Here is a 56456-nt window from a genome sequence, read left to right on the forward strand (position 1 = left end):
AGATGCGACAGGGACGACGGCAACATTCTTCGCAAATATCTGTCACAGTTCGCGGCACGGTCCTCGACCTTGTTCGCTGGCGGTGCACAACCGCTCTGGCTCTGCCGAGCGAAGCCCCCCAGGTTGCCCGCTTCTCTCAACTGGCCCTTCTTGGCTCTGACCCGGTGTGGGGGACGCGAGCCAGCGGTTGCCAGTATCTCGTCCTCACTCCTGACGGGTTGGTGCCGCTCCGGTCGCTTTAGCGGTCACACGGCCTAGACTTCGTTCATGTCAGCCGGTCCGTCGTCCCCTCCGCCGGGGGACATCGCGTCAGCGGACCGGATCGGGAGGATCGGGGCATATTACGTGCGGAGTCTCGCCGCACAGGCTGGCATTCGCAACGAAGAGACCTCACCCGGCGAGGACTACGGAGCCGTTGATCTCACGGTGCACCTTCGGAAGTCTCCAGTCACCGTTCAGGTGAAGACTGGCACCTCTCAGCGACGGAACAAGGACGGTACCTACTCTGTGCCAGTCAAGGCCGAGTGGTGTGCGAAGTGGTCAGACCAAGGGCTTCCTGTGTACCTCGTCCTCGTCGTCCTGTCCCGCAAGGACTTTGCGTGCATGGTGAGGCATGCCGAGCGGTCCACCATCTGGCATGCGCACGCCTACTGGACGCAGGTCAACGACGCTCAGCCCGGGACTGTCAGAGTGCCCGTGCAGAGTCGGCTCCACCTGGACACATTTCAGGTTTGGGACGAACAGGTCCGGCGATTCTTCACAGGAGGGGCGGCATGACAGACCTCCACCGCAACCTGGCGCTCTACCTCCAAAGCCACGGTTGGGCGTCCCTTCGCGATGCTGGCGCGGCCGGACGGCTTTGGGACCACGAGGAGACCGACCTGTCCGTGGCAGTGCCACATGAGGTGAAGGAAGGCTCCCTTGATTGGCGCTCGATCACCGCGCGCCTGGCCGAGGTTGAGCGAGTGACGGTGGAGCAGGTCGTCGCAGACATCCTGTTCATGTCGACCGACGTGGCCAACCTCCGGGCGGCGAACGACCTGGTGATCACGGACACGATCCCCTACGAGGCCGGAACCGCGATGATGCGTGACGCGTGGCGGATGTTCAGGTCCTGCGCAACCACGTCCATGAAGGTGCGGGCGCAGATCAGGGGCAACTACAACAAGGATGCCGACGAGATCGCGGGCACGGCTCGGATGGCTCATACGAAGCGGGGGTCGTTCATCATCCCGCTGCTCCTACCTGTGAGCGAGCCGGTCCCCGTCGACACTGTCTTGGTCGATGCTGCACCACCGGAGCCGGTGGAGCGACGGGTCATGCGTACCTTCGCGGAAGCCCTCACCAAGGTCCACGAGGTGGTCGTGACGCCCGAACGCGAGCCACGTCAGGAGGATGCCCTAAACCTGATTTTCGCCGGGGTCAGCGCAGAGTTTGCCACCGCACTGCACCATGTCCTGTCGGCGGAGGCCGTTGCTGAGTTCGGCGCAGAGTTCCAGTGGGCACCGGTTGCGGGACCCCATCCTGAGAACCTGAATAAGGTCTCCATTCCCGCTGCCGCTGCCCCCCGCGTCGAGGCGGTGGCCAAGGTGCTTCGCAACGAGACACAAGACCCGGGCATCGAGATTCTGACCGGCCCCATCGTCGCCGTGGCTCGCGACCCTGAGCAGGGAGGCACCGTCACCATCGACACTTTCCGGAAGTCGCGCAGCACCCACGTGAGTGTCCGGGTGACTGAGGATCAACGCTTCGATGATGCTCTGGACTGGATGAAGCGTCGCACGACCGTGGCTCTGGAGGGAAGGATCAGCCGCCACGGCAACGTATTGATGAGTGACCGGCATAATGGCGTGGAGCCGCTGAGTGCGAGACAATTAGTGACCGATGAATGACACTTACTAAGTCAGGCTGATAGTTTCTCAGCGCGATAGTTCTTCGCGAGTTGATCTGCATATCCGATCAGACTCGTGGCGAGCATGAGGACTTGCACGCAGTTCCGTTTGCTGTACTGCCTCCTCGAAGCACCGTGCACACTGGCGTGCCGCGAGAACGTGTAGGGAACGGAGTCTCCCTTGTCTTTCCAAAACTGCTCGTGCGCGTTCCAGATCGGAAGCCAAACATACGCCTCGCGGAGTCCCATCTCATCAATGAGATCTGGCACTTGCTTGCTGCCGCGCTTGCGGTTCGTGATCTTCCGCCGCTGGTCGCGGTCCGGGTAGAACTCCATAATCAGCGTGTCGAGCACAAGAGTGAAGATCGCTTGCGCAGAGGCATAGTGCCCTCCACGTAGTGCGCCCAGTCCATCGCGGACAAAGTGAACCGCCGTCGCCAGCATGGGGTCATCGGAGCCGTCGATGACGGCGGTGCAGTCCTGGACGATGGCGTCGAACCGGTCGCTCAGCACCTGCCGTCGACCTGCACGTGAAGACGCCTGAACGAGCCTGACCCCAATAGCGGCACGTGGCACTAGGTACAGCGGGATACCTTCCGACTCAACGAAGTCGTGCACCTCCTCCATAGTAATCGTGTCGCTGGCTGAGCGTAGGTTCGGCGGGAGTAGCCGCCGGTTCAGACCATCGAAAAAGCCGGTGTCGAACAGTGGCTCCAGGTTGACCCGAAGCGACTCTAAGAGCGCTTCATACTGCGAGCCTAGTTCCGCAGTGATCGCGCTGATGTTGTCGAGTAGGCCAGAGGTGACAAAACTATTCTGAAGGTTCTGAAGTGCGGGAGTGACCGCCGCCGTCAGGTCCGGAACCGCCACTCGTTGAAGGTTCTGAAGTGCGGGATATAGCGCTGCTGTGAAGTCGGGAGCCACCAGACGTCTGAGGCTCTCTAGGTGTGGCGCCATCACTGCGTTGAAGTCGAACGCAGGCATGATCTCCCGTAGGTCGAACGAGGGAGTCAATCTCGCCCCAGGCCTCCTGCTCACGCCCGCTGCGTCCGAGCCGAAGTTGGGTGGGGCATGGCCACCGTCATGTATCGACTCGTCCTCTGGTTCGTCCGGTTTCTCGGCCATCTCAGTAGTCACTCGCTGCGTCGGACTCGTACAGCCCCTTGGCGCTGGTCGCGTCACGGATGGCCTGCCGAACATTGGCCTTCGTGAGGTCGAGGGCGCGCAACCTTCCGTTGGTCTCGGCCACGGACTCGATGCGTCGGAAGTCGCCGCCGAACTGCTCTGCGAACTCGACCAGACCGCGCAACTTGGGCAGCGCGTCTGCGAGGTGGTGCCCGTGCGGGTCCACCAGGTCTGCGACATGGGTGCCGTCGTGCTGGGTGGCGAAGAAGATGAAGTCTGGGCGTAGCGCTCGCCAGGTCCCTTCGGCGTCCTTGTAGGCGACTGCGAGAGACTCCTTGGTGGCGCGGGATGGGTTGCGATACCAGGCGGCGAAGCCTGGCTGCTTCATCTCGGAGTCGAGGACCTTGCGCTCCCAGTCGTTGAGGTCGATGGGGTACGTGCCGCCTTTGGCTGCCATGAGATGCAGACGGCGGGTAGGGAGGTCGCGCTCGGTGCCGTCCTTCTCACGGACCTTGGTGTCGGCTTGCGCCGTCTTCGGCTCGGTCAGGGTTATCCGCTCGGGCTCGGTCGACATACCTTCGAGGCGGTCGTACTCGGCCTGGCGCTCGTCTGGGAGCCCCTTGCGGGCAACGCGGGTCTCGCTGAGCCACTTCTTGGCGAGGTCGTCTGCGGCGCGCTCGACGGCGCTCACGACCTCTGAGACCGCACCGAGAGAGGCGACCGTGATCTCGGCCTCCAGCAGTTCCTCGGGCTCAGCGTCCGGAGGTGTGTCGTGCTCCACGTAGGCCTTGGCCAGGGCGGGTGTGAGCGCCTGTCCAGCAAGCCGGTAGGAGTCGTGGATGGCGCGTTCGTCCGCGCTCATCTCGAAGGCGTCGTAGGAGAAGCCTTCTGCGCCGAGGCGACCGCGTACCTCCTCGCCGGTCATCGTGAGGACATCGGTGCGCGCGGACGCGACCTTCTCGTCGTGCTGGGCTGCCTGACCGTCGAGGACCTTGCACAGGTGCTGTCGCGCCTGATCGACCGCGCCAGGAACGCTTCTGTCGTTGGACAGCGCGATAGCCAGGGCGTCCAGTCGCCTGATCGGCTTGACATGGGCCTTGGGGATGGTCACCGAGGGGATCGTCACGAGCAGGTCCCAGACCTCCTGCGGGACACCAGGGTTCTGGTCGAGCCGCACCGGGTCGAAGAGCACCCTGCGTGTGGTGTCTTCCTCGTCGTCGCCGTCTTCCGGGTTGATGGCGGTCTTGCCCTTCATAAGCATTTGCGCGATGCCCGTGGACGTCTCGCGGTCGAAGTGCGGCAGCAGGCAGTCGACCGAGTTGAGGACCTCGTTGCCGGAGATGCGCCGGGCCAACGGCGTGCGCAGCATGCGCCCCAGCAACTGGTGGATGTAGGTTGGCTCGTTCCTGGTGCGGAACGACACGAGCACCTCCGCCCGTGGGCAGTCCCACCCCGTGGAGATCGCCTCGATGGCCAGCAGCACCCGGATATGCGTCGCGTCCTGCACTCGCTGCGGCTCAACGTAGGGGACAGGCTGCTGCCCGACGAGGAGGTCAGCGTGGGAGCCGAAGACGTGCGCCACCGCATCGCCCGGCAGGTCCGGCCATTCGTCGTAGATCACGTCGAGCACCTGGGTCAGGTCGTCCTGCGACGGGGCATCGCCCATCTGGACCACCATGAGCGGCACCACCGGGTCGGGCTCTTCCTGCTCGACCCCGTAGGCAGCCCACACTTCGGTGGACTCTTTGACCTTCTGCACAGCCCGTCGCAGCAGGGTCGTGTCGAAGACGCCCTTCTCCTTCGGGATGGTCAGCACGATGTCGTCCTTCAGCAAGCCAGAGGCCTGAACGAGCGAGGAGTCCACTTCGACCGCAGGGAGCGCCGTCCGATTCGTGACCTTCTTCATCGCCTCGGTGAAGCGGTCCACCGTGGCAGAGATGCCGAAGACGACTGGCATCGGGGGCGTGCCGTTGGCACCGTTGATAAGCCGCTGCACGATGGTCTGCCGGTCCGAGGCGGTCTTCATCCCCCGGTGCGCCTCATCCAGGATGAAGTAAAGCGTCCTGCCCTCCGACTGCACGGTGTTCGAGATCACGTCGTAGATCGTCTGCTGCACCATGTCCGGGGCCGGCTCGAACAGCCGCTCCTGCCCGGGAGACGTCCGCTCACCACGCACGAGTCGCGAGTTCTTCGACAACTTCTGCGCGTTGAGGAAGTACACCATCCCCGGCTTGAACGAGGGCTCTGAGAAGGTGGCCTCCACGACCCGCAGACGTGAGTCCAACTCACTCGCTGCTGCCTGGATGCGGGCCCGCGACTGCTCGTTCAGGTCTGGGGAATCAGAGAACCACAGCACCGTCGCGCCGGGATCGGCCTGGAAGTCGAACTCGTCTGAGCCGAAGAACAGCGCCTCGATGATTGCCGCTGCCATGACCGTCTTACCCGCACCCGTCGTCGCCGCAAGCGAGAACTGCGAGAGCGAGTCGAAGCGGTGGTGCATGTCCCGAGCCTGCGTCAGCCGCTGAAGCGCTTCTCGGACAGCCTCTGCCTGGTAGTCCTTCAGGGTGTATCGCATCGTCAGGACCTCCGGTTGATGGCGAAGTTGTTCAAGTACGACTCGTAGAGCCGGACCGGGGTCACTCTAGAAGGCAGGTCGCGGCACGCCATCTGGAATGCCGCGTCGCTGTCGGTCACGATGAACGCGGTCCCCACTGTCTCGACCTCTGCGACGCGACCCAGGAAGTCTGGCATCTTGTCCAGGTCCCGCAGGACGCCGTAGGACTCAGCAACGTCCCACCCTTCGTCACCGACTTCCTCGATCACGCGACCAACTGAGCCAGCGCGCAGCCACAACATCGGCGCGATCCTCGCGAACGCACGGTCGTGCCGTACCGACAGCGGGTCCTCGTAGGTCAACGTGAAGAAGGCTGCGTCTCCTCGAACCCATCGCTCATGGGGAACTCGTCGGTGAACTTGTAGTCGCCCTTGATCGGCTCGCCCGCCGGCGTCCTCCCCGTGATCGCCGCCGTGACCCGCGGCTTGGTCACGTAGTCGCAGATGCCCAGGGCCTCCCACTTACCGTCGCCCGGACGTAGCCCCTGTTCACGCAGCGTCCTCTGCTCACTTGCACTCACCTCGTTGTTCGTCAGCGAGATGCACTGTCGGGCACCACCGTCCTGCCTGTTCAGGCGCATGACTGCGTGCGCCGTCGTGCCTGATCCAGAAAAGAAGTCGAGTACTCTGGCGTCGGGCTTATCCTTGAGCACGAAACGGAGCGCGTCCTCCACGGAATAGAGCGACTTGGGGAAATCGAACCTCTTTTCGCCGAGCATTCCTTTAATCAAATGGGAGCCATGGTCCCGTGCAAAGTGCCCAGTTCGATTCCAGACCGTGCGAGGGGTCACTACTTTTTGCTGCGTGCCTTGAGTCAACTGTAAATAGCCCTCGGGCGACCGCCCTGACACCACGAAGGTTCCGTTCTGAATGTTTCGCAATGTCCCCGGCTGAAGATATGTAACTGGCCGAAGGCCCGTTGCGCTGTCTCGCTTCCCCAACCGTGCAGTGCCAGCCTTAAAGTACTCCCGCATTCTTTCCGCAGAGAATCGCCAGGTCTGCTCCTTGCCCCCTCGCGAAAGTGGCCATATCGCAACCTCCGAGGGTGCGAGTTCGGCCTCAGCCTCAGCGCGTGTCGCGGAGATTGGAAGTGCGTCCTGGACGCGAATAAGGGTGCCATCGCTTTTGTCGATGATCACCGGGTAGAAGAGCCCGGGCCGAGCGGCCCGTTCTGCGGAAGCCGTCCCTCGGCGCACTGCTGTGAACCACACGGTCGGCATCGCATCCGCTGAATCAGACTCCTCTGATTCCAGCATCGTCGAAATCCACGGAGACACCTGAGCATCCCCTAAGAATACATAGAAGAGGTACTCGTCCACCCTCGCGAATCTCCCGCCGCGCGACGACCCCGCACGGTTTATAACTGCGGAGACCATCTGAATATCTGCGCCTGGGAACGTCTGTTCCAGCAGCAGTCCCAGCCGCAGGTACTCCTTCTCGTCAATCGTGACGATGAGCACCGAGTCCTCGGGATTGAGCAGTTCCTTCGCGATCTCCAGCCTGCGCTCCATGAATGCGAGCCACTTCGAGTGGCGGTAGTCGTCGTCACCTTCGACGTAGTTGTTGTTGTACTTCCAGTCTTTGGCACCGGTGTTGTATGGCGGGTCGATGTAGATCGCGTCGACGGAGTGCCGGTGCGTGTAGGTCAGCATCTCTAGCGCGTGATAGTTCTCTGCGTTGACCACCGTGTGGAAGGGCTTCTCGCCACCCCGCTCCACGCGCCCCGTCTCCACCAGGCCGGGGTAGATGCGGTCCTTGAACTCAGCCACGACCACCAGGTCATCCACGAGGACCGCTTGCTCCTCCGGCTCATCCGCGCCGATTTCGGAGAGGTGCCCCACCCGCGAGCCGTCAGCACGCTCGATGCGCTCAACCCGCCAGAGCCGGTCATCGCCGCCCTTAACCTCTCCGCGAGGTGGCAGCACGCGCACCTTGTCACCGCGACGCACCCGTCTGCCGGGCAACTCCACAGCCTCCGGCTGGTGCTGCTCGAAGACCAGGCCGAAGGTGCGCCGCTTCATTAGCGCCCCGACCTCCTTCTCCAGGTCCCTCCCCAATGCGGGGTCCTTGGCCTTGGCTCGTGCGATGAGGTCAGTCAGTGTCGACACTCGCTGGTGCTCCCTACAGATGGCTCGCGAGTGCCCTTCGACCCGCTCTGGGCAAGCGTAGACAGCAGGACTGACGAGCCGGAGAAGGCTGGCCGAGCATCGCGCGACCGATCCGCCCACACCCTCGTGGTGCGCGCAGCGTCAGTGCTTCAGCGACGCTTCTCCGGCACCTCTGACCAGCGCGCTTGGACTCCCAAGTCCGCCCAGCCCTCGAATGTGTGGGGGTTGTCGAGCCGCTCCTCAGCATCCAGCGCGCGCCGGTCCTCCCTCTCGTCGGCAGCGATCTGAGCCTCCAGGTCGGCCATCCAGTCCGGCAAGGATGTCGGGCCGCTCACACGTCGACCAGGTGATCGAGGTGGTGAGCCTGGAGACGCTGCGCGGCCTCGAAAGCGGTGAGGTCGCCGGAGCGCAGTGCCTGCTCGACCCACTGCCTCTCCGCCCAGTAGTCGGCGTAGCGCTCGTTGAGGTTCCAGCAGATGCGGCGGCTGTTCTCCCGCAACTGGCGCACAACGAAGATGACAGCGCCGGGCAGCCAGCCCGTGAGAACGGCGGCGATGAACGCGCCCATCACGGCTCCGAGGATGTCCATGGCGAGCGGCCACTCGGGGTCGGCCAGGCCGAAGACGAGCATGAAGATGCTCACCGGGACGGCGACGACGGCCATGCCCAGGGCGAGGCTGGTGACGACCCGCAGCGGTAGCGAGCGTCTCTTCTGCGTCAGTGGGAGGACGGGCTGCGCGGGCGGCAGGTGGCCGTCCCGCCCGAGCACGAAGAGGTCTTGCTCGATCTGCGCGTTCATGGCCTGCGCGGCCCTCTCGAAGGCGCGGTTCGCGGCTCCGACAGTTGCGCCGAATAGCCCGGCTCCGAGGCCGAGTGCGGCTCCGCTGCTGGCTTTCATGGCTCACTCCTCGATCTGGTTGGCGGTGAGGATGGCGTCCGCGGGGTCCCAGTGAATGGCGAGACCGCCGTCCATGACGCCGATGGGCAGCCGTGCCCCTTCAGCCAGATCAGACACCACGGGCTCGCCGGACGGCGCCAGGTCCACGAAGCGCGTCTCGTTGGCTCCTTGGTGGGCGACCCCGAATGCTCGCCCCGAGTCCGTAATGGCGTGCAGGACCACGCGACGCTCACCCTCGCCACCGCCGACGCACTCCACCTCGCCGTTGGCGTTGATGCGCATGGATTCGAGGACGCCCCACTCCCGATCTGGACTGGTGACGCTCAGTGTGGCTGTCGGAGGATCGCACTCTGGCTCGGAGAGCACCTCCCCGGACTCGGCGTCCAGCACCTGCAACATGCCCTCGCCGTAGGGCACAGCGAAGCGCACTAGGAGCCGGTCCTCGGCGTTGCTGGCTTCGATGGCCCCGATCTCGAACTCCGGCCCCGGGGCGAGGTCCTCAGATGTGAAGGACGCGCCTGCGAAGCGCTCGGGGGCTTCCTCGCTGCCTCCGCTGAGCGTGAAGGCCTGATCCCCGACCGTGACTACACCCACGAGGTCGTCGGTCGCCGTGAGCGTCTCGACCTCACCCGTGGGAGTGACCGCGACCGCCTCACGCTCACCAGAGTCGGTGCGGACGAGGAAACCGAGGCCACTCTCACCGATCTCTGGGAGAAATCTCTCGCCGCCCTCGACAGAGACCTCCTCGATCACCGCACCCGACGCGATGTCGAGCAGGGTGACCCGCACTTCCTGGGTGTCGGCGTCCAGCCCTTCGCCATCGGATCGGCCTCCGTCGACCACTGCGACGACCTCGGGCGACACTTGCCGCAGTAGCGGGTACGGCGAGCCTGGGCCGCGCTCATCGGCGGTGAAGGCCTCCCAGCCCTGCGACCAAGACTCCTGGCCCTCCGTGTCGAGGGCACGCACCTGCGTCCCGTCGAGCACCACGATCCGCTCCGCCGTCACGACAGGCATCCATGGAGCCTCCTGACTGCTCAGCGTGATCCCCCAGGCAGGCTCTGCGAAGGCCTCCGCTACCGGAAGTGAGATAACGGGCGCGGATGGTTCGGCGGTGCTGGTCGTGACGGCTTGCGCATCTGCCGTGCTCGGCGTCGAGTCCCCTCCAGAGACGCTCGAACAAGCGGAAACCGTAACCAGCGTTACGGCCAGCAGCGTGGCGTTGCGGGTGTGAGCCATGGGCGAGTCCTCCCTGTGCACTCGTGCGACGGCCGAAGGAGGACCGTCAAGTGGTGCAACACCCTCAGTGAAGCACGTTGGATCAGGTTGGTGCAAGGGCTTGTACTGTGCTTGGTCCAGAAAACCAGTGGGCTATCCCGGTGAGCATCTTCCCGGTCCCTGAGCCCGAACTTGACCGCCTACCTGCGATCTTTTCCGAGCGGAAGACGGCCAGCGGGCTGTCCTACGACCAACTCGCGAACCGCAGCGGATTGACTCGGGGAACCTTGATGAACGTCGCACATGGGCGGTACCACGGCGATCTCCGGACCTGGTTGCTGCTCTCCAAGGCGTGGGACGTGACTCTTGATGAACTGCTTGCGCCTGTGTGGGAGAAGCGCGGAGAGGGCTGACCGAGCACGGGGGAGTGGTCCCGCTTCTAGACTCGACCGCAGAGAGATCGACAGCACGAAAGGCCGGCATACCCAACTCATGCCCTCCGCCACAGATCAGAAGGCAGTTCCCTGGCGCATCTACCTGCTCATCGACCCGACGACCGAGCCGACGAACCATGCGCTGGGAACCATCTTCTACGTCGGGCTGCGAGAGAAACTGCCAGAACCCGTCGATCTCAGCGAGGCCGTGCAGTGGCAGTCGCTGCCCGATAAGGAATGGCAGGCCCGCGATCACTTGAAGCGACTCACCACGGAGGGCGTGCGTGTCGTAGTAGAGGTGATCCCGGAGCAAGATTGGAGCCAATCTAGGGGCTGGGCACTCGGCAGGACCTTGGGAAGTATCTGTGCCGTCCTCGATCCGGCTCCGCTGAACATTGCCCACAGGAGCATCCGCTGGCCCGCCAGCCTGGCGCGCACCGTCGAGACGGCTCGCGTCGTTCCCCTGCCCGAGAACGGCGCGATCCTGCGCCTTCATAAGGGCGAGACTCATGTGGCGGAGTTGCCACTCTTGGATGCGGACTCGCTCTTCGAGGAGGCTGTCGAGGTGGTCGAGGGCAAGACGTCTCCGAGAACCATCGGAAACCGACTTCGCGAGGGGGGTCCGTTGCCGCTTGTGCTGACGGCTGATGGCCGCACCGGGCGAGGTGTCCTGCCCGGAGGGTTCGTCCTTGGAGTCTGGATGGTCAGCAGCGTGGAGCCCCTGAGTGAGGAGCGAACTCGATGGAGAGTCATCCGTGGAGGCGACGCGGAGAGGGAGGGCGCGCTGCGCCGCCGCTACCTACATCAACTGGTCGACCTGAGGGACTCCCGCGCTCTGAAACTTAGGAAAGCCTGACCAGAGGCGCAGGACGTTCCAGCGGTCGTCCGGGAGGGTGCCGAGCAGGTGTCCGTCACGCACGACATCTTGGAGGTCGAGCACGAACTGCCAGACACGAGCCAGTGCTCGCCAGGCCTCTGCGTCCAGCGCGTCGGGTAGGACCATGCTGACTTCGCGCTCCACCGTTGCGCGCTTCCAGGCGGCAGGTTCGGTCCCGAGCATTGAGTCCAGGAACGAGGGTCGGGAGAGCAGCCGAGCGAGCCTGACGGTCTCCGGGTAGACCAGCAGGGCGGGGGAGGGGTCCTTGCATCGGTCGGCTCGCTGCTCCAGCACGGTCTTAGAGATGCCGACCGTGGCTGCTTCCTCAGCCAAGAGGACGAGTGGGCAGTCGACCACGATGCCTCGCTGCGTCAGTGACGCGCGCCAGTGCCGCTCTGCAACCACGACCTCACCGAAGTCCTTTAGGTCAACCTGGGTGTGATCACCCAGCCAGCGCTTGTGCTTCAGGCAGACCCACCCTCGATCAGACATGCGAGCGTGACCGCCCATCGGGGAAGGAAGGCAGCGGTCGCAGAGGGATCGTGTGATCACCCAGTTCCCTTGGACCACCTCCGGCTCGGTGAAGGCCCGGTCGTGGAGTCCACCGAGTTTGCGCCACGCGCTCACCCGATCACTGTTGCTGGGGGAGTGGCCGGTAAAGGTTCCCTGCCGTCGCAGGATGCCGTCGACCTCTTTGACCGAGGTCGCGTTGCTCATCGCGTGCCGTGGAGCCCATGACGTGATGACCTCGCCGTTGACGAGGCGCGTACGGAAGGGGAGGGGCTCCAGTCTCACCCCGCCTTCTTCCTTCCCGTGGCTGCGGATGCCTTGGTCGAAGACTCAGACTTGGCACGGGTTCGACGTTCGGCCTCGGCGTGAGCGTCGATACCGACGCCTTCGAGAGTCGGCCTGCTGATCGACTCTTCTCCCGAGAGGATGGCTGCACGTGCAGCACCGGCCAGCAGCGCTCGGACGCTCCCAACCGACCCGCTCGTCCGGTCCCAGATGTAGGAAGCGTGCTGGCGCAGCGACGATGGCGCTTGTTTCAGCAGTGGGAGGTCCTCCTCCCATGCGTCAAGAAACGTCAGCCAGGGGTCTTCATCGTCGTTCATATTCGGACGCGAGTAGCCCCGCATGTCGTGGGCGCGCCTACGGCCATCAAGTTGAAGCCCCATGTCCCCTTGGAACAACTCTGCTCGGTCGAGGTCGATCCCTGCAATGACGAAGGTGGCGTCAATCTCGTCCGTGAACATCTTCATGGTCGTCGCGGCGTCCATGCCCGCCTGACGGTTCGAGCGGATGTTGTGTACCTCGTCCAAGATCACCAGGCGAGTGCCGGCGCGCTCCATCGTCTCCACCACGGCGCGCTTGATCTGGCTCTGGGTCATGCGTCGCGTCACGGAAAGGTCGTACTGAGGGAGGTTGAAGAACGCAGCCAAGGACTCCATGAGGCTCTTCGGGGTCGTGGCTGGTTCCACCCCGACGTATACGACCGGAATGAAGGACTCGTCATCGTTGCGTCCCTCCTGCTTGCGCCAGCGTCGGTCGTAGAACCGCCCGAGCGCCTGGACCGCAGTGCTCTTGCCCATTCCGGAGCGACCTGATACCGACAACATGTGCGAGGCCACTGAACTGCTTTCCATCTGATCCGCGAGCAGATCAGCGAGCATCAACTCCAGGCTTTCCAGGTCGGGCGTGTAGAACACCCGGTCTTGGGAGATGACCCTTCGACGGAGGTCGTTGTAGTCCTCCACTTCTCCTTTGGACATGCTTGTGAGTGCCTCGGAGTCAACGAGGTCGCAGGTCAGCCGCTCACGCTGCCGAAAGGCCATCCAGCGGGACAAAGTGGTCGGTGCAGCCATGTCATTACTCCTCGTCGAAGTGGCCCGTGCGATGGGGCTTGGCGGCGGTCGGCTTGGGCATGGTGAGAGGCGTAGGGGCTGGCTCGGACTCGCCGTCAGAGGACGGCTCGGGCTGTTCAGCCGGGGCAGGAACCAGGGGAGGTGCGGCCCGTCGTTTGGAGCGTTTCTCGGCGGCCGTCAGGGGTGTAGTCATGATGCGGTTGGCTTCCCGCAGGATGTTCTGTCCAGAGGCAACATCGCCTCGTTCGCGCAGGATGCGACGGGCAAGCGCCACGGTCTCGCGGCTGAAGGGCATCACGGCCTGGTTGGCCATGGTCCACTCGGCCTCGATGTACTCGTTCTTCTCGTGGTCGAAGAGCCAGATGCAGTTCATCCGGTATGGGTCGTAGCGAATCTCCCACAGGTCCGCATGCGGCTCTCCCCGACCTGAGGGACGACGGCGGTAGGGGTGAAGCGCGGGGGAGTCGAAGCGCATCTGATCCAAGGAGATGCCATCTGCGTTGACAGCGCGGAACTCGCGCGGCAGCAGACCGATGAACTGGTCCCGGGCGAGGGGGACTGGGACAGCGGGGGAGACCCCGGAGAGAACGGAGTACATCTCGCCTGGTGTCAGTTCGCGCTTCGCCAACGCGGGATGCCGCAACCCGTCATGCGGTCGGTGCATCCATTCCTGCGCGATCCACAGGTCGAGGATGACCGAGACCTGGGCAGCGTTGAAGACCGCCTCCCCATCGGGGTCCTGGCCGCGTAGGACGACGTTCGACCCTTTGTAGCCTCCGAGGAACTGTGTGAACAGGGTGTTCAGGCTTCGGAAGAAGCGCTCGATGTGCGGCTTGTCGGTAGGGCTGCGTGGAGCGGCCAGGGTGACGGAGATGCCGAGCATCTCGCAGCCGGTGAGGAAGGTCGAAGAGTCATACGCCTTGCCACGGTCGATGGTGATGGCCTCGGGGACGATGGTCGGTCGTGACTCCATGAGTCGCCTGACCTCGGCATCGCTGGGAATGACGCCTTCCGGCAAGGCCGAACGGGCATAGGCCACGGTCTCTAGCCACCCTGGTTGCTGCGGGAGAGGTGCCAGCATCCTCGCCAGCATGACTGCGGCGTCGGCAGCCTTGGTCGAAGGCCGCAGGATTGCAGCCAGGGGGATACGGGTAGCGACGTCGATGGCCACGGTGAGTTCCATGCTGGAGGCGACCACGTTCCCTGCCTTGTCGTACTCGACCGTCGAGACCGTGTTGTCGTCCAGCAGTAGTCGGACATCCAGGGGAGTGGAGTCGATCTCCACGAGTTCACCGGGACGCTGGGGCCGCTGACCGCCAAAGGTTCGGTCCGGGCGGTTCGCTGTTGTCCGCCGTGTCGTGGCGTTCCCAAAGGTGTGTCGGCCCCGCTCCATGCGGTTCAAGAGTCGGTAGAGCGTCGCGTCGTGCGGGACGTCAAGTCCTTGGTCCTCGGCCCTCCAGCGGACCTGCTTGATGACGCGCGACCGGGTGCCAGTCGACGTCAAATGTTGCCCCTCCATGGCTTCCTCCAGGAGGGCAATGATCTCGTCCGACTGAACGCCCGTCCCGGCGCGCCGCCGTAGCGCGCGACCGTCAACCAGCCCCTTGATCCCGTGCTTGCGATACGACGCGATATGACGCTTCAGCGTCCGCGCTGAGATCGGCGTGCCCAACGAGCCTAGTTGAGCGCTCTTGGCGGTGACACGCTCTTCCAGCGTCGTCGTGCCCAGGTCATAGGCAGGGTCTGGAGCGAAGCCAGCAGGCAACGCGCCGGGAGGACGGCCCGTGAGGACTTCGTGGACGGCTCGGTGCAGGAACTCTGTGCGCTGTCGGTCTCTCGGGCTCAGACCTTCGAGGATCGAGGCGTCGCCCAGGTCAGGTAGCGGAGTCGGCTTGGCCTGGGGGAGAGCCGGGGTCACGCCCTTCAGCAGGTCGACACCAGGCACGGTCCTGAACTGCGCATCCTCCAGGCTGCGCAAGACGACCATCGCGTCCTCGTCAACAGAGACGACCTGCCAACCAAGACCGTCATACTCGATCAGGTCCATCGGCCTTACGAAGCGCATGCGATCTCCCTAGTCGACAGGTGTGAATCCATCGAGAGCGGCTTATCCAAGTCCACGTGGATCACGCCGAAGAACAGCAGGTGCAAGATGGCTGCGTGGACAGCGTTCTTCTCGACTGCACTCACTCTGGTTGCGCGCCGGAGTCCAGCGGCGAGTTCCGTGCCAGGGGAGAAGGTGTCCAGGATCGTAGAGCGCAAAGACTCATGCGGGGCATAGCGCTCCAGCCTGTACCCGTGAAGCCAGCGCAGATTCGCCATCCGAGGCTCCGGCAGACCGGTCCAGACGTCGTAGTCCCAGCCCGCCGACTCACAGACCTGTCGCGTCATCGCGAACTGCTTCTCGGCTGTGTCTGTTCGTTCGGGGTGCCGGACATCCACGACGCGCGCTCCGCCGTCTCGGAGCCGCAGAAAGAAGTCTGGGTAGTGGAACTTCTCTTTGCCGGTGCCGCGTGGCCAGATGAGTAAGAACGGCTGGGCAGACACGGCGAGTACGTCTGGGTCGGCGTCGACCGTGATCAGGAAGTCGCGCTCCAGCAACGACTCGAAGACGACGTGGCCGCCAGAGGTTGCGCTGAAGTACCGACCCTCGTAGTTGCGCTTGCCTTTCCAGGCGAGGAACTGACGGATCGGCAGAGCGTTCTCGGGTGCCAGGTCGGCAAGACCATCGCTGACGAAGCGAGAGACGCGCCGCCGATCGATCAACGCCTCGAACAGCGTCTCCGTCTCAGACAGATTGGCTGGGACAGCAGTTGTGGTCGCTGGTGACACTTGACGGTCCCTCCTTGCCGCCGAGGACACTCCGCAGTGACATGTCCTTGCGAGAGCAGGTGCCCATTATAGCAAAGTGTCAGATACGCGCGAGAGATGTCAGGTGGGGTGCGAAGACCGGGTGGCCGGGGAGCGGCTCTCTCACGGCGACTTTACATAATGTGCCTTATCGGCGTGAGAACGCCGACCGGGCCCTCCGGGAGTGACCCGCGGTCGCCCCTCTCGGACCTGGGCAAGCCTGTGCACCAGATGCAGCGTCGAGAACGGCGCTTCGCGTGCACATCCTTGCCCAGGTGCCGGAATCCTCGTCCGGGCCACACCCGCCTCAGGCGCCCGGAGGCTGGTCCGGGTCCGCCGGGCCGTCGACGTTGACGGTGGGCGCGCCGGAGCCGCAGCGCACGATGACCGCTCGTGAGGGTTGGTCGCCAGGGTTCGACTCGCGGTGGACCGCCCCGGCGGGCACCCGGACGAAGTCGCCGGGCCCGGCCTCGATCACCTCGGCGCCACCGGGGCCGGACTCCAGCCGGAACGTGCCCGAGACGATGTAGAGCGTCGTCTCGTGCTCACCGTGGTGGTGCCACCCGGTGACCGCGCCGGGCTCGGTGTCCACCGTGCCGGTCCACATCCCGGCGCCGTGCTCGGCCCGGCGCCGGCTCATGCCCGGCGTCGGGTCCGCCGCCACCAGCGACCCGTCCCCGATGAGGCGGCAGGGGGTCGCCGCGCTCCGATCCTGCGTCATACCTCATTCGACCGCAGGCGTCGTCCTGCTGTCCACTCCCCCGGTGCCGCGGACCGTCGACCACCGACCGGGCACGCGGACGCCCGGGCGCGGCCGGTATACCTTGTGCTCCGAGGAACGAGCGAGAGAGCGGGACGGATGCCGCAGGAGCAGGACGACGGCGTGGAGCGCAACCTGTTCTGGCGCGCTGTCCACCGGGTGGACACCTCGCGCCCGGTGCGCGCCTTCGTCCGCTACCTGCTCGTCCGGGGCAACCTGTCCGCGGGCGGGGTGACGATCTCCGCGCTGGTCTCCCTGGTCGCCCTCGTGACCATCCTCACCAACGGCTTCCGGGCCACCCTCGGCCGGCAGCCCGAGCTCTTCGACCGGGTGATCCAGGCGATCAACACCGCCTTCCCGGGGCTGGTCGACGACGGCAGCAACGACGGCATCATCGACCCCGACCGGCTGATCCTGGAGCAGTCCCTCACGCTGGCGACGATCATCTCGATCCCGGTGCTGCTGTGGACCGCGACCAACGTCATGACGGGGCTGCGCAACAGCGTGCGGTCGATGTTCGGCCTGACCGGCGCGCCGTTGCGCCCGGTGCGCGGCAAGGGCTGGGACGCCCTCGGGGTGGTCCTGCTCAGCCTGGCGGTGCTCCTGTCCTCGCTGCTGCTCAGCGGCTCGACGGGGCTGGCCCGCTCGGTGATCGAGGAGCTGGACATCAGCGGCGGCGCCAGCGTGCTCCTCATCCGGATCGCCGCGGTGACCGCGGCCTTCGTCGTCGACGCCGTCGTCTTCTACCTCCTCTTCCGGGTCGCGGCCAAGGTGCGGATGCCGTGGCGCGACGCCCTCAAGGGAGCGTTGCTCGGCGCGACCGGCTGGGGGCTGCTGCGGCTGGCCGGCACCCAGGTCATCGGCGGCTGGGACAACCCGCTCTTCGCCTCCTTCGCCGTGCTGGCGACGCTCATCGTGTGGATCAACCTCGGCCTGCGCTGGGTGCTGTTCACCGCAGCCTGGACGGCAAACCCGCCGCACACCAACCTCCCCGTCGTCCCCACCGAGGTGCACGCCAAGGAGACCCCCAACTACGTGACCCAGAGCGCCCCGCACACCCTCGGCTGGCCGCACCACGAGGTCACCGGCACCCTCATCCCCCACAACGGGGTCGTCGGCCACGACGACACGGCCGCGGAGCCCAGCGACACTCCCCTGCGCGACTCGTAGGCTCCGGAGGAGGACCTTGACCGGGAGCGCTTCTTCCCCGACCAGCCCGACCTCGTCCCGGGTGGCGCAGCGCACGCGATGCAGCTCGTGCCCTCGGGGCCCGGCTTCCCCACCGAGCCCAACTGGCGGCTCTTCGTCTCCCTCATCCACATGGCGCGGGAACGGGTCGCCATCACCAGCCCCTACTTCGTGCCGGACGAGGCGCTGCTCGCCGCGATCACCAGCGCGGTCTACCGGGGCGTGCGCGTCGAGCTGTTCGTCGGCGAGGAGGCCGACCAGTTCCTCGTCGGTCACGCGCAGCGCTCCTACTACCGTGCGCTGCTCGAGGCCGGCGTCGTCATCCACCTCTACCCGGCACCGACCGTCCTGCACGGCAAGTACCTCACCGTCGACGACCGGGCCGCCCTCCTCGGCTCCAGCAACATGGACTTCCGATCCTTGGCGCTGACCTACGAGATCATGCTGCTCGCCTTCGGGGGCGACCTGGCCCGGGAGCTGCAGACCAACGACGAGGCCTACCGCGGCCTCCCGGCAGCTCACGCTGGAGGAGTGGATGGCGCGGCCCTGGCACCAGCGCTACGTCGACAACATCTGCCGCCCCACCGCCGCGCTGATGTGAGCCGGTGCAGGCGGACGCCCTCCGGCCTGCACCGGCGGCAGGCGCGGCCTACGGTGGGCAGATGCATACTCTCCGCGACGGCACCCCGGTCCCCCACGTCGGCTTCGGCACCTATCCCCTGCGTGGCGAGGAGGGGATCGAGGCGATGGTCTCGGCGCTCGAGGTGGGCTACCGCTACCTCGACACGGCGGTCAACTACGAGAACGAGCCGGAGGTGGGTGAGGCGCTGCGCCGCAGCGGTCTGCCCCGCGAGGACGTGCTCGTGGCGACGAAGATCCCCGGCCGGGCGCACCGGCGCGACGCGGCGATCACCAGCGTGGAGGAGTCGCTGGAGCGGCTGGGCCTGGAGCAGGTCGACGTCGCCCTCGTCCACTGGCCCAACCCCTCGCAGGGCCACTACGTCGAGGCCGTCGAGGCCCTGATCGAGTGCCGCGACCGGGGCCTGGTGCGGTATGTCGGCACCAGCAACTACACCGAGTCCCACCTGCGCGAGGTGCTGGCGGCGACCGGCGAGGCGCCGGTCCTCAACCAGGTCGAGTGCCACCCGCTCTTCCCGCAGCAGGAGATGCTCCGCGTCCACGAGGAGCTGGGCGTGCTCACCCAGGCCTGGAGCCCGCTCGGCAAGCGTGAGGCGCAGTACGACGCCGCGCCGGTGACCGAGGCCGCCGAGCGGGCCGGGGTCTCTCCCGCCCAGGTCATCCTGCGCTGGCACCTGGACCGGGGCGTCATGCCGCTGCCGAAGTCCGGGACGAGGAGCCGCCAGGAGTCCAACCTGGACGTCCTGGGCTTCGAGCTCGTGCCGGAAGAGGTCGAGGCCATCACGGCGCTCGGTCGCCCGGACGGCCGCCTCTTCGACGGCGACCCGGAGACGCACGAGGAGATGTAACACCCGTCCACAGGGTCGGCCCGGGCCTCCCGTCGTCCACAGATCTCGGCAGTCCTCTCCCCCGCCGCCGTGCCGCGGCCCAGGGTGGTGGCATGGCGACGACGACGGCGGCACCGGCCAACGCGGTGCACCTCGCGGGGAGAGTCAGCGGTGGGCCGACGGAGCGTGAGCTGCCCAGCGGTGACGTGCTGGTGCAGTTGCGCGTGGTGGTCCCGCGACCGGCAGCACGCGGCCGCAGCGCTGTGGGGTCCCGGCAGCGCGTGGACACGATCGATGTGACCTGCTGGAGTGCCCGCTCGCGCCGGGCGGCGCTGCGGCTGGCCGACGGCGCGGGGGTCGAGGTCACCGGCGCGCTGCGTCGACGCTTCTTCCGGACCGGCGCCGGCGCCGCGTCCCGGTACGACGTCGAGGCCACCTCGGTCCGCGAGGTGTCGCTGGAGTGACCCGTGTCGGGCGGGCCGGCCTGACCGCGTCGGGACCGTCGCCCACCCGGCGTCAGCAGAGCCGGCGCAGCCCGGTCACCCGCCGCAGCAGGCACCAGCAGCCAGACCCGGCCGCGCAGGAAGTCGCCGGAGCCCCGGAAGCGGGCCGGGTCGAGCGCGAGCGCCCCGGACAGCATGACGAAGACCGGCACCACCCACAGCAGCGGCAGGTCGAGCGCCCGTGCGACCCACCCGTCGCCCGCGCCCACCCCCGGTGGGTCCTGGGTCGCGGGCAGCCGCCGCCCGCCCCGCGTAGCCTGGGCACCATGTCAGCCGAGCACCTGCCCGCCCGGACCCACGAGGCCGGGTCCTCCCGTCTGGTGGCCTACGACCACGGGGCGCACCTGGCCACCTGGGAGCTGGCCGGGGCGCCGGTCGTGTGGTGCAGCGAGCAGGCCGTCCTCGACGGCAGCAAGGCGATCCGCGGCGGCGTCCCGGTGTGCTTCCCCTGGTTCGCCGACGGGCCCGCCGGGGACCTGTCCCCCGCCCACGGTGTCCTGCGCACCGCCACCTGGCACCTCGACACCGCGACCGGCGACGAGGTCTGGGCCTGGACGATCACGGACCAGGACGTCGTGGGCAGCCCCGGCGCCGAGCACGTCCCCGGTCCGTTCCGGGTGAGGTATGCCGTCGCGCTCGGGCAGGAGGACGACGCGCCCGCCCTCGACCTGCGCCTCACGGTGCACAACCCCGGCGCGGCGCCGCTCCCGGTGGAGGTCGCGCTCCACACCTATCTCGGTGTCGCCGACGCGACGACGGCCACGGTGCACGGCCTTTCCGGCGCGGAGGCCCTCGACAAGGTCACCGGGCGTCGCGGCCGGGTCGAGGGCGCCGTCGGGTTCGAGGGCGAGACCGACCTCGTCGTCGACTCCCCCGGCTCGCCGGCGGTCGAGGTCCGGGACGGCACCCGCGCGCTGCGCGTGCGCTCTCACGGAGCCACGCAGACCGTCGTGTGGAATCCCGGGGCGGAGAAGGCCGCCGCCATGAGCGACCTCGGCACGCAGGAGTGGCGCGAGTTCGTCTGCGTCGAGACCGCCGCCACCGCGGGCCTGGGCCTGACCCTCGACCCGGGCGCGACGCATACCCTGGGGTGCACGATCGCCGTCCACCCCGCGAGCTGACCCCGGAGGCCCGAGCGCATGCAGGAGAACGCCACCGGCGACGACGCCCCGTCGCTCGACGAGGGGCACGGCCTGGCGGGCGACGAGACGCCCCCGGGCGAGGTGCCGCCCGCCGATCCTGCCCGGCGCGACGATGACGCCAGCGCGGGGTCCTCTCCGACCGAGCCGGAGGCGGCCCGACCGGAGGTCGACCGCGGCGCGCTGATCCTGCAGGGCCTGCGGGGTGCCGCGGCCTGGTCCTGGCGGTTCCTGCTCGTCGTCGCGGCTGTCGTGGTCATCCTCTACGCCCTCGGGCGCGTGTGGGTGGGTGTGCTGCCCATCATCCTGGCCCTCATCGTCAGCTCGGTCCTCTGGCCGCCGGTGCGCTGGCTCCGCCGGCACCGGTGGCCCGGCGGCGTCGCGGCGGCGGCCGTGCTCCTCGCGGCGCTGGGGATCTTCAGCGGCATCCTCGCCGCGATCGCCCCCGGCATCACCGGACAGGTGCGCCAGGTGGCCACCAACGCCGCGACCGGCGCCGACCTGGTGCTCTCCTGGCTGTCCGGGCCACCGGTCAACCTGCAGAGCGACCAGCTCGACACCTACGTGGCCCGGGCCACCGACTGGCTGCAGTCTCGCGCCAGCGTGCTGGCCGAGGGCGCGCTGTCCACCCTCACGGCGGTCGGCTCGATCATGGTCACGACGATCCTCGTCCTGGTGCTCACCTTCTTCTTCCTCAAGGACGGGCACGGCTTCCTGCCCTGGATGCGCAAGACGGTGGGGCGCAGCGCCGGGCTCTACCTGACCGAGGCGCTGGCCCGGGTCTGGGTGACCCTCGGCGGGTTCCTGCGCGCCCAGGCCGTGGTCGCGGCGGTGGACGCCCTCTTCATCGGCCTGGGGCTGGTGCTCTTCGGGGTGCCGCTGGCCTTCGCCCTGGCGGTCATCACCTTCTTCCTGTCCTTCATCCCCATCGTGGGCGCCTTCGTGGCCGGGGGCCTGGCCGTCCTGGTCGCCCTGGTGTCCAACGGCTGGGTCACCGCGCTGTGGGTCGTCCTCATCGTCATCGCCGTGCAGCAGGCGGAGAGCACCCTCGTGGCGCCGATGATGCACAGCAGGGTCATGTCGATGCACCCGGTGATCGTGCTGCTCGGGGTGGCGGCCGGCGGCACCCTGTGGGGTGTCCTCGGCGCCTTCCTGGCGGTCCCGGTCCTGGCCAGCGTGCTGACGCTAGTGCGCTTCGGCAGCGAGCACCTCGACCTGCGCACCGGTCAGCTGCACGCCGACGAGCTGCGCAACGTGACGCCCCAGGGGCGCAAGGCCGCCGCGCTGGCCGAGAGCGCGGCACCCCTCTTCGCACTCCGCGCGCGGCAGGCATACCTGCAGGCAGAGGACGAGCGCGGTGCCGCCCAGGTGGCCATGCTGGGGCGCACCGGTGAGCTCGCCGCCTCGCTGCGGGACCGGATCCTGTCCCCCATCCTGCGCCGCGACCGCGACCAGCACGCCGCCGACGACCAGGAGATCAGGCCGCCGACCTGACGCAGGACACCCCCGGCCCGAGGGGCCAGGGGTGTCGTGCGTGCGGCGGGCCGCTCAGGGCCCGCGGTGGGTCACCGAGAGGCGTCCTTCCAGGCGTCCTTGACGTTCTCGCCCGCCTGCTTGACGTTGGCGCTCGTCTGGCCGGCCTTGCCCTCGGTCTCCATCCGCTCGTTGTCGGTGGCGTCGCCGACGGCCTCCTTGGCCTTGCCCTTGGCCTCCTCGGCCGTGTTCGAGATCTTGTCGCCGATTCCCATACCGGCTCCTTTCGTCGTGGACAACGACCTCACTCTTGCCCCGGGTATGCCCGACCGCAAGCTGAAGAGGCACGTCGCGCCTCCCCCAGGCCGGGGCCCGGGTCGCTAGCGTGGGCGCCATGACCTCTCCCCCGGTGCCGCGGGCCGACCCGGCGGCCGAGCGCACCCGGGCCCACCAACGAGCGTTCGGGTGGTACGACTGGGCCAACTCGGCCTATGTCACCACCACCGGCACGGTGCTCATCGCCCCCTACCTCACCGCGCTGGCGCGGGCCGACGCCTGCCCCGACCTCGCGGAGGGGCAGCGGTGCGGGCAGATGCTGTCCGTGCTCGGGATCCCGGTGGCCGTCGGGGCCGTGGCGCCCTACACCATCACCGTCGCGACCCTCGTCTCCGCCGTGGTCCTGCTCTTCGTCGGGGCGATCGCCGACCGCCACCCACGCCCGACCCGGCTGCTCGGCGGGCTCGCCTGGGTCGGCGCGGCCGCGGCCGCGTCCATGTTCTTCCTGCAGGGGAGCAACTGGCAGCTCGGCGTGCTGCTCATCGTCGTGGCGAACCTCTGCCTGGGCGCCTCGACCGTCGTCTACGACGCGCTGCTCGTCCGCGTCGCCGCGCCGGACGACCGCGACCGCGTCTCCTCCCGGGCCTGGGCCCTGGGCTACCTCGGTGGCGGCATCCTGCTCGCCCTCAACCTCGGTCTCATGCAGGCGCACGAGGTGCTGGGGATCTCCTACACCATGGCCGTGCGTCTCAACCTGCTCTCGGCCGGGCTGTGGTGGGGGTTGTTCACCCTCATCCCGGTGATCGGTCTGCGCCGCATCCGCGGCACCACCGCCGCCCCGGTGGAGCGCTCCGCGGGCGTCCTGGGCGGCACGCTCACCCAGCTCCGGGACACCTTCGGGGACCTGCGGGGCTACCCGCACACGCTGCTGTTCCTGCTCGCCTACCTGTTCTTCAACGACGGCATCCAGACCGTCATCTCCTCGGCCAGCCTCTACGGCAGCGAGGCGCTGGGCTTCGACACCAGCCAGCTCATCATCACCATCCTGCTGGTGCAGTTCGTCGCCTTCGGGGGAGCCTCGTGTTCGGCGCGATCGCCTCGCGCCTGGGCGCCAAGCGCACCGTCCTCGGCGGGCTGGTGATGTGGACGTTGGTCGTTGCCTTTGCCTACTTCGTGCCGACCGGTGCCTTCACGATCTGGCTGGTCTGCGCTGTCTTCATCGGCACGGTCATGGGCGGGACCCAGGCGTTGTCCCGGTCGCTCTACTCCCAGCTCGTGCCGGCTGGCAAGGAGTCGGAGTACTTCAGCTTCTACCAGGCGATGGAGCGCGGGACGAGCTGGTTCGGCACCCTCGCCTTCGGCCTGACCTACCAGCTCACCGGGTCCTACCGGCCGGCGATCCTGGTGACCATCGCCTTCTTCGTGCTCGGCGGCCTCGTCCTCACCCGGGTGAACATGCGGCGCGGCATCGAGATGGCCGGCAACGAGCAGCCACGCATCGTCTAGATCGGGCCTTTCGCCCGCCCGCCAGGACGACGAACGGGGCGCGGCACGCTCCTCGCGTGCCACGCCCCGTCCGGTCAGTCGTCCTGGTGCGACGAGCGGTGGACCTCAGGCCGTGCGCTTGCGCCGCGGCTTCTCCCCGCGCATCTCGCGCAGCAGCCCGAGGCGCTCCTCGAGCAGCTCCTCCAGCTCGGGGATGGAGCGGCGCTCCAGCAGCATGTCCCAGTGGGTGCGCTGCGGCTTGGTCGCCTTGAGCTCCGGCTCCGGGCCGTTCTCGAGCTTGGCGTCCAGCCCGCACCGGCACTCCCAGATCGGGGGGATCTCGGCCTCGACGGAGAACGGCAGCTCGCTGACGTGCCCGTCCGGGCAGACGTAGCGGCTGATCTCACGGTCGCTGAAGGAGACGCCCTCGTCGCTCTCGAAGGACAGCCAGCTCAGGTTGGTGCCGCGAAGGGACCTCTCTGCCATGTGTGTTCCACTCCCATCGTGTCGTGATCGACACGCGTGCTCGGTCGGTCTGCTCTAGCCGGGGCGGCCCGGCAGGCGCGCGGTGTCTAGGCGTGTCAACGCCTTCTGCTCGCCCTGTGTTCCCCACAACGCGCGCTCGCGCTCCGGTATACGGTGCGGCGTCGCCGTGCGGCCCGACTGATCAGTGTAGCGCCGAAGCGGTCGACGGGGCCAGTCGGTGAATCGTCACCGATCGATCTGCGGGGGGCGCTCCCCCCGCCAGGGCGGCGGCTGCTCGTCGACGATCTCGCCGTCGATGACGGTGCCCGAGCCCGGTGCCCGCCGCGCCTGGCCGGGCCCCCCGGTCGGCGTTCCCCCGACGGTCGCCAGGGCCCGGCTGGCGACGACCGCCTGCAGCAGCCGGCGCGCCAGCGGCCGGGTGAACGGCAGGATGAGGATGAGGGCGAGGATGTCGCTGACGAATCCGGGCAGGAGCAGCAGGAACCCGCCCACGGTCAGCAGGATCGCATCGGTGACCTGGTCGGCGGGCATCCGTCCCGAGCTCAGCGCCTGCTGCAGCTCCCGGTAGGTCCGGCCGCTCTCCCGGCGCGCCAGCCAGGTGCCTGCCACCGCGACCAGGATGATCAGCCCGAGGGTCCACCACAGGCCGATCGCGCGGCCCACCATGACGAGCACGGCGATCTCGATCACCGGGAGCAGCACGAGCGCCAGCAGGACCCAGCGCAGCACGGGTCGGCGTCGAGCCTGCGGTCGTCCGGACATCGCGCTCACGTGGCCTCCTCCAGGTGGTGCCATCGAGAACGGTCGCGGCGGGCCAGGTGTTCCCGGACCTGGCGGGCGCGGCGCTCCCAGGCCCAGCCGCCGACCCTCACCACCGCCTCACGCACGATGGCGTCGGTCATCTTGGAGGCTCCCTCCACGCGCTCGACGAAGGCGATCGGCACCTCACGCACCTCGAGGCCCGCGTCGACGGCGCGCAGGGTGAGGTCGACCTGGAAGCAGTAGCCCTGCGAGGCCACTGGTGTCGCGAGCAAGGACGTGAGCCGGGGCAGGCGGTAGACGCGGAAACCGGCGGTGGCGTCCCGCACGGGGATGCCGAGGGACAGCCGCACGTAGGTGTTGGCGCCGACCGACAGCCCCCTGCGGTGCAGCGGCCAGCGGTGGACCGAGCCGCCGGGCACCCAGCGGGACCCGATCACGAGGTCGGCTCCCCCGTCGTCCTGGGCGGCTGCGAGGAGCGCGGGGAGCTGCTCGGGCTGGTGCGAGCCGTCGGCGTCCATCTCGACGACCGCGTCGTAGCCGCGCCCCGCAGCCCAGTCGAAGCCCGCGAGGTAGGCCGGTCCCAGGCCCTCCTTCGCTCGGCGGTGGAGCACGTGGATCTGCGGGTCCGTGGCGGCCAGGTCCTCCGCGAGGGCACCGGTGCCGTCCGGGCTGGCGTCGTCGATGACGAGCACCTCAGCGAGGGGTACCGCGGACCGCAGCCGGGCCACGACACCGGGGAGGGAGGCGCGCTCCTGGTAGGTCGGGATGCAGACGCAGACACGGCGCAGCGGGCCACGGGAGGTCACCGGGGCAGCCTAGTCAGCCGACCGCCGCCGCCGGACCACCAGGCCGAGCAGGGCGGGGACCACGACGAGTGCCGCTGCCGGGACCACCCAGGGGCCGGTCGTCAGGGCCGGCGTCGGTGTCGAGCGCAGCGGCAGCTCACCCTCGAGCAGGGCCTGGCTGAACAGCGTCGTCTCCTCCTCGACCCGGCCGTCGGGGTGGATCAGCCCCGAGATGCCGACGTTGCTGATGTGGACGACCGAGCGGCCGTACTCGACCGCCCGGACCCGGGAGGTCGCGATGTGCTGAGCAGCCTCGTCACCCTCACCGAACCAGGCGTTGCTGGTGGGCACCACGAGCAGCTCGGCTCCCCCGGCGACGGCGTCGCGGACCGCGGCGTCCACGACGACCTCGAAGCAGATCCCCAGACCCAGGCGCACCTGACGTCCGTCGGGCAGCGCGACGTCCATGACCCCGGGCTCGGTGCCGGGCTCCCAGTCGGGGATCCGGTCGACCCACTCCGACAGGTGCCGCATCACCGGGCGCAGCGGCATCCGCTCCCCGAAGGGCGCGAGGTAGATCTTCTGGTAGGTGTCGTCCACGCCCTGCCCCGGTTGCAGCTCGAGGACCATGTTGCGCGGGGCATCACCGGTGCCGTAGCTCGTCGCGCCCAGGACGACCGGTGCGTCGAGGGCCTCGACGCCCGGCATCATGCGGGCGACCGCCTCCGCGCCGCCGTCCGGGGCGAAGGGGTCCAGGTCGCTGGCTCCCTCGGGCCACAGGACCAGGTCCGGTGCCGGTGCGGCACCGTCGGCCACGTCGGTGGCGAGCCCCTCGGTCATGCTCGTGTAGCGCTCGAGCATCGTGCCGCGCTCGGCGCTCAGCGTCCGGGTGAAGTCCGGTGGCAGGTCCCCCTGGACAGCGGCGACCTGCACCGGCTCGCCGCCGGTCGGCCGGGGCAGCGCGGCCGGCGCGAGGACCAGACCCGTGGCGAGCAGGGCCAGCCCCAGCGCGCGAGCGCGCCGTGGCTGTGGACGGTGGGCCAGGTGCTGCAGCGCGAGCGCCAGGAGTCCGCCGACGAGCGCCACGACGAACCCCAGGCCCGCCACCGACAACAGCGCCGCGACCCCGAGCATCGGGCTGTCGGCCTGGCTGAAGCCCAGCCTCGCCCACGGGAAGCCGCCGAAGGGGGTGACCGACCGGGCATACTCCATGAGCACCCAGGCGGCCGCCCCGACGACCGGGCGCACGCGACCACCACGCTGGAGCAGCGCCAGGAGCCCGCCCAGGGCGGCGGGATAGAGCGCGGAGGCCACGCTCATCGCGATCCAGGGCGCGGCACCGGCGTAGGTGCTGGCCCACACGAACATCGGGGTGTACCACGCGAGGCCGAGCAGCAGCCCCGCGACGAGCCCCACCCGGATGCCGGCGCCCGCGGTGGCGAGGGCGAGGGCCGCGCAGCCGACGACGGCGAGCGGCCAGATGTCGTGGCTGGGGAAGGCGAGGTAGAGCGCACCTCCGCCGAGCGCTGCGAGCAGGAGTCGGAGAGGCCAGCGCACGCGTCCAGCGTACGGCCGGGTCCGGACATGGCCGGACCCCGGCACCTTTGGGGCCGGTCCGTGCGCGGCTGGCGGCCGGCATGGTCCCGTTGTCTACTCGGTGCTCGGGGTCCTGGCTCCCCCGTCGGGCGCCATCACGCCCCAGGGACGCGTACGAACGTAAAGGTCTGCCGGTGCTCTGTCAACACACCGCTGACCTGCGACGATGCGCAACAGAGCAGGTCAGCCACCGGGTCGCACGGCTGGACAGGGAGCCGACTTTCACGCCGCCTCGGCGTGTCGGCGAACGACACGCCGACGGGGCGCGGTGGGCAGGGTGGGCAGCGTCCAGTGAGCCGGATCTCGCCGCGCTCACGCGCAGATCATCCGGTCACAGAGCGATACCGCAAGAAACTATCCTGCACACACGTGCATCCACCGGAAATGATCCGTAGCATGCTCGGTATGAGCGCACAGATCGAGCAGCCCTACGTCTACCGACGCCGCGAGCTGGTGGAACCCGACTGGACCCGCTTCCCCGGGTGGAAGGACGTCACCGCCGAGCAGTGGGCCGACGTGCAGTGGCAGCGGGTCAACTGCGTGAAGAACATCGGCCAGCTGCGCACCGTGATGGGCGACCTGCTGACCGACGACTTCTACGCCGACCTGGAGCAGGACCAGACGCAGCGGGCCACGATGTCGATGCTGCTGCCGCCGCAGATGCTCAACACCATGGTCAGCGAGATCACCTGGGCCGACGGGCGGATGCCTGCTGCCGGGACCGAGTTCACCCAGGCCTTCCTCGCCGACCCGGTGCGCCGCTACATGCTCCCGGTCTTCTCCGACCGGCGCACCGACTGGTCGAGCCACCCCTACGCCACGCGCGACAGCCTGCACGAGCACGACATGTGGGTCGCCGAGGGGCTCACCCACCGCTACCCCACCAAGGTGCTGGCGGAGATGCTGCCGACCTGCCCGCAGTACTGCGGGCACTGCACCCGGATGGACCTCGTCGGCAACTCCACCCCCACGGTCACCAAGCTCAAGCTCGCGGGCAAGCCGGTGGACCGGCACACCGCGATCCTGGACTACCTGCGCGCCACCCCCGGCGTGCGCGACGTGGTGGTCTCCGGCGGCGACGTCGCCAACATGCCCTGGAAGAACCTCGAGGCCTGGCTGGACCAGCTGCTCGAGATCGAGAACATCCGGGACGTGCGCCTGGCCACGAAGGCCCTCATGGGTATGCCGCAGCACTGGCTCGCGCCGGACACCGTCGAGGGCGTGTCCCGCGTCGCCGGGAAGGCCCGCGAGCGCGGGGTCGGCCTGGCGATCCACACCCACATCAACGCCGCGCAGTCCGTCACCCCGCTCGTCGCCGAGGCGAGCAGGGCGATGCTCGAGGCCGGCATCCGCGACGTCCGCAACCAGGGGGTGCTGATGCGCGGGGTCAACGACACCTCCGCGCAGCTGCTCGACCTCTGCTTCGCGATGGCGGACGAGGCCATGATCACGCCCTACTACTTCTACATGTGCGACATGATCCCGTTCAGCGAGCACTGGCGGGTCTCGCTCGCCCACGCCCAGCACCTGCAGCACTCGTTGCTCGGCTACCTGCCCGGCTTCGCGACCCCGCGCATCGTGTGCGACGTGCCCTTCGTGGGCAAGCGCTGGGTGCACCAGGTCGACACCTACGACACCGAGCGCGGCATCTCCTACTGGCGCAAGAACTACCGCACCTCGATCGAGGGCGAGGACGTCGACGTCACGAGCGCGGAGTACGTCTACTACGACCCGATCGACACCCTGCCCGTCAGCGGGCAGGACTGGTGGCGGCAGCAGGCGGCAGAGGTGCACGGGACCGACGAGGCCGGTCAGCAGGAGAAGGCCGTCGCCGCGGCCGCGGCCTCCCGCCAGGCCTCGGTCGACCAGCTCGTCTGAGCACCCGCCCTAGCCTGCGGCGATGGCGCGGACGAGGAGCTCGGGCGGGACCCCGGCGACGGTGGCCCTGGACCGGGCGGGCATCAGGTATGCGGTCCGTGCCTACGAGCACGACCCCGCGGCGGCGTCATACGGGGCCGAGGCGGCGAAGGCCCTCGGGGTGGCGCAGGCCAGGGTGTTCAAGACGTTGCTCGTGCAGGGTGAGCGCGAGCTCGCGGTGGGCATCGTCCCGGTGGACGGACAGCTCGATCTCAAGGCGATGGCAGCCGCGCTCGGGCGCAAGCGGGTCGCCATGGCGGACGTGGCCACCGCGGAGCGGGTCACCGGATACGTGGTCGGAGGGATCAGCCCGATCGGGCAGAAGCGGTCCCTCGAGACGGTGCTGGACGAGTCCGCGCAGCAGCACGACACGATCCTCGTGAGCGGAGGACGCCGCGGTCTGGACCTGGAGCTGGCACCCGCCGACCTCCTCGCCGTGACCCGCGGGACCATCGCCGGCATCGCGCGACGGTCGTAGGCCACCACACGCGACGCCCGGTGGGGTCGGCGGGGCAACCACAGGCGGCGCCCGGTGGGGTGGGTCAGGTCAACTCGGGGGTGTGCACCGGCAGGCTGCCGAGGCGGTCCTCCCACGGGGTGGACAGCACGATGGTGGTGTTGGTCGAGCAGGAGCCCTGCTGCCGGATCCGGCCGAGCAGCTCCTCCAGGTCCTGCGGCCGGGGCACCCGGATGAGCAGCACGTAGTTCTCGTCGCCGGCGACCGACCAGCAGGCGACGATCTCCTCGATGTGCGCCAGCCGCTCCGGGATGTCGTCGTCGTCCGAGGGGTCGAAGGGCGTCACCGACATGAGCGCCGTCAGCGGCAGCCCGACCGAGGCGTAGTCGACGACCGCCCGGTAACCGGTGATGATCCCCCGCTCCTCGAGCCGCTTGACCCGCTGGTGCACCGCGGACGTCGACAGCCCGACCTGACGCCCGAGGTCGGCGAAGCTGATGCGCCCGTCCTGCGCGAGGACGGTGACGATGTGGCGGTCCAGCGGCTCCATGCCGGTCAGCCTAGTTGTGGGTGCTCCGGATGGTCGGCAGCCACCTCGTGCGCGGCGTCGGTGGCGTCCCGACCGCCCGTCGGGCGCAGCAGCAGGAGCGCGCCCACGAGGGCGCCCAGGGCCAGGGTCGGGAGCGCGAGACGCAGCACCGCCGCGTAGTCGGGCCCCGGGGGACGGGTCAGCGGGTTCTCCCCCTCCGCGGTGTCCCAGAGCGGCCCGAAGAGCAGCCAGGCGCACACCCCGAGGCCCACGACCAGCAGGACGAGGGCGAGGCGGCGAGGCATACCTCACGCTACCCCGGGCCACTAGGGTGAGCGCCATGACCGCACCTGCCGACGATCGTGCCGTGGCCCCGCCGCAGCTGCTGCTGCTCGACACGGCCTCGCTCTACTTCCGCGCCTACTTCGGCGTCAAGGACCTGCGCGAGGCGCCCGACGGCACGCCGACCAACGCGGTCCGCGGGCTCGTGGACATGATCGCCACGCTGGTCGGGCGCTTCTCCCCCACCCACCTCGTCTGCTGCTGGGACAACGACTGGCGACCGGCCTTCCGGGTCGAGGCGATCCCGTCCTACAAGGCTCACCGTCTGGTCGAGGGTCCGGAGGGCCGCGAGGACAAGGAGGAGGCTCCACCTGAGCTGGAGGTCCAGGTCCCGATCATCCGGCGGGTGCTGGACGCCGTCGGCATCCCGATCCTCGGTGCGGACGGCTACGAGGCGGACGACGTCATCGGCACCCTCACCGCGCGCCACCGCGGGCGGATCCCCGTCGGTGTGGTCACCGGCGACCGCGACCTGTTCCAGCTGGTCGACGACCAGGCGGGGGTGACGGTGGTCTACACCGCCAAGCAGGGGGTCCGGGACGCCGAGGAGATCCACCAGGCCGACCTGATGTCCCGGTATGCCGTCCCCACGGGTCAGGCGTACGCCGAGATGTCGATGCTGCGCGGGGACACCTCGGACGGGCTGCCCGGGGTGAAGGGCATCGGGGAGAAGACCGCCGCGGCGCTCATCGAGCAGTACGGCACGCTCGCCGCCCTGCGCGCGGCGGTCGACAGCGGTGATCCGGCGATCAAGGGCGCCCGGCGCACCAACCTGGAGGCGGGCGCCGACTATCTCGACGTCGCCCCGAAGGTCGTGCTCGTCGCTCAGGACGCCCCGGTGCCCGACGTGCCGCTGACCCTGCCGCGGGAGATCGCCGACCCGGGCACCCTGCAGCAGCTCGTCGAGACCTACGACCTCGGCAGCCCGGTCGGCCGGCTCATGGCCGCGCTCGAGGTGAGCCCCTAGCGCCCACGCCACAGGCCACCCACAGGTCGCGCTCCTACGGTGGCGGCATGACCACGACGCAGGCTCCGCAGGCCGGTCCGGCCACGAGCAGCCGGTCGACGACCGCGTCCCGGCTGCCTGGGTGCTCCTCGTGGGCGCGGCCGTCGGCTTCGGTCTGATGTATGCCCTCGCCGTCCGGACGACGTCGGGCCAGCGCGTCGACAACGGCGTCATGGATGCTGTCACCGTGACCGGTGCGCAGCACCGGGCGCTCGACGCCCTGCTGCCCGACCCCTACCTGCTGCTCGCGCTGGCTCTGGCCGTGGGTGTGGTGGCGCTGGCGCGGCGGGTGCGCACGGGCCTCGCCGTGCTCGTCTGCGTGCCGCTGCTCGTCGGGGCGACCCAGGTGCTCAAGGCCGGGCTGCCGCGACCGCAGCTGGCCGACCCGTGGCTGATGTCGAACTCGCTGCCGAGCGGCCACACCGGGGCGGCCGCGGCGCTGGGGCTGGCCCTGCTGCTGGTCGTGCCCCGGCGGTGGCTGCCCCTCGCGGCGGTGCTCGGGGCCGGCGTGACGGCGTGGATGGGTGCCCTGGTCGTCATGCTGGGCTATCACCGGCCCAGCGACGTCCTCGCCTCCGTGCTGCTCGCTGTCGGCGCCGGTGGGCTCGGCCTGCTGGTGCGCGGCGACACCGGCAGCGGCGCGCGGCTCAGCTGACCCGCTCGAAGACCGCGGCCAGCCCCTGGCCTCCCCCGATGCACATCGTCTCCAGGGCGTAGCGGCCCTCCCGGCGGTGCAGCTCGTGCGCCATCGTCGCCAGGATGCGGGCGCCGGTGGCCCCCACCGGGTGGCCCAGCGAGATCCCCGAGCCGTTGACGTTGACCCGCTCCCACTGGTCGCTGCCGGGCATACCCCACTCGTGCAGCACGGCGAGCGCCTGCGCGGCGAAGGCCTCGTTGAGCTCGACGAGGTCCATGTCGGCCAGCGTGAGCCCGGCGCGCTCCAGGCTGCCGCCGACGCCGGCACGGGGCCGATCCCCATCGTCTCCGGAGCCACTCCCACGACGGCCCACGACCGCAGCGCGAGCATGGGCACCAGCCCGAGCTCGTCGGCCCGCTGCCGGGTGGTGACCACGCACAGCGCGGCCGCGTCGTTCTGACCGCTGGCGTTGCCCGCGGTGACGGTCGCCTCGGGGTCCTGGCGGCCCATGATCGGCCGCAGCCCGGCCAGGGTCGCCTGGTCGGTGTCGGGTCGTACGTGCTCGTCGGTGTCGACGACGGTGACGCCCCTGCGGCTGCTCACCTCGACCGGGACCAGCTCGGCCTCGAACCGGCCCTCCCGCTGGGCGGCGGACGCCCGCTGGTGCGAGCGCACCGCCAGCTCGTCCTGCGCCTCCCGGGAGATGGCGTAGTCGCGCCGCAGGTTCTCCGCCGTCTCGATCATGCCTCCCGGGACGGGGTGGTGCTCGCCGCCCGCGGTCGAGCGCGCCCGGGCGAGCCGGTCGGCCAGCTCGACGCCGGCCCGGACGCCCTGACGCAGCAGGGCGTAGTGCTCGACGCTGCTCATCGACTCCGCTCCCCCGGCGACGACGAGCCGGCTGCCACCGCTCGCGACCTGCGACGCCGCGGTGAGCACCGCCTGCAGGCCGGACCCGCAGCGCCGGTCCAGCTGCATACCGGGTGCGGACTCCAGCCCGGCGTTGAGCGCGACGATGCGGCCGATGGCCGGGATCTCGCCCGAGGGGTTGGCGTTGCCGAGGATCACGTCGTCGACGTCGCCGTCCTGCAGCCCGGTGCGCTCCAGCAGGACCTGCAGCAGCCGGGTCCCGAGGTCGGCGGCGGACAGGCTCGCCAGGCTGCCGAGGAATCCCCCGACGGGGGTGCGGAGCGGGGAGCAGACGACGATCTCGGCCATGGGCCAAGACTACGCAGACCGGGACCGCTCGGTGCTCGCTCCGCTCGCGCGTCAGCTCTGTTCCGGGCGACCAGGCTCGCTCCGCTCGCGGTCGCCCAGGCTCGCTGCGCGAGCATCCTCACCCGCACCGTTGGGTCCTCGCGTGCTCAGTCGAGCCGGTCGGCGGCGACGACACCGCGGAGCATCGCCGAGGAGGCGCGCCGCGCCGTGGCGGCGACCTCCTCGTCCGCGGCCTGCGCGATCTGCCCGAGCAGGTCGACGACCTGCTTCGCGCGGCGCACGAAGTCACCGGCCGACAGGTCGCCCGAGCGCAGCACCTCCTCCAGGCCACGGCCCGAGGCCCAGCGGTGCACCATCCAGGTGATGCCGGGGTCGAGCTCGCGGTCGCCGGTGAGGTTGTGCGCGAGCTTGCCTGACTGCACCTGCGTCCAGATCGCTGCCATCTCCCCCAGTGCCTCGGCGACCTCGACGCTGGGCGTAGGCGGGTCCCCCGGCTCGTCGCCGCGCGCCTCGTGGACCAGCGCGGAGACGACGGAGGCGAGGTCGGCGGGCGTCAGGCGCCGCCAGGTGCCGCGCCGCAGCGCCTCGGCCACCACGAGGTCGAGCTCGGTGTAGATCCGCCGCAGCCGCTGTCCCTCGGGCGTCACCTCCAGGCCGTCCTCGCTGAGGTAGCCGGTCGCCGACAGCAGGTCGCAGATCCGCTCGAAGGTCGCGGCGAGGGTGCCGGTGCGGTGCGAGACGCGGCGCTGCAGGTCGTCGGTCTCCTTGCGCAGCTTCCACCACCGCGCCGACCAGCGCGCGTGGTCCTCCCGCTCGGGGCAGCTGTGGCACGGGTGCGCGGCCAGCTGCGCGCGCAGCTCCTCCACCTGCGCCTCCACTCCGGCCGGTCTGCCGGCGTCCCGGTCGCGCCCGCGCTGTCCGGGGACCGGCTCGCGCACCGTGCTGCGCAGCGCCGCGGCGAGGTCCTTGCGGGCCTTGGGGCTGCGCTCGTTGAAGTGCGAGGGGACCTTGAGGCTGCCGATGACCTCGGGCACGTCGCGGAAACCCGCGACGGTCAGCCGCTGCACCCGGCCGTGCGAGGTGACCACGGTGGGCTCGGGCCCGGCGGAGCGGCCCCGGGCGCCCTTGACGACGACCGCCATCGTGCCGTGCCGCCCGCCGTCGAGCTGGACCACCTGCCCCGGCTCGAGCGTCTCCAGTGCCTCGCCGATGTGGCTGCGCCGCTGCGCCTGCCGGGTCCGCGCCGCCTTCTTCTCCAGCTCGGACAGCTCGTGCCGCAGCCGGCCGTACTCCCGGAAGTCGCCGCGGTCGCACACCATGGACGCGGCATACCCCTCCAGCGCCTCGAGGTTGTGCCGCACCTGGGTCGTCAGCCCCACGACGGAGCGGTCGGCCTGGAACTGCGCGAAGCTGGACTGCAGCAGCTCGTGCGCGCGCTCCCGGCCGTACTGCGCCACGAGGTTGACCGCCATGTTGGAGCTGGGCCGGAAGGAGCTGCGCAGCGGGTAGGTGCGGGTCGAGGCGAGGCCGGCGACGTCCATCGGGTCCACGCCGCGGCGCCACAGGACCACGGCGTGCCCCTCGACGTCGATGCCGCGACGCCCGGCGCGCCCGGTGAGCTGGGTGTACTCCGCCGGGGTGACCGGTGCGTGCTCTTCGCCGTTGAACTTCACCAGCTTCTCCAGCACGACGGTGCGGGCGGGCATGTTGATCCCGAGCGCCAGGGTCTCGGTGGCGAAGACGGACCGGACCTGCCCGGCGGTGAAGAGCTCCTCGACGATCTCCCGGAACAGCGGCAGCATGCCCGCGTGGTGGGCGGCGTAGCCGCGCGAGAGCCCCTCGACGAAGTCGTGGTAGCCCAGCACCCCGAGGTCGGCGGGGTCGACCTCCGCCACCCGCTCGGCCACGAGCGTGCGGATCGTCTGCCCCTGCTCCTCGGGGATGAGCCGGGTGCCGCGCCCCAGGAGCTGCTGGACCGCGGCGTCGCAGCCGGCCCGGCTGAAGATGAAGGTGATCGCCGGCAGCAGCGCCTCGCGGTCGAGCCGGTCGATGACCTGGGCCCGGCTGGCGACCCCGCCGGGCAGCGACCCGCGCGCGAAGCCGGCGTCACCGCGGCTGTAGCGCATGCTCTGCGCGCCGTCGTCGCGGCGGCCGCGCTCGGCCGGGCGCGGGCCCCGGCCCTGAGCGCTGCCACGACCGCCCCGCCGGTCGTCCCGAGCCTCTCTCCGGCCTCCCTTGGCGCGCCGGTCCCCCCGTCGGCCGCGGGGCCCGCCGGCGTCCTCCCGGCGCCACCCGCCCTCGGAGCGGGCGGACCGCTCGGCGGCCGAGATCGCCTGCAGCAGCTCGGGGTTCACCCGGGTGGTGCCGTCGGTGCCGGGGTCGGCCCGGGTGCCGTCGGTGACGAAGAGGTCGTACATCCGCTGGCCGACCATCATGTGCTGCCACAGCGGCACCGGCCGGTGCTCGGAGACGATGACCCGCAGCGAGCCGGCGTCGCCGCGGCCACGCACCTGCCGCAGCCAGTCGCCGAACTCCTCGGCGTTGCTGACCGTCGCCGACAGCGAGATCACCTGCACCGACTCCGGCAGGTGGATGATGACCTCCTCCCAGACCGCACCGCGCCAGCGGTCGGCGAGGTAGTGCACCTCGTCCATGACGACGAAGCCGAGTCCCTCCAGGGTGGGCGAGGAGGCATACATCATGTTGCGCAGGACCTCGGTCGTCATGACGACCACCGGCGCCTCGCCGTTGATGGAGGAGTCGCCGGTGAGGAGGCCGACCTTGTCGGGGCCGTGGCGGGCGACGAGGTCGTGGTACTTCTGGTTGGACAGCGCCTTGATCGGGGTCGTGTAGAACGCCTTGCGGCCGGTCTCCAGGGCGAGGGCCACGGCGAACTCGCCGACCACGGTCTTGCCCGCCCCCGTGGGCGCCGCGACGAGCACGCCGGCGCCGCCTTGCACCGCCTCGATCGCCTCCAGCTGGAAGGGGTCGGGCTCGAAGCCGAGGGAGGCGGTGAACCGTCCCGCCGGGGTGGACTCCCACCTCGCGCGTGCACGCGAGGCCGCATATCGCTCCGCGGGGGTGGACATGCCTCCCAGGCTACGTCAGGCGGGGGTGAGCACCCGCAGGCTCGCGGGGTCGACCCGCACGCCCAGGGGCAGCGCCGCGAGCGGCTCGCCGTCCCCGTGGGCGACGATGTCCGGTGGGCCCTCGACGAGCACCTCCCGGGCCCGGGTGAGGTGCACCGCCGGGTGGGAGGTATGCCGTCCCGCCCGGATCGCGCGCAGCAGCCCGACCGCCTCGGGCGGCGAGACGGGGCTCACGACGACCAGGTCCAGCAGGCCGTCGGCCGGGTCGGCGTCGGGGGCGAGCGGGAGCCCGCCGCCGAGGTAGGGCATCGTCGCCGCGACCACGATGAGGGCGTGGAGGTCGCGGGTCCGGCCGTCGACCTCGAGCCGGTAGTGCAGCGGCGGCTGGCGGCGCAGCAGGGCGATCTCGACGAGCGCGGAAAGCGTATAGCTGCTGGCGCCGAGCCAGCGTGGCCACTCGTTGGCGCGGGCGTTGATCCGGGCGTCCAGCGCGCAGCAGACCGAGCCGAGCACACGTCGGTCCAGGTCGCTGAGGTGCAGGGTGTCCACGGTGCGTGGGGTGCCGGTCAGGAGCACGTCGATCGCGGCGTCGGGCTCGCGCGGGAGACGCAGGCTGCGGGCGTTGTCGTTGCCGGTGCCGGCGGGCAGGACGCCCAGCGTCGTGCCCGCGCCGGCGCAGACGTCGGCGCCCAGGCTCACCAGGCCGTCCCCGCCGGCGACCGCCAGGACGTCGACGCCGTCCGCCACGAGCGCCGCACAGGCCGCCCGCACCTGCTCCAGCGAGTCGCCGACGACCTCCACCACGTCGTGGCCCTCGGCACGGAGCCGCCGCACGGCCTGCTCGCCCAGGACCGCCCCGCCCCGCCGGCCCGAGCGTCGGCCGTGGGCGAGCGCATACCTCATGACAGGGGGGTTGCCTCGTCGGGCGAGAGTCCGGCATAGCGGTCCGGGTTCTTCTTCGCCCGGCGGCGCTCCATGAGGAAGGCGACGCCGACCGCGCACCAGTAGAGGGCGAAGACCGGGGAGGCCATGGCCAGCATGGTCCACGCGCTGGGGTCCGGGGTCATGAAGGCCGAGAAGACGAGGATGCCGAAGAGGACGACCCGCCAGCTGCGCAGCATCATCCGGGCGGACAGGACCCCGATCTGGTTGGCGGCCACCAGCACGACCGGCAGCAGGAACGCCAGGCCGAAGGCGAGCATGAAGTAGAGCCACAGGGTCAGGAACTCGCTGGCGCCGGGCAGGTTCGCGATGCCGTCCGGGGTGAAGCCGAGCAAGATCGCGACCAGCCGCGGGAAGGTGAAGGCGGCCAGCGCCGCGCCGGCGAAGAACAGCGGGATCGAGATGAAGAAGTAGGACAGCGCGATCCGCTTCTCCGGGCGGGTGAGACCGGGCAGCAGGAAGGCCCAGATCTGCCACAGCCAGATCGGGCTCGCCAGCAGGATGCCGCTGAAGACGGCCACCCGCAGCTGCATGGCGAAAGGCTCGGTGATGTTCTGGAAGCGCAGGCTCACCGCCTCGTCCCCACGCTCAGCGGCGACCGCCTCGATGGGTGCGGTGACCACGGCGATGATCTCGTCGTACCAGTACCACCCCACCACCGAGAGCACACCGATCGCCAGGACGCTGATCGTCAGCCGGTTGCGCAGCTCCCGGAAGTGCTCGGCCAGCGCCATCCGACCCTGGGGGTCCCGGCGGCGCCGGCTCGGGCGGTCGGTACGGGCCACGACGAGTGTGACGGGAGGCGAGCAGGACGCTCAGGCGCCGGTGCCGGCGCCCTCGCCGCCCTCGCGACGCTTCATGGCGTCGTACTCGGCGCGGGCGGTGTCGGTGTCGCCGCTCTTGCTGCGCTCGTCGAGGGCGGGCCGCTCGGAGTCCTTGGCGTCCTTCCGGGCCTCGCCCTCGTCCTTCATCTGGTCGACCTCCGACTTGAAGACGCGCATCGACTCCCCCATGGACCGGGCCATGTTGGGCAGGTTCTTCCACCCGAAGAGCAGGACGAAGGCCACGATGAGGACCACGATGTGCCAGGCCTGGAGACGCATGGGGGATGCTCGCTCTCGATCGGGGCCCGCGGACACCTGCCACGGGCGGTGACGTCCGTCAGTCTAACGGGCGGCGCCCCCAGCGGTGTTCCGGTCGCCGGTCCGGTCGCCGCCCGTGAGGCCGGCGAGGCCCGCCGCCGCAGCCTCGCGGACAGCGGTGACCATGCCCGCCGGCTCGAGGACTCTCACCCCACCGCCCTCGCGCAGGACGAGCCGCACCAGCCAGCGCGGGTCGGCCACGCGCAGGGTCATCCGCACCGAGCCATCCTCGCGCGTCTCGACCTCCTCGGCGGGGATCTGCTCGGCCACCCAGGCCGAGGCCGGCGCGAGGTCGAGGGTGACGGTCCGGTCCTGCGGGTCCGGACGGTATACCCCGGTCCCGACCGCGCGGGTCGGCAGCTCCTCCGGCGGGGTGGCGTCCGTGTCGAGGACGTCGACCGCCTCGATCCGGTCGAGCCGGAACAGCCGGAGGTCCTGCGCGCGGTGGCACCACCCCTCGAGGTACCACCGGCCGTCGACCGAGAGCACCCGCAGCGGGTCGACGTCGCGCTCGGTGGTCTCGTCGCGGCTCGCCGAGGTGTAGCGCAGGTGCAGGCGCCGTCGCTCGGTCAGGCCGGTGCGCACCCGTCCGGCGAGCTCGTCGTCGACGGGCTGCTCCAGGGCGACCTGCACCTGGGCGGCCCCTGTGGCGCCCTCCCCCGCGGCCGCCTCGAGCTTGGCCAGCGCCCGGTCGATGGCGTCCCGCTCGGCCAGCCCCGGTGTCGCCGCCAGGGCGCGGAGCGCGACGATGAGGGCCAGCGCCTCGTCGCGTCCCAGCCGCAGCGGGCGGGCGATGGTGTCGGCGTTGCCGACGAAGACCCGGCCGCCTTCCCAGGAGGCCTCGATGAGGTCGTCCGGGTAGTGCCCGGGCAGCCCGCACAGGAAGAGCACCTGCAGGTCCTCGACGACCTGCTCCTCGGTGACGCCGAGCTCGGCGGCCGCCGTGGACAGGTCGATGCCCTGGCGGTGCACCAGCCAGGGGACCATCGTCAGCATCCGGGACACGCGGGAGGTCGCGCTCTCGTAGGTGGCCATCAGCCCTCCTGCCCACCGTGCGCCGCGACCACGGCACGGAGCTGGTCGGCGACGAGCGTCGCCAGCTCCGGCGGGTCGACGACACGGACGTCGGGGCCCGCGGCGCAGACCTCACGCGCCAGGCGCGGCCACGACCCGGCGGCCACGTCCACGAGACTCCAGCCCTCGGGTGCGTCCCCACCCGTCGTGGCCGTCCCCCGGCGGCGCAGCGAGGCCGCCGCGCCGTCGCGCAGGAGCAGCCGCGCGGTCCGGTCCGACGGCGGGTCCTCCCCGGCGCTGCGCCGGATCATGGCGAGCGTGTCGAGGTCGTCGGGGACGGCATACCCCCCGGCCCGGCCGGAACGCTTCGGCGTGCCGACGACGCGGTCGAGCCGGAAGACCCGTGGCGCCTCGCGGTCGAGGTCGTGGGCCGTGAGGTACCACCGGCCGTGCCAGCTCGTGAGCCCCCAGGGCTCGACCCGACGGTGCGCGAGGTCGCCGCTGCCGCCGCGGTAGTCGAAGGTGATCGGCGTGCGGGTCAGGACCGCATCCCGGACCGGCTCGAAGGCCGGGTCGGGGGTGTGCAGCAGCGGCTCGATCCCGGCGACCGACGACTCGTCGCGCACCACCCCGGCCGCGTCCAGCTTGCGCAGCGCCTGCGCGGCCGGCCCGGCGAGGCTGGCCTGGCTCCAGGAGCGCGCGGCCAGGCCCAGCACCGCGAGCTCGTCCGGGGCGAAGTCGATCTCGGGCAGGGCGTACTCCCGCTGGTCGATGCGGTAGCCCGGCTCGTCGTCGAAGAAGGCGTCGATCGGCTCGGTGCGCAGCGGGATGCCCAGCGCCCGCAGCTCGTCCTTGTCCCGCTCGAACATCCGCTCGAAGGCCTCGACGCTGCCCGCGGCGTAGTCGGGCACCGCCTGGCGCAGCTTGGCCTTGGACAGCGGCTGCCGCGTGTGCAGCAGGGCGATCACGAGGTTGAGCAGGCGTTCGGTCTTCGCCGTGGCAGGGCTGACCCCCGCGCTCGCCTTCGTCGCCATGGTCCGACAGGCTACCGTCCGGGCTCCCCGGACCCGGGCATCTATAGGCTCACCTGTCGTGATGACGTGGCGCGAGGGTCGGGTGCGCGAGCTGCTGCCCGGCTGGGACGGGGTGGTGGTCGTCTCCGTCGACCTGGACGGCGACGCGACCGTGCGGGCGCTCGCCTACCTCGAGCTGGTCGGCGCCCCGGTGATCGGCGACCGGGTGCTGCTCAACGTCGGGGCGCTGGAGCGGGGGCTGGGCACCGGGGGGTATGCCCTCGTCGTCGCGATCCCGGACCGGCCGGACGCCTGGCCGGGGACGACGCACCCGGTGCCGGGTCACCTGGTCAAGGCGCGCTACACCCCGCTGCAGCCGATGCTGCTCGGCGTGGACGACCCCGAGGGCGAGCACCACGGCACGCTGGCCGAGGCCGACGACCTCGACGGACTGCCCGTCCTCGCCACCGACCTGCACTCAGCGCTGCCCGCGGTGCTCGCGGCGTCCGCGAACGAGCACCCCGCGCCCGGGTCGCCTATGTCATGACCGACGGCGGGGCGTTGCCGCTGGCGTGGTCGCGCACGGTGGCCGGGCTGAGCGACGCGGGGTGGCTCGCGGCGACCATCACCGCCGGGCAGGCCTACGGCGGCGACCTCGAGGCGGTCACGGTGCACACCGCCCTGCTCGCGGCCCGGCACGTCGTCGGTGCCGACCTCGCGGTGGTCGTGCAGGGACCGGGCAACCTGGGCACCGACACCCGGTGGGGCTTCTCCGGGGTGGCCGCTGGCGAGGCGCTCAACGCCGCGGCGGTCCTGGGCGGACGGCCGGTGGCCGGGCTGCGGGTGTCGCAGGCGGACGCCCGAGAGCGGCACCGCGGACTGTCGCACCACAGCGCCACGGCCTTCGGCAGGGTCCTGGCCCAGCCGGCCGACGTGCCGGTGCCGGCGACGACGGACCGCCTGACGGACCCGCTGGCGAGCTGCCTGCGTCGGGTGCGGGAGCAGGCCCGGGCGCTGGCCGACGACGCGCCCCACCTCACCGTGGTCGACGTGGACGCCGGTGGGCTCCTCGACGCGCTGCGGGACGCCCCGGTGACCCTGTCCACGATGGGCCGCGGCCTGGACGACGACCCGGCGAGCTTCCTCGTCGCCGCCGTGGCTGGTCGGCACGCCGCGACGATGGTCGGGGATCTAGGGTGACCGCCATGGACTCCCCCGGCGCTACGGCATACCTCGTCAAGTTCGCGGACGCCTGAGGCGGCGATGTCCTCCGACCTGGTCTTCCTGCTCGGCGGCGCGGTGCTGCTGCTCGCGGTCGCGCTGCCCAGCCTGCTCACCCGCGCCTGGCTCTCGGCGCCGGTCATCCTCATCGTCGTCGGCGCGCTCATCGGCCTGCTGCCGTTCGGCTCCGGCTTCTCCTTCGACCCCACCGACCAGCGGGAGACGATCGAGCACGTCACCGAGTTCACCGTGCTGCTCGCGCTCATGGGCGTGGGTCTGGCGCTGGACCGGCCGCTGACCTGGCGGCACCCCGGCACCTTCCGCACCTGGGCGGCGACCTGGAAACTGCTCGGGATCGCGATGCCGCTCACCATCGCGGGCGTCTTCCTGCTGGGCTGGTGGGGGCTGGGGCTCGGTGTGGCCCAGGCACTGCTCCTGGGTGCCGTGCTCGCGCCGACCGACCCGGTGCTGGCGAGCGACGTGCAGGTCGACGGGCCGGCGATCCGCCGTCCCGGGCGCGATGACGAGGGCGGTGACGACGAGCCTCGGGCGGCCAGCAGGACGCCGGTGACGTCGTCGACCAGTTGCACGACGACGAGATCACCGACCACGACGAGGTGCGCTTCGCGCTGACCTCCGAGGCCGGCCTCAACGACGCGCTGGCCTTCCCCTTCGTCTACGCCGCGATCTTCCTCGTGACCCTCGGGCCGGTCGCGGAGTGGGGGTGGCGGTGGCTGGGCTTCGAGCTGGTCGGCAAGGTCGTCATCGGGCTCGTGGTCGGCCTCGCGGTCGGGTGGCTCATGGCCTACATCGCCTTCCGGTCGCGCCAGCAGGCGCTGCGGCTCGCCGAGCAGGGCGAGGCGCTGCTGGCGCTCGCCGCGATGCTGGTGTCGTACGGCGTCGCGGAGGTGGCGCAGGGCTACGGCTTCTTGTCGGTCTTCGTCTGCGCGATGGCGATGCGCTCCCAGGCGCGCCGGCACGAGTTCCACGAGCACATGCACGGTGTGGTGGAGCGGCTGGAACGGCTGCTGACGCTCGTCGTGCTGCTCTTCGTCGGCATCGCGCTCACCGACGGGGCGCTGGAGCACCTCGACTGGCGTGGTGTGCTCGTCGGCGTCGCGCTGGTGCTGCTCATCCGGCCGCTGTCCGGGTGGGCCGCCCTGGCGGTCGGGCGCTGGCGCACGGCCGAGGACGTGCACCGACCGCTCGCGCGGCGGGAGCGGGCCATCACCGCCTTCTTCGGCATCCGCGGCGTGGGGACGCTCTACTACCTGTCCTACGCCCTCTCCGAGGCCAGCTGGACCGGCGAGCGGTGGCTCTGGGCCACCTGCGTCTTCACGATCGTGCTCTCGGTCGTCGTGCACGGGGTGCTCGCGACGCCGGTCATGGCGTGGCTGGAGCGCGACCGCGCCCGCCTCACCGACTCCTCCCCCTGACCACCGGGCGCCGCCCATGGTTGCCCCAGACTTCACCGGGCGTCGCCAATGGTTGCCCTGCACCCCACCGGGCGTCGTGAATGGTTGCGCTAGATGTGATGTCCAGGGAGGTTGTCCTGCGGTTCGGCGGTGAGTCGGGCTGACAGGTGAAGGCCTCCGGTTGTGAAGTGGAGCTGTCTAGTTCAACGCTTCACCGACCGGAGGCCCTCATGTCCCACGCTAACGCTGCCCTGACTGCTCGTGCCCGTCTGAGACTGGCGCGGCTTGTCGTCGAGGACGGTTGGACCTATGCCGCGGTAGCCAAGCTGTTCATGGTCTCCCCGCGCACCGCGAAGAAGTGGGCCGACCGCTACCGCGCCGAAGGAGCGGCCGGCATGGTCGACCGCAGTTCCCGGCCGCGCAGCTGTCCGCACCGCACCAGCCGGGAGCAGGTGCGCCAGATCGCGACACTGCGCTGGCGCCACCGCCTGGGCCCGGTCCAGATCGCCGGCCGCCTGGGCATGTCGGCCTCGACCGTGCACGCGGTCCTGGTCCGGTGCCGGCTCAACCGGCTCTCTCATATCGACCGGGTCACCGGCGAACCCTTGCGCCGCTACGAGCACCCCCACCCCGGCTCGCTGATCCACGTCGATGTCACCAAGTTCGCCAACATCCCCGACGGCGGCGGATGGCGCTACGTGGGCCGGGACCAGGGCAAGCGCAACGCCCGGGCCACCGCCCGACGCACCGGTGAACGGGGTAAGCACTACCGGCCCCGCATCGGCACGGCCTACGTGCACACCGTCATCGACGACCACTCCCGCCTGGCCTACGCCGAGATCCACACCGATGAGAAGGCCACCACCGCCATCGGCGTCCTGAACCGCGCGGTCGCCTGGTTCGCCGACCACGGCGTCACCGTGCAGCGGGTGCTGTCCGACAACGGCTCGGCCTACCGCTCCTACGCCTGGCGTGAGGCCTGCGCCGAACTGGGGATCACCCCCAAACGAACCCGGCCCTACCGGCCACAGACCAACGGCAAAATCGAGCGCTTCCACCGCACCCTGTCCGACGGATGGGCCTAGGCCCGCCGCTACGACTCCACCGACCAACGCAACAACGCCCTACCCGGCTGGCTCCACTTCTACAATCACCATCGCGCCCACTCCGCCCTCGGAGGCCGGCCACCAGTCACCCGACTGACCAACCTCCCTGGACATCACAGCTAGACCCCACCGGGCGTCGTGAATGGTTGCCTGATATGCCTCCAGCTGGTCAGCGGACGTCGACGAGGTCCACGACGAAGATCAGCGTCTCGCCACCCTTGATGGCAGCGCCCGCGCCGCGGTCGCCATACCCCAGGTGCGGCGGGATGACGATCTTGCGGCGGCCACCGACCTTCATCCCGAGCAGACCCTGGTCCCAGCCCTGGATGACCTGACCGACACCGGCGGTGAAGGTGAGCGGCTCGCCGCGGTTCCAGGACGCGTCGAACTCCTCGCCGGTGGACCAGGACACCCCGACGTAGTGGGCCGAGATCGTCGACCCAGCGGTCGCCTCCGCGCCCTTGCCGACCTCGAGGTCCTCGACCTGCAGCTCGGTGGGCGGCTCGTCACCGGGGAAGTCGATCTCGGGCTTGGCCTTCTGGACGCGGCCGAAGGGGGACTCGGTCATGAGGTGCTCCTTGTCGTGATGATGTCAGGTATGCCGTGCGCCGGCCAACCATTCGCGGCGCTCGGTGGGTTGTGGGGCCACCATTCGCGGCGCTCGGTGGGTGATGGGTCAGGAGGCGCCGAGGATGTCGACGACGAAGACCAGGTCCTCGCCGGCGAGCTCGTGCTGCGGGCTCGCGGTCTCGCCCTCGGTCTCTTCCTCGGCTTCGCCGTAGGCCTCGGCGGCCGGGACGACGAGCAGCACGCGGGACCCGATCGGCTGGCCGACGAGCCCCTCGTCCCACCCGGCGATGACCGAGCCGACGCCGATGGGGAACTCGCTGGGCTCGCCCCGCTCCCAGGAGCTGTCGAACTGCTCGCCGTCGGACAGCTTCACGCCGGTGTAGTGGACCCGGATGGTCTGCCCTGCGACGACCTCGGCGCCCTCCCCGAGGATGAGCTGCTGCGCCACGAGCTGGTCCGGCGCCTCGACGCCCTCGACGTCGATCTCCGGGCCGGTGTCGCCCATGGTGACGGCCGGCAGACCCTCCTGCGGCTCGACCTCCTCGCCCTGGGCCTCGGTGAGCGGCTCGCCGGTGTCCTCGACGACCATGTAGAAGAGCATCGTGTCGGTCGGGCCGACCCCGAGCTGGGCGTTGCCGGCCTCGCCGAAGGCCTCGGTCGCCGGGATGGCCATGAGCAGCTCGTCGCCGACGACGGAGCCGGGCAGCTGCTCGCGGAAGGCGGGGAAGAGGCTCTCGTCGGTGAGGTCGAGGGTGACGGACTCGTCGCCCTCGAAGGTGGAGACCAGCTCCTCCCCCGAGGTGCCGTTGACGGTGAGGTACTTCACCTGCACCTCGTGGCCCTCGGCCACCTCCTCCCCGTCGCCCTCGGTGAGCGTCCGGGTCTCCGTGCCGCCCGCGACGAAGGGCAGGTCACCGTCGGCGAACGGCTCGTCGTCCCACGTCAGGGCCGGGGCCTCGCCCTCGGTGTCGACCTCCACGTCGGCCAGGTCGCCGTTCGGGGCGGCGCTGGTCGCGGCCGCGTCGTCCCCCGGCGAGCTGGTCGCGCTCGCGTCGTCGCCCTCGCCGGAGGAGTCCGGGCTGCACGCCGCGAGGAAGATGAGGGGTGCGGCCGCAGCCGCGAGGTAGCGCAGTCGGGAAGAGCGCACGGAGCGTCCTTTGCAGAATCGGGGAATCGTCGTCTCCCCGCCAGCCTAACCCGGTCGACTGGACGTCAGGTGGGAGCACCACCGGAGGCACGGACGTGCTCGAGCAGCGCGTCCACCCGCTCGTCCTGCCAGGCGAAGGGGTCCTTGCAGATCACCGTCCGCGCGGCGGTGTCGTTGAGCTTGAGGTGCACCCAGTCGACGGTGAAGTCGCGCCGGTGCTCGGCGGCCACCCGCACGAAGTCGCCACGCAGCCGGGCCCGGGTCTGCGGCGGGTCGGTCGTGGCACTCCTGATCCGGTGCTCGTCCACCACGGTCCGGGCGGCGCCGGAGCGCTCCAGGATCCGCACCAGCCCGCGCCGGGCGTGGATGTCGTGCCAGGCCAGGTCGACCTGCTGCAGCCGTGGGTCCCACGCGTCCAGACCGTGCCGCGCGGCGTAGGAGTCGAGCAGCTTCTTCTTCATCACCCACTCGATCTCGGTGTCGACGAGGTGCAGCCGGTCGGTGGCGATCGCCTCCAGCCCGCGCCCCCACAGCTCCAGCACGTCCCGGTATGCCCCCTCTCCCCCGATCCCGGCGTCCTCGGCATACCTCGTCACCAGCTCGAGCAGCTGCTGCTGGACCTCCAGCGCGGTGACGGTGCCACCCCGACGAAGCCGCAGCGGCACCCGGCCCGTGGGGTCGCGGGAGATGTCGCGGATCGCCTGCATGGGGTTGGCCAGCACGAGGTCGGGCACGACCGTGCCGGCCTCGAGCATCTGCAGCACCAGGTCGGTGGTGCCGAGGCGCAGCAGCGTCGTGGTCTGGCTCATCGTGGAGTCGCCGACGATGACGTGCAGGCGGCGGTGCTTCTCCGGGTCGGCGTGCGGCTCGTCGCGGGTGTTGATGATCGGGCGGGAGCGGGTGGTGGCCGAGCTGAGGTCCTCCCACATGTGGTCCGCGCGCTGCGAGACAAGGTAGGTCGCCCGCTGCTCGGTGACGTGCAGCCGGCCGGCACCGGTGACCAGCTGTCGGGTGACGAGGAAGGGCACCAGGGTCTCGGTGACCCGCTCCATGCGGGTGCGGCGCTCGATGAGGTAGTTCTCGTGCGAGCCGTAGGAGTTGCCGCGCGAGTCGACGTTGTTCTTCAGCACGTAGACGGTGGCGTCGAAGCCCTCCTCCGCGAGCCGCTGCTCGGCGTCGTCCGCGAGGTCCTGGACGATGATCTCCCCGGCCCGGTCGTGGGCGACGACGTCGAGCAGGTCGGTGCACTCGGCCGTGGCGTACTCCGGGTGGGAGCCGACGTCGAGGTAGAGCCGGGAGCCGTTGCCGAGGAAGACGTTGGAGGAGCGGCCCCAGGCCACGACCTTGCGGAAGAGGTAGCGCGAGACCTCCTCCGGCGAGAGCCGGGAGCCGCCTCGGAAGGTGGCGTTGACGCCGAACTCGGTCTCGACGCCCATCACCCGCTGCTTCACTCGCCGCCCTTCTGCACGAAGCCGTGCACGAACTCGGTGGCGTTGCTCTCCAGGACGCCGTCGATCTCGTCGAGGAGGGAGTCCAGCGCGGCGTCCCGCTCGGCGCTCTGCGCCACGGGCGCGGTGGGTGGCGGGGTGGGGTCCGGGCCGGGCTCGCCGCCTCGTTCTGACTCCCGGTCACGACGCTCGAAGTGCTGCTGCGACATGGTCCTACCCTAGGCCAGACCTCCCACGCACGCCCCTGGTCACGCCGTCCCGGCGACACTCCCCTCTCGATCGGCCACAGCGTTCACGTGAACGCTGGAGCCGTTCGTCATGGGCGTGTCGCCGGCACGGGGAGCAGTCCGGGGTCAGACGTCCTCGCTGGCGAGCTCGGAGAGCAGGCTCGCCGCGGAGGTATGCCGGTCCAGCAGCCCGACGACAGCCGCCCGGCTGCCGCTGGTCGGCTCGTCCATGCGCACCCGGCGCAGGCCGCCCCGGTCGTCGACGAGCACCACCGAGTCCCAGGACGCCGCCCGGACTCCCCCGGCCGCGCCGTAGCGCCGCACCGCCTCGCCCCTGAACCAGGCCCGTGTGTCCGGCGGCGGCTCCGTGACGGCGGCGGCGACCTCCTCCGGCGTGACCAGCCGCTCCAGCTGGCCGGCGGCGCGCAGCTTGCGGGCCAGGCCCCGCGCGGGTCGAGGTCGTGCCACTGGATGTCCATGGCCGCGATCCGCGGGTCGTCCCAGCCCGCGCCCCCGCGCTCCCGGAAGCGCTCCAGCAGCTGGTGCTTGGCCACCCACTCGACCTGTCCCGCGGCCTGCGACGGGTCGCGGCGCAGCGTGTCGAGGACCTCGCGCCAGCGGCCGAGCACCTCGTCGGTCTCGGTGTCGTCCGGGTCATCCCAGGCCTCGTGGCCCGAGGCCGCGGCCCGCTCGGCGGCCTCCAGGTGCGCCTCGACCAGGTCCAGGCCGGTCATCTCGCGGCCGTCGGCCAGCGGCACGGTGACCTGCAGCGACGGGTCGTGGCTGAGGGCCCGCGCGGCGGCGACCGGGTGGGCGAGCGGCATACCCTCCAACAGCTCGGGGTGCGTCTCGATGACGCGGAGCACGGCCGACAGCGAACCCAGCGCGAGATAGGTGGTGACGTCGGCCATCGTGGCGTCACCGACGATGACGTGCAGCCGCCGGTGCAGGTGCGGGGTCGCGTGCGGCTCGTCCCGGGTGTTGACGATGGGGCGGCGCAGCGTCGTCTCGAGCCCGACCTCGGCCTCCAGGTAGTCCGCGCGCTGGGACAGCTGGAAGCCGGGCCGCTCGCTCGCTTGGCCGATCCCCACCCGCCCGGCACCGGCGATGACCGGTCGCGCGACGAGGAAGGGGATGAGCAGCCGCGCCAGCCGGTCGAAGGGCACCGAGCGCGGCACGAGGTAGTTCTCGTGGGTGCCGTAGGACGCGCCCTTGCCGTCGACGTTGTTCTTGTAGAGCCGCACCTCCAGCCCCTCCTCGGCCAGGGTCCGCACCGCGCCCCAGGCGACCTCCTCCCCCGCCCGGTCGTAGCGGACGGCCGCGAGCGGCCCGGTGACCTCGGGCGAGGAGTACTCCGGGTGCGCGTGGTCGACGTAGAAGCGCGCCCCGTTGGACAGGACGGACGTCGCGATCGTCGGGTCCTCGACATCGGTCAGCTGGGAGCGGTCGGCCAGCGCCCGCGCCATCTCGAAGCCACGGGCGTCCCGCAGCGGCGTCTCGTCGGCGTAGTCCCATCCCGCGCCGGAGGGGAGCGCCGCCCCCGGGGCCGCGCCCGCGGCATACGCCCGGACGACCTGGCCGGAGAGCACCATCGGGGTCACCGGGCGCCCGGCCGGGTCCAGCTGGGTGCTGGTGATCCCCAGCTCGGTCTCGATGCCCATGACCCGGCGGACTCCCATGGCGCCGATCCTGTCACGAGCCGTGCCCGCCCCCGGTAGCGTGCCCCGGGTGAGCGCGACCTACCGCTACGACGAGGCCCTGGCCCGCGCCCGGGAGGTGCTGCCCACCCCGGTGCTGGAGTACCTCCTCACCGGTGCCGGGGACGGTGCGTCCGCCGCCGAGGCGACGGACGCCTGGGCCGGGGTCCGGCTGCGGCCCCGGGTGCTGCGCGACGTGACCACCGTCGACCTGCGCGCCCGGGCGCTCGGCGAGGAGCTGGCCCTGCCCTTCGCCGTGGCCCCCACCACCCTGCAGCGGGCCGTGCACCCCGAGGGCGAGGTCGCGATGGCGCGGGCCTGCGCCGCGGCCGGCCAGCTGCTCGTGGTCTCGAGCAACGCCGGCTCGACCTTCGCCGAGATCGCGGCGACTGGGGTGCGGTGGTGGCTGCAGGCATACCTCACCCAGGACCGCGACCTCTCGCTGCCGCTGCTCGAGCGCGCCGTCGAGGCGGGAGCCGGCGCGGTGGTCCTCACCGTGGACACCCCGGTCGTCAGCACCAAGAGGTATGCCGGTGCCACCGTCTGGGAGGTCACGGACCCGGCCTTGCTGCGGGTGAACTTCCCGCCCGACGAGCAGCGGACCCCTGGCGCGGAGAAGGCCACCGACCTCTCCCTCGAGGACCTCGGGTGGCTGCGGGAGCGCACCGGCCTCCCGGTCGTCGTCAAGGGTGTCCTGCGCGGCGACGAGGCCGTGCGCTGCCGGGACGCGGGCGCCGACGCCGTGTGGGTCTCCAACCACGGCGGGCGCCAGCTGGACCGGGTCGTGCCGACCGCAACCGCCCTGCCGGAGATCCGGGCGGCGGTGGCACCGGGGACCGAGGTCTACGTCGACGGCGGGGTCCGCACCGGTCTGGATGTGCTCGTCGCCCTGGCCTGCGGGGCCGACCTCGTGCTCGCCGGGCGTGCTCCGGTGCTCGGCCTGGTCGACGGCGAGGACGGGGTGCGCGGCTGGCAGCAGACCTGGGCCGCCGAGCTGGTCGAGGCCCTGCGGCTGGCCGGCGTGGCCGCCGCGGCAGACGTCGCCGAGGCGGACCTCCTCACGCCCTCCGGTGGACCGGGTGACCCCGGTCGGCAGCGACCCTGACCACGGCGGGCTCACTCCCCTGCACTGCGCCGCATCGAACGCAGGGCACCCTCGCTCGCGACGAAGCCGGCGGCCTCCATCCGTGGCGTCGGCCACTCGCCGGAGAGGAAGCGGGCCGTCGTCTCCGGCGGGCCCGGGGGCGGCCACGGGAGGTCGGGGTCGCGTGCCTCGGCCAGCAGCTCGCGCCGGGTCTGGTCGGCCCCGTCGTCCTCCAGCTCCTGGGTGAGCTGCCACGCGGGCAGCGTGCCCTGCACCCCGACCTGCCAGGGGTTGGCCCCCGCCTCCAGGAGCAGGCCCGCGGACTCCAGGTCCCCGAAGGTCAGCGCGGACCCCAGCGGTGTCGCGCCGCTGACCGGCTCGGCCCGGTCGGGGTCGGCGCTGTGGTCCAGCAGCAGGCCGACCGACGCCGGCCGCTCGAAGAGGAGGACCTCCTGCATCGGTGGTGCCGTGTCCGGGCCGTGCGCGTCGGGGTCGGCGCCCGCCCCGAGCAGCTGCTCGGCGAGGTCGAGGTCGTCCGCGAGCAGGGCATACGTCAGGGCCAGGCCGGGGGCCTCGCCGTCCGGGTCGGCACCCAGGTCCAGCAGCGTGGCCACCATCTCGCCGTCACATCCGGCGACGGCGAAGGTGAGCAGGTCGCCGTCGTTGCCGTCCCCGGGCCGCACCCCGTCGGGCAGGACCACGCGCGTGCCCAGGAGCTGCTCGTCCCCGCGGACCAGCTCGGCGACGCGCTCCTCGTCCCCGTCCACGACGGCGTCGTAGACCTGCTGGCCCGCGGCTGCGTGGTCCAGGTGGTCCCGGACCGTCTGCGGCGTCGGCAGCGACGGCTGCGTCTGCGAGAAGCAGGGCGGCACCCCGTCCAGCAACCCGCAACCACCCATGGCAGGGGTGGTCAGGCCGACGACGAGCAGCACCCCCACCCCGCGTCGGCCCATGGGTGATGTTCTACCGCACCGGAGGTCAGGCGTCCACGCGCGGACGCGGCACCCCGGTGACGATGTCGAGGTCGAGCGTCGTCGAGGTCGCGAGCACCGTCAGCGCTCGCGACCGGGTCCGCCCGGTCCCGTGGTCGACCGCGGTGAGGACGTAGCGCCCCGGCGGCGGCAGCCCGATCTCGTAGTGCCCCTCCTCATCGGTGTGGCAGGTGCCGACGAACTCGCCGGAGTGCTTGATGAGCGAGATGAGCACCTCGGGCATCGGCCGGCCGTCGTCGCTGATGTGCCCCGACAGCAGCAGCCGCTTGGCCATCACGACGTCCTCCTCGTGGCCCACGGACAGCTCGACCAGCGCGGACTGCGGCGCCCAGCCGTCGGCCGACACGACGAGCAGATAGGGCCCGGGCTCCGGCAGCGCCAGGGTGTAGCGGCCCTCGTTGTCGGTGCGGCCCCAGTCGATGTGGCGGCCGTCGGGACGCAGCACGGTGGTGACCGCCTGCCGCAGCGGGCGGCCCTGCGGGCCCACGACCTGCCCCCGCACGAGCAGCTCGGGCAGCTCGCCGCCGAGCTTGACCTCGGTCCGCTCCCCCACCGGCTCGTGCGCGTCACCCTCGGCGCCGGCGTGGGCGCGCTGCGGGCGGCGGATGAAGGTCGCGATGAGCGCACCTCCGAGCGAGGCCGCGGCGCCGGCCCAGAAGATGAGCTGGTATGCCTCGAAGCGCGGCGCCATCTCCCCGCTGGACGTCTGCACCATCGAGGCCGCGAAGACCGCCGCGACCAGCGCCGAGGCCGAGGAGGTGCCGAGCGAACGCAACAGCGTGTTGAGGCCGTTGGCCGACGCCGTCTCGGTGATGGGCACCGCCCGCATGATGAGGGTCGGCATCGCGGCGAAGGCCAGGGCGGTGCCGAGCGAGGCCACGCTGGAGGTGATGACCACCTCCAGCACGCTGCGGTGCAGCAGCGAGCGCCCGATGAAGCCAACGGCGATGGTCACCGCACCGGCGATGAGCACCGCCCGCGGCCCGTAGCGGGTGATGAGCCCCGCCGAGACCGGCGACATGGCGACCATGAGCAGGCCGGAGGGCAGCATGACCAGCCCGGTCGAGACCACGGACAGCCCGAAGCCGTAGCCGGTCTCCGCGGGCATCTGCACCTGCTGCGCGGAGGTGAGGAAGTTGGCGAACATCGCGAAGCCGATGAGCACCGAGGCGGCGTTGGTGAGCAGCACGGTGCGCCGGGTCGAGGTGCGGATGTCGACCAGCGGCTGCCCGGTCCGCAGCTCCCACGGCACCCACGCGGCCAGCACGAGCCCGGCACCGGCGAGCAGGCTGAGCGTGATCGGCGAGCCCCAGCCCCACGTGCCGGCCTTGCTCACCGCGAGCAGGAAGCAGGTGAGCGCGACCGACAGCAGGAGCGCACCGGTGAGGTCGAAGCGGCCGTGGGTCTTCACGGTCGACTCCGGGACCACGCCGTAGACCGCCACGAGCATGACGACGGCGAAGCCGCCGGAGACGTAGAAGAGGGCGTGCCAGTCGAGGTTCTCGTAGATCACGCCGGCCAGCGGCATACCGATGGCACCGCCGATGCCGAGGGTCGCCGACATCAGCGCGACGCCGGAGCCGACCCGGTCGGCCGGCAGGTGGTCGCGCATGATGCTGATGCCGACCGGCACCAGGCAGGCACCGAGACCGCTCAGCCCGCGGCCCACGACGACGAGCGCGAGCTCGCTGCTGAGCGCGGAGACGACCGAGCCGGCGATGACGGCCCACATGCAGATGATGAGCATGAGCCGCTTGCCGAACATGTCGGCGAGCCGGGACACGATCGGGGTGCCGACGGCCGCGGTGAGCAGCGTGACGGTGACCAGCCAGGAGGCGTTGTCGCTGGTCGTGCCCAGGATCTCCGGGAAGTCGGGCAGCAGCGGCAGCACGAGGGTCTGCTGCAGCGAGACGAGCGTGCCGCACAGCGCGAGCACGACGATGATCGCCGTGGTGGGGGTGGCGGGCGGCGGCTGCGAGGCTGACCTCGAGGTGGTCTTCTCGTCCGCGCCGGCTGCCATGCCTCAGACCCTATCCCCGCCGCCGGACACACCCGCCCGCACGTCCGCGTCCGCGGGCGGTCCAGCCGCTCAGCGCTCCCCGAGGTCGACCGAGCGGCCCGGCTGGGTGCCGGAGGCGTCGCCGACGAGGGTGCGGATGTAGGTGATCCGCTCGCCCTTCTTGCCGGACACCCGGGCCCAGTCGTCCGGGTTGGTGGTGCCCGTCAGGTCCTCGTTCTCCTTGAACTCGTCGAGGTATGCCTGCTCCAGGTGCCGCTCGCGCAGCCCCTCCTCGCCGCGGGTCAGGACGTCCTTGATCGCCAGCTTCTTGGCGCGGTCGACGATGTTGTGGACCATCGCACCGGAGGCGAAGTCGCGGAAGTAGAGCACCTCCTTGTCACCGCCGGCGTAGGTCACCTCGAGGAAGGCGTTGGCCGGGGACACGGCATACATCCGCTCCACGACGCCGTCGATGAGCGCCGCGACGCCGACCGCCCGGTCCCCGCCGTGCGCGTCCAGGACGCTGGGGTGCAGCGGGATGTCGGTGGTGAGGTACTTGCCGAAGATGTCACGGGCACCCTCCGCGTCGGGCCGCTCGATCTTGATCTTCACGTCCAGGCGCCCCGGGCGCAGGATGGCGGGGTCGATCATGTCCTCCCGGTTGGAGGCGCCGATGACGATGACGTTGTCGAGCCGCTCTACCCCGTCGATCTCGGCGAGAAGCTGGGGCACGATCGTCGTCTCGACGTCGGAGGAGACGCCCGAGCCGCGGGTGCGGAAGAGCGACTCCATCTCGTCGAAGAAGACCACCACCGGGTCGCCCTCGGCCGACTTCTCCCGGGCCCGCTGAAAGATCATCCGGATGTGCCGCTCGGTCTCCCCGACGTACTTGTTGAGCAGCTCGGGGCCCTTGATGTTGAGGAAGTAGCTGCGGGCGCCGCCGCGGTGAGGCCCTTCTGCTCCGCCGCCTGCCGGGCGAGCGAGGCGGCAACCGCCTTGGCGATGAGCGTCTTGCCGCACCCGGGCGGGCCGTAGAGCAGCACCCCCTTGGGCGGGCGCAGCTGGTGGCTCTCGTAGAGCTCGGCGTGCAGGAAGGGCAGCTCGACGGCGTCACGGATCTGCTCGATCTGGCCGCCCAGGCCGCCGATGTCGTCGTAGGAGATGTCCGGCACCTCCTCGAGCATGAGCTCGGTCACCTCGGGGCGTTCGATCCGCTCGGTGACGAAGCCGCTGCGGGAGTCCAGCAGCAGCGCGTCACCCACCCGCACCTGCTCCTGCGCCACCGACCCGGCGCGGTGGGCGATCCGCTCGTCCTCGCCCCGCACGAGCACCGTGAGCCGCCCGTCGTCGAGGACCTCCTTGCAGGTCACGACGTCCCCGGCCTGCTCGTAGCCGGCGACGCCGACGATCGCCTGGGCGTCGTTGAGCAGCACCTCGCGACCGGGGTGCAACGCCGTGCTGTCGACCTCGGAGGAGATCGTCGTGCGGATCCGGCGCCCTGCCACCGAGACGTCGGCGTCGCCGTCGACGAGCCGCAGCACCATGCCCATGGTCAGCGGGGGCGAGGCGAGGGCGTCCAGGTCCTCGCGCAGCCCCTCGATCTGCTTCTTCGCGCTGGACAGCGTGGTGCTCAGCGCCTCGTTGCGCCCCCGGAGCTCGGTCACCCGGGAGGTAAGGGTCTGCACCTGCTGCTGCAGGTGCCGCTCGCGCGGCGTCGGGTCGGTCACGTCTCCTCCTCCGGCTCGGTGTCGGACCCGGTCACCCGGGTGGCGGTGGCCTCGGCGTCGCGCCGGGTGCGGCGCAGCTTCTTGTCCGACACCGGGCGTTCGCCCAGGTCGGCGGGCTCCCACTCCCCGGTGGCAGGGGTGTAGTCCTCCCCGTAGGCGCCGGGGGCCGGGCGCTTCTTGCGCAGCGGCGCGTCGGTGCCGGGCGCCAGCCGGCGCAGGCTCACGAGGAAGCCGGTATGCCCGTGCATCCGGTGCTCGGGGCGGACCGCGAGCCCTTCGAGGTGCCACCCGCGCACCATCGACTCCCACGCCTGTGGCTCGGTCCAGCCGCCGGCAACCCTGGCCGCCTCGGCGACCCGCGAGAGCTGGGTGGTGGTGGCGACGTAGCAGATGAGCACGCCGCCCGGGGCGAGCGCCTCCCCCACGACGCCGAGGCAGTCCCAGGGCGCGAGCATGTCGAGGACCACCCGGTCCACCGTGCCCGGCTCCACCGCCTCCGGGAGCGCCTCCACGAGGTCGCCCACGGTCACCGTCCAGGCCGGGTGGTCCAGGCCGAAGAAGGACCGGGCGTTGGCCCGGGCGATGTCGGCGAAGTCCTCGCGCCGCTCGAAGCTCAGCAGCCGGCCGGACTCCCCCACGGCGCGCAGCAGCGACAGCGAGAGCGCCCCGGAGCCGACCCCTGCCTCGACGACGACCGCGCCGGGGAAGATGTCGGCATACGTCAC

48 protein-coding genes and 8 pseudogenes (1 of these 56 only partly in view) are annotated in these 56456 nt (G+C 70.5%); 20 read left to right on the forward strand and 36 right to left on the reverse strand.

Annotated features, from left to right (window positions below; translation table 11 throughout):
• Positions 1-267: 267 nt before the first annotated feature.
• Both BJF86_RS19910 and BJF86_RS14895 read left to right on the forward strand, forming a co-directional pair.
• A complete protein-coding gene (locus BJF86_RS19910; protein WP_075820058.1) occupies positions 268-777 on the forward strand; it encodes a DUF4365 domain-containing protein in 510 nt (169 codons plus the stop codon).
• A complete protein-coding gene (locus tag BJF86_RS14895) occupies positions 774-1892 on the forward strand; it encodes a hypothetical protein (RefSeq protein ID WP_075820060.1) in 1119 nt (372 codons plus the stop codon). Before BJF86_RS19910 ends, BJF86_RS14895 begins: the two co-directional genes overlap by 4 nt.
• Positions 1893-1903: 11 nt before the next feature.
• On the opposite strand, the gene BJF86_RS17120 is transcribed toward BJF86_RS14895, so the two are convergent.
• The 7 genes from BJF86_RS17120 to BJF86_RS14925 form a co-directional block, all read right to left on the reverse strand.
• Positions 1904-3016 carry a hypothetical protein gene (locus BJF86_RS17120; RefSeq protein WP_083653183.1) on the reverse strand — a complete coding sequence of 371 codons (1113 nt, stop codon included), beginning with the start codon at positions 3014-3016 and terminating at the stop codon, positions 1904-1906.
• A gap of 1 nt (position 3017) precedes the next feature.
• Entirely contained in the window at positions 3018-5591 is a 2574-nt protein-coding gene (locus BJF86_RS14905) for a DEAD/DEAH box helicase (protein WP_075820062.1), read from the reverse strand.
• 2 nt (positions 5592-5593) lie between these two features.
• The gene (locus tag BJF86_RS18420; RefSeq protein WP_202817364.1) at positions 5594-5932 is read right to left on the reverse strand and encodes a hypothetical protein; all 339 of its coding nucleotides are present in this window, start codon (positions 5930-5932) and stop codon (positions 5594-5596) included.
• Entirely contained in the window at positions 5929-7737 is a 1809-nt protein-coding gene (locus BJF86_RS14910; RefSeq protein WP_202817365.1) for a site-specific DNA-methyltransferase, read from the reverse strand. Before BJF86_RS14910 ends, BJF86_RS18420 begins: the two co-directional genes overlap by 4 nt.
• A 149-nt stretch (positions 7738-7886) precedes the next feature.
• The gene (locus BJF86_RS18030; RefSeq protein ID WP_158068433.1) at positions 7887-8042 is read right to left on the reverse strand and encodes a hypothetical protein; all 156 of its coding nucleotides are present in this window, start codon (positions 8040-8042) and stop codon (positions 7887-7889) included.
• 26 nt (positions 8043-8068) lie between these two features.
• Positions 8069-8635, reverse strand: a complete 567-nt coding sequence (locus BJF86_RS14920; protein ID WP_143553873.1) for a hypothetical protein — start codon at positions 8633-8635, stop codon at positions 8069-8071.
• Positions 8636-8638: 3 nt separating this feature from the next.
• Positions 8639-9874 (reverse strand): hypothetical protein, encoded by a 1236-nt coding sequence (locus BJF86_RS14925; protein WP_143553874.1) that lies wholly within the window; start codon positions 9872-9874, stop codon positions 8639-8641.
• A gap of 140 nt (positions 9875-10014) precedes the next feature.
• On the opposite strand from BJF86_RS14925, the gene BJF86_RS14930 reads away from it, so the two are divergent.
• Positions 10015-10266 (forward strand): helix-turn-helix transcriptional regulator, encoded by a 252-nt coding sequence (locus BJF86_RS14930; RefSeq protein ID WP_075820070.1) that lies wholly within the window; start codon positions 10015-10017, stop codon positions 10264-10266.
• Between the two features lie 79 nt (positions 10267-10345).
• Positions 10346-11143 (forward strand): hypothetical protein, encoded by a 798-nt coding sequence (locus BJF86_RS17665; RefSeq protein WP_143553875.1) that lies wholly within the window; start codon positions 10346-10348, stop codon positions 11141-11143.
• Here the strand turns inward: BJF86_RS17665 and BJF86_RS14935 are convergent.
• The 5 genes from BJF86_RS14935 to BJF86_RS14955 all read right to left on the reverse strand — a co-directional run bounded on the left by BJF86_RS14935 (position 11087) and on the right by BJF86_RS14955 (position 16597).
• Entirely contained in the window at positions 11087-11881 is a 795-nt protein-coding gene (locus BJF86_RS14935; RefSeq protein WP_075820072.1) for a hypothetical protein, read from the reverse strand. The genes BJF86_RS17665 and BJF86_RS14935 overlap by 57 nt on opposite strands.
• Before the next feature lie 74 nt (positions 11882-11955).
• Positions 11956-13026, reverse strand: a complete 1071-nt coding sequence (locus BJF86_RS14940) for a TniB family NTP-binding protein (RefSeq protein ID WP_075820074.1) — start codon at positions 13024-13026, stop codon at positions 11956-11958.
• 4 nt (positions 13027-13030) lie between these two features.
• Positions 13031-15073 (reverse strand): Mu transposase C-terminal domain-containing protein, encoded by a 2043-nt coding sequence (locus tag BJF86_RS14945; protein ID WP_075820076.1) that lies wholly within the window; start codon positions 15071-15073, stop codon positions 13031-13033.
• Positions 15074-15078: 5 nt separating this feature from the next.
• Positions 15079-15858, reverse strand: coding sequence for a TnsA-like heteromeric transposase endonuclease subunit (locus BJF86_RS14950; RefSeq protein ID WP_158068435.1), 780 nt, complete (start codon positions 15856-15858; stop codon positions 15079-15081).
• A 325-nt stretch (positions 15859-16183) separates the two neighbouring features.
• Positions 16184-16597, reverse strand: coding sequence for a cupin domain-containing protein (locus tag BJF86_RS14955; protein ID WP_075814202.1), 414 nt, complete (start codon positions 16595-16597; stop codon positions 16184-16186).
• A gap of 138 nt (positions 16598-16735) precedes the next feature.
• On the opposite strand from BJF86_RS14955, the gene BJF86_RS14960 reads away from it, so the two are divergent.
• From BJF86_RS14960 to BJF86_RS14985, 6 genes and pseudogenes are all read left to right on the forward strand, one after another.
• A complete protein-coding gene (locus tag BJF86_RS14960) occupies positions 16736-17806 on the forward strand; it encodes a YihY/virulence factor BrkB family protein (protein WP_083653188.1) in 1071 nt (356 codons plus the stop codon).
• 150 nt (positions 17807-17956) lie between these two features.
• Positions 17957-18250: pseudogene (locus BJF86_RS19145) on the forward strand (phospholipase D-like domain-containing protein); the annotation flags it as partial.
• Positions 18251-18486: 236 nt separating this feature from the next.
• The gene (locus BJF86_RS14970) at positions 18487-19311 is read left to right on the forward strand and encodes an aldo/keto reductase (RefSeq protein ID WP_075820238.1); all 825 of its coding nucleotides are present in this window, start codon (positions 18487-18489) and stop codon (positions 19309-19311) included.
• A 92-nt stretch (positions 19312-19403) separates the two neighbouring features.
• On the forward strand, positions 19404-19754 hold the full coding sequence (locus tag BJF86_RS14975) for a single-stranded DNA-binding protein (RefSeq protein ID WP_075820078.1): 351 nt from the start codon (positions 19404-19406) through the stop codon (positions 19752-19754).
• Between the two features lie 305 nt (positions 19755-20059).
• The gene (locus tag BJF86_RS14980) at positions 20060-20914 is read left to right on the forward strand and encodes a D-hexose-6-phosphate mutarotase (RefSeq protein ID WP_075820239.1); all 855 of its coding nucleotides are present in this window, start codon (positions 20060-20062) and stop codon (positions 20912-20914) included.
• A gap of 18 nt (positions 20915-20932) precedes the next feature.
• A complete protein-coding gene (locus BJF86_RS14985) occupies positions 20933-22426 on the forward strand; it encodes an AI-2E family transporter (RefSeq protein WP_083653192.1) in 1494 nt (497 codons plus the stop codon).
• A gap of 71 nt (positions 22427-22497) precedes the next feature.
• On the opposite strand, the gene BJF86_RS14990 is transcribed toward BJF86_RS14985, so the two are convergent.
• Positions 22498-22680, reverse strand: a complete 183-nt coding sequence (locus BJF86_RS14990; protein ID WP_075820080.1) for a CsbD family protein — start codon at positions 22678-22680, stop codon at positions 22498-22500.
• 119 nt (positions 22681-22799) lie between these two features.
• Between BJF86_RS14990 and BJF86_RS14995 the strand changes: the two are divergent.
• A pseudogene (locus BJF86_RS14995) lies at positions 22800-24187 on the forward strand (MFS transporter).
• Positions 24188-24292: 105 nt separating this feature from the next.
• On the opposite strand, the gene BJF86_RS15000 reads toward BJF86_RS14995, so the two are convergent.
• The 4 genes from BJF86_RS15000 to lnt all read right to left on the reverse strand — a co-directional run bounded on the left by BJF86_RS15000 (position 24293) and on the right by lnt (position 27756).
• Complete coding sequence (locus tag BJF86_RS15000; protein ID WP_022923946.1) at positions 24293-24652, reverse strand: RNA polymerase-binding protein RbpA; 360 nt, start codon at positions 24650-24652, stop codon at positions 24293-24295.
• 225 nt (positions 24653-24877) lie between these two features.
• On the reverse strand, positions 24878-25414 hold the full coding sequence (locus BJF86_RS15005) for an FxsA family protein (RefSeq protein ID WP_075820241.1): 537 nt from the start codon (positions 25412-25414) through the stop codon (positions 24878-24880).
• A gap of 5 nt (positions 25415-25419) precedes the next feature.
• Positions 25420-26220 (reverse strand): polyprenol monophosphomannose synthase, encoded by an 801-nt coding sequence (locus BJF86_RS15010; RefSeq protein WP_022923948.1) that lies wholly within the window; start codon positions 26218-26220, stop codon positions 25420-25422.
• Between the two features lie 9 nt (positions 26221-26229).
• On the reverse strand, positions 26230-27756 hold the full coding sequence (lnt, locus tag BJF86_RS15015) for an apolipoprotein N-acyltransferase (RefSeq protein WP_075820082.1): 1527 nt from the start codon (positions 27754-27756) through the stop codon (positions 26230-26232).
• A gap of 444 nt (positions 27757-28200) precedes the next feature.
• Here lnt and BJF86_RS15020 point away from each other — a divergent pair, with 444 nt between their 5' ends.
• On the forward strand, positions 28201-29673 hold the full coding sequence (locus BJF86_RS15020; protein ID WP_075820084.1) for a KamA family radical SAM protein: 1473 nt from the start codon (positions 28201-28203) through the stop codon (positions 29671-29673).
• A 22-nt stretch (positions 29674-29695) separates the two neighbouring features.
• On the forward strand, positions 29696-30190 hold the full coding sequence (gene ybaK / locus BJF86_RS15025; RefSeq protein WP_075820086.1) for a Cys-tRNA(Pro) deacylase: 495 nt from the start codon (positions 29696-29698) through the stop codon (positions 30188-30190).
• 64 nt (positions 30191-30254) lie between these two features.
• Here ybaK and BJF86_RS15030 read toward each other — a convergent pair whose 3' ends face one another.
• Together BJF86_RS15030 and BJF86_RS15035 are read right to left on the reverse strand one after the other, a co-directional pair.
• Positions 30255-30719, reverse strand: a complete 465-nt coding sequence (locus BJF86_RS15030) for an Lrp/AsnC family transcriptional regulator (RefSeq protein WP_075814186.1) — start codon at positions 30717-30719, stop codon at positions 30255-30257.
• Between the two features lie 5 nt (positions 30720-30724).
• Positions 30725-31003, reverse strand: a complete 279-nt coding sequence (locus tag BJF86_RS15035; RefSeq protein ID WP_022923953.1) for a hypothetical protein — start codon at positions 31001-31003, stop codon at positions 30725-30727.
• A 35-nt stretch (positions 31004-31038) separates the two neighbouring features.
• Here BJF86_RS15035 and BJF86_RS15040 point away from each other — a divergent pair, with 35 nt between their 5' ends.
• Complete coding sequence (locus BJF86_RS15040; protein ID WP_075820088.1) at positions 31039-32007, forward strand: 5'-3' exonuclease; 969 nt, start codon at positions 31039-31041, stop codon at positions 32005-32007.
• Between the two features lie 121 nt (positions 32008-32128).
• Positions 32129-32701, forward strand: a complete 573-nt coding sequence (locus BJF86_RS15045) for a phosphatase PAP2 family protein (RefSeq protein ID WP_075820090.1) — start codon at positions 32129-32131, stop codon at positions 32699-32701.
• On the opposite strand, the gene BJF86_RS19150 is transcribed toward BJF86_RS15045, so the two are convergent.
• The 8 genes and pseudogenes from BJF86_RS19150 to BJF86_RS15080 form a co-directional block, all read right to left on the reverse strand.
• Complete coding sequence (locus tag BJF86_RS19150; protein WP_237768252.1) at positions 32694-32960, reverse strand: hypothetical protein; 267 nt, start codon at positions 32958-32960, stop codon at positions 32694-32696. The genes BJF86_RS15045 and BJF86_RS19150 overlap by 8 nt on opposite strands.
• An 89-nt stretch (positions 32961-33049) precedes the next feature.
• Positions 33050-33898 (reverse strand): annotated as a pseudogene (locus tag BJF86_RS15050) (acetyl-CoA C-acyltransferase); the annotation flags it as partial.
• 146 nt (positions 33899-34044) lie between these two features.
• Positions 34045-36987, reverse strand: a complete 2943-nt coding sequence (locus tag BJF86_RS15055; protein ID WP_075820092.1) for a DEAD/DEAH box helicase — start codon at positions 36985-36987, stop codon at positions 34045-34047.
• A gap of 15 nt (positions 36988-37002) precedes the next feature.
• On the reverse strand, positions 37003-37890 hold the full coding sequence (locus BJF86_RS15060) for a diacylglycerol/lipid kinase family protein (RefSeq protein WP_075820094.1): 888 nt from the start codon (positions 37888-37890) through the stop codon (positions 37003-37005).
• On the reverse strand, positions 37887-38714 hold the full coding sequence (gene tatC / locus BJF86_RS15065; protein ID WP_237768253.1) for a twin-arginine translocase subunit TatC: 828 nt from the start codon (positions 38712-38714) through the stop codon (positions 37887-37889). The genes BJF86_RS15060 and tatC overlap by 4 nt, the downstream gene beginning before the upstream one ends.
• Positions 38715-38744: 30 nt before the next feature.
• Entirely contained in the window at positions 38745-39032 is a 288-nt protein-coding gene (gene tatA / locus BJF86_RS15070) for a Sec-independent protein translocase subunit TatA (protein ID WP_075814174.1), read from the reverse strand.
• Between the two features lie 63 nt (positions 39033-39095).
• On the reverse strand, positions 39096-40106 hold the full coding sequence (locus BJF86_RS15075; RefSeq protein ID WP_075820098.1) for a helix-turn-helix transcriptional regulator: 1011 nt from the start codon (positions 40104-40106) through the stop codon (positions 39096-39098).
• The gene (locus tag BJF86_RS15080) at positions 40106-41119 is read right to left on the reverse strand and encodes a helix-turn-helix transcriptional regulator (protein ID WP_075820100.1); all 1014 of its coding nucleotides are present in this window, start codon (positions 41117-41119) and stop codon (positions 40106-40108) included. Before BJF86_RS15080 ends, BJF86_RS15075 begins: the two co-directional genes overlap by 1 nt.
• Before the next feature lie 58 nt (positions 41120-41177).
• Between BJF86_RS15080 and BJF86_RS15085 the strand changes: the two are divergent.
• The 4 genes and pseudogenes from BJF86_RS15085 (at position 41178) to BJF86_RS15095 (ending at position 44963) form a co-directional block, all read left to right on the forward strand.
• Positions 41178-42298 (forward strand): annotated as a pseudogene (locus BJF86_RS15085) (DUF3866 family protein).
• Between the two features lie 63 nt (positions 42299-42361).
• A complete protein-coding gene (locus BJF86_RS19400) occupies positions 42362-42952 on the forward strand; it encodes a cation:proton antiporter (RefSeq protein WP_269087285.1) in 591 nt (196 codons plus the stop codon).
• The gene (locus BJF86_RS19405) at positions 42904-43755 is read left to right on the forward strand and encodes a cation:proton antiporter (protein WP_269087286.1); all 852 of its coding nucleotides are present in this window, start codon (positions 42904-42906) and stop codon (positions 43753-43755) included. Before BJF86_RS19400 ends, BJF86_RS19405 begins: the two co-directional genes overlap by 49 nt.
• Before the next feature lie 209 nt (positions 43756-43964).
• Positions 43965-44963, forward strand: a pseudogene (locus tag BJF86_RS15095) (IS481 family transposase).
• Positions 44964-45009: 46 nt separating this feature from the next.
• Here the strand turns inward: BJF86_RS15095 and BJF86_RS15100 are convergent.
• The 5 genes and pseudogenes from BJF86_RS15100 to dop form a co-directional block, all read right to left on the reverse strand.
• On the reverse strand, positions 45010-45408 hold the full coding sequence (locus BJF86_RS15100; RefSeq protein WP_075814168.1) for an FKBP-type peptidyl-prolyl cis-trans isomerase: 399 nt from the start codon (positions 45406-45408) through the stop codon (positions 45010-45012).
• Positions 45409-45516: 108 nt separating this feature from the next.
• Positions 45517-46557 (reverse strand): FKBP-type peptidyl-prolyl cis-trans isomerase, encoded by a 1041-nt coding sequence (locus BJF86_RS15105; protein ID WP_075820102.1) that lies wholly within the window; start codon positions 46555-46557, stop codon positions 45517-45519.
• A gap of 65 nt (positions 46558-46622) precedes the next feature.
• Positions 46623-48008: a Pup--protein ligase gene (gene pafA, locus BJF86_RS15110; protein ID WP_075820104.1), complete on the reverse strand. Its 1386-nt coding sequence runs from the start codon at positions 48006-48008 to the stop codon at positions 46623-46625.
• Complete coding sequence (locus BJF86_RS15115) at positions 48005-48214, reverse strand: ubiquitin-like protein Pup (protein ID WP_075820106.1); 210 nt, start codon at positions 48212-48214, stop codon at positions 48005-48007. Before BJF86_RS15115 ends, pafA begins: the two co-directional genes overlap by 4 nt.
• A 144-nt stretch (positions 48215-48358) precedes the next feature.
• A pseudogene (gene dop, locus BJF86_RS15120) lies at positions 48359-49911 on the reverse strand (depupylase/deamidase Dop).
• Positions 49912-49960: 49 nt separating this feature from the next.
• Here dop and BJF86_RS15125 point away from each other — a divergent pair.
• Complete coding sequence (locus BJF86_RS15125) at positions 49961-51034, forward strand: alpha-hydroxy acid oxidase (protein ID WP_075820108.1); 1074 nt, start codon at positions 49961-49963, stop codon at positions 51032-51034.
• Positions 51035-51045: 11 nt separating this feature from the next.
• On the opposite strand, the gene BJF86_RS15130 is transcribed toward BJF86_RS15125, so the two are convergent.
• The 4 genes and pseudogenes from BJF86_RS15130 to BJF86_RS15145 form a co-directional block, all read right to left on the reverse strand.
• A complete protein-coding gene (locus BJF86_RS15130; protein WP_075820110.1) occupies positions 51046-51966 on the reverse strand; it encodes an ankyrin repeat domain-containing protein in 921 nt (306 codons plus the stop codon).
• A 25-nt stretch (positions 51967-51991) separates the two neighbouring features.
• Positions 51992-54025 (reverse strand): MFS transporter, encoded by a 2034-nt coding sequence (locus BJF86_RS15135; protein ID WP_075820112.1) that lies wholly within the window; start codon positions 54023-54025, stop codon positions 51992-51994.
• Positions 54026-54094: 69 nt separating this feature from the next.
• Positions 54095-55731 (reverse strand): annotated as a pseudogene (gene arc / locus BJF86_RS15140) (proteasome ATPase).
• Positions 55728-56456: pseudogene (locus tag BJF86_RS15145) on the reverse strand (tRNA (adenine-N1)-methyltransferase) (it continues 269 nt past the right edge of the window). Before BJF86_RS15145 ends, arc begins: the two co-directional pseudogenes overlap by 4 nt.

It is taken from the genome of Serinicoccus sp. CNJ-927, assembly GCF_001942435.1.
In the GTDB taxonomy this organism is placed as follows: Bacteria; Actinomycetota; Actinomycetes; order Actinomycetales; family Dermatophilaceae; genus Ornithinicoccus; species Ornithinicoccus marinus.

Bases quoted from the DNA above. Each gene is read 5' to 3' on its own strand.
- BJF86_RS19910 (WP_075820058.1), top strand. From the start codon at position 268: ATGTCAGCCGGTCCGTCGTCCCCTCCGCCGGGGGACATCGCGTCAGCG.
- BJF86_RS14895 (WP_075820060.1), top strand. From the start codon at position 774: ATGACAGACCTCCACCGCAACCTGGCGCTCTACCTCCAAAGCCACGGT.
- BJF86_RS17120 (WP_083653183.1), bottom strand. From the start codon at position 3,016: ATGGCCGAGAAACCGGACGAACCAGAGGACGAGTCGATACATGACGGT.
- BJF86_RS14905 (WP_075820062.1), bottom strand. From the start codon at position 5,591: ATGCGATACACCCTGAAGGACTACCAGGCAGAGGCTGTCCGAGAAGCG.
- BJF86_RS18030 (WP_158068433.1), bottom strand. From the start codon at position 8,042: ATGGCCGACCTGGAGGCTCAGATCGCTGCCGACGAGAGGGAGGACCGG.
- BJF86_RS14920 (WP_143553873.1), bottom strand. From the start codon at position 8,635: ATGAAAGCCAGCAGCGGAGCCGCACTCGGCCTCGGAGCCGGGCTATTC.
- BJF86_RS14925 (WP_143553874.1), bottom strand. From the start codon at position 9,874: ATGGCTCACACCCGCAACGCCACGCTGCTGGCCGTAACGCTGGTTACG.
- BJF86_RS17665 (WP_143553875.1), top strand. From the start codon at position 10,346: ATGCCCTCCGCCACAGATCAGAAGGCAGTTCCCTGGCGCATCTACCTG.
- BJF86_RS14935 (WP_075820072.1), bottom strand. From the start codon at position 11,881: ATGAGCAACGCGACCTCGGTCAAAGAGGTCGACGGCATCCTGCGACGG.
- BJF86_RS14940 (WP_075820074.1), bottom strand. From the start codon at position 13,026: ATGGCTGCACCGACCACTTTGTCCCGCTGGATGGCCTTTCGGCAGCGT.
- BJF86_RS14945 (WP_075820076.1), bottom strand. From the start codon at position 15,073: ATGGACCTGATCGAGTATGACGGTCTTGGTTGGCAGGTCGTCTCTGTT.
- BJF86_RS14955 (WP_075814202.1), bottom strand. From the start codon at position 16,597: ATGACGCAGGATCGGAGCGCGGCGACCCCCTGCCGCCTCATCGGGGAC.
- BJF86_RS14960 (WP_083653188.1), top strand. From the start codon at position 16,736: ATGCCGCAGGAGCAGGACGACGGCGTGGAGCGCAACCTGTTCTGGCGC.
- BJF86_RS14970 (WP_075820238.1), top strand. From the start codon at position 18,487: ATGCATACTCTCCGCGACGGCACCCCGGTCCCCCACGTCGGCTTCGGC.
- BJF86_RS14975 (WP_075820078.1), top strand. From the start codon at position 19,404: ATGGCGACGACGACGGCGGCACCGGCCAACGCGGTGCACCTCGCGGGG.
- BJF86_RS14980 (WP_075820239.1), top strand. From the start codon at position 20,060: ATGTCAGCCGAGCACCTGCCCGCCCGGACCCACGAGGCCGGGTCCTCC.
- BJF86_RS14985 (WP_083653192.1), top strand. From the start codon at position 20,933: ATGCAGGAGAACGCCACCGGCGACGACGCCCCGTCGCTCGACGAGGGG.
- BJF86_RS14990 (WP_075820080.1), bottom strand. From the start codon at position 22,680: ATGGGAATCGGCGACAAGATCTCGAACACGGCCGAGGAGGCCAAGGGC.
- BJF86_RS15000 (WP_022923946.1), bottom strand. From the start codon at position 24,652: ATGGCAGAGAGGTCCCTTCGCGGCACCAACCTGAGCTGGCTGTCCTTC.
- BJF86_RS15005 (WP_075820241.1), bottom strand. From the start codon at position 25,414: ATGTCCGGACGACCGCAGGCTCGACGCCGACCCGTGCTGCGCTGGGTC.
- BJF86_RS15020 (WP_075820084.1), top strand. From the start codon at position 28,201: ATGAGCGCACAGATCGAGCAGCCCTACGTCTACCGACGCCGCGAGCTG.
- ybaK (WP_075820086.1), top strand. From the start codon at position 29,696: ATGGCGCGGACGAGGAGCTCGGGCGGGACCCCGGCGACGGTGGCCCTG.
- BJF86_RS15030 (WP_075814186.1), bottom strand. From the start codon at position 30,719: ATGGAGCCGCTGGACCGCCACATCGTCACCGTCCTCGCGCAGGACGGG.
- BJF86_RS15035 (WP_022923953.1), bottom strand. From the start codon at position 31,003: ATGCCTCGCCGCCTCGCCCTCGTCCTGCTGGTCGTGGGCCTCGGGGTG.
- BJF86_RS15040 (WP_075820088.1), top strand. From the start codon at position 31,039: ATGACCGCACCTGCCGACGATCGTGCCGTGGCCCCGCCGCAGCTGCTG.
- BJF86_RS19150 (WP_237768252.1), bottom strand. From the start codon at position 32,960: ATGGACCTCGTCGAGCTCAACGAGGCCTTCGCCGCGCAGGCGCTCGCC.
- BJF86_RS15055 (WP_075820092.1), bottom strand. From the start codon at position 36,987: ATGTCCACCCCCGCGGAGCGATATGCGGCCTCGCGTGCACGCGCGAGG.
- BJF86_RS15060 (WP_075820094.1), bottom strand. From the start codon at position 37,890: ATGAGGTATGCGCTCGCCCACGGCCGACGCTCGGGCCGGCGGGGCGGG.
- tatA (WP_075814174.1), bottom strand. From the start codon at position 39,032: ATGCGTCTCCAGGCCTGGCACATCGTGGTCCTCATCGTGGCCTTCGTC.
- BJF86_RS15075 (WP_075820098.1), bottom strand. From the start codon at position 40,106: ATGGCCACCTACGAGAGCGCGACCTCCCGCGTGTCCCGGATGCTGACG.
- BJF86_RS15080 (WP_075820100.1), bottom strand. From the start codon at position 41,119: ATGGCGACGAAGGCGAGCGCGGGGGTCAGCCCTGCCACGGCGAAGACC.
- BJF86_RS19400 (WP_269087285.1), top strand. From the start codon at position 42,362: ATGTCCTCCGACCTGGTCTTCCTGCTCGGCGGCGCGGTGCTGCTGCTC.
- BJF86_RS15100 (WP_075814168.1), bottom strand. From the start codon at position 45,408: ATGACCGAGTCCCCCTTCGGCCGCGTCCAGAAGGCCAAGCCCGAGATC.
- BJF86_RS15115 (WP_075820106.1), bottom strand. From the start codon at position 48,214: ATGTCGCAGCAGCACTTCGAGCGTCGTGACCGGGAGTCAGAACGAGGC.
- BJF86_RS15130 (WP_075820110.1), bottom strand. From the start codon at position 51,966: ATGGGCCGACGCGGGGTGGGGGTGCTGCTCGTCGTCGGCCTGACCACC.
- BJF86_RS15135 (WP_075820112.1), bottom strand. From the start codon at position 54,025: ATGGCAGCCGGCGCGGACGAGAAGACCACCTCGAGGTCAGCCTCGCAG.